This is a genomic window from Halalkalibaculum roseum (genome assembly GCF_011059145.1).
Lineage (GTDB): Bacteria > Bacteroidota > Rhodothermia > Balneolales > Balneolaceae > Halalkalibaculum > Halalkalibaculum roseum.
The window spans coordinates 807,402-865,072 of the sequence record NZ_JAALLT010000001.1 but is presented as its reverse complement, the minus strand read 5'-3'; the positions used below and the strand labels follow the sequence as shown (position 1 = coordinate 865,072).

49 protein-coding genes and 1 tRNA gene (2 of these 50 cut by a window edge) are annotated in these 57,671 nt (G+C 43.4%); 16 read left to right on the top strand and 34 right to left on the bottom strand.

What is annotated here, in order from left to right; all coding sequences use genetic code 11:
* On the top strand, positions 1–458 hold the 3' portion of the coding sequence (gene hisIE / locus G3570_RS03560) for a bifunctional phosphoribosyl-AMP cyclohydrolase/phosphoribosyl-ATP diphosphatase HisIE (RefSeq protein WP_165139224.1). The gene continues 184 nt to the left of window position 1, outside the view; only the last 458 of its 642 coding nucleotides appear in the window; the start codon falls outside the window, past its left edge; it ends in the stop codon at positions 456–458.
* A gap of 227 nt (positions 459–685) precedes the next feature.
* Here the strand turns inward: hisIE and G3570_RS03555 are convergent, their stop codons facing one another.
* Both G3570_RS03555 and G3570_RS03550 read right to left on the bottom strand, forming a co-directional pair.
* Positions 686–1,684 carry an acetamidase/formamidase family protein gene (locus G3570_RS03555; protein WP_165139222.1) on the bottom strand — a complete coding sequence of 333 codons (999 nt, stop codon included), beginning with the start codon at positions 1,682–1,684 and terminating at the stop codon, positions 686–688.
* A gap of 156 nt (positions 1,685–1,840) precedes the next feature.
* Positions 1,841–3,889 carry an OPT family oligopeptide transporter gene (locus G3570_RS03550; protein ID WP_165139220.1) on the bottom strand — a complete coding sequence of 683 codons (2,049 nt, stop codon included), beginning with the start codon at positions 3,887–3,889 and terminating at the stop codon, positions 1,841–1,843.
* 153 nt (positions 3,890–4,042) lie between these two features.
* Here G3570_RS03550 and proC point away from each other — a divergent pair, with 153 nt between their 5' ends.
* Complete coding sequence (gene proC / locus G3570_RS03545; RefSeq protein WP_165139218.1) at positions 4,043–4,879, top strand: pyrroline-5-carboxylate reductase; 837 nt, start codon at positions 4,043–4,045, stop codon at positions 4,877–4,879.
* A gap of 179 nt (positions 4,880–5,058) precedes the next feature.
* Positions 5,059–5,472, top strand: coding sequence for an OsmC family protein (locus G3570_RS03540; RefSeq protein WP_165139216.1), 414 nt, complete (start codon positions 5,059–5,061; stop codon positions 5,470–5,472).
* On the opposite strand, the gene G3570_RS03535 is transcribed toward G3570_RS03540, so the two are convergent.
* The 3 genes from G3570_RS03535 to G3570_RS03525 form a co-directional block, all read right to left on the bottom strand.
* Positions 5,457–7,100 carry a glycosyltransferase family 2 protein gene (locus tag G3570_RS03535; protein WP_165139214.1) on the bottom strand — a complete coding sequence of 548 codons (1,644 nt, stop codon included), beginning with the start codon at positions 7,098–7,100 and terminating at the stop codon, positions 5,457–5,459. The two genes, G3570_RS03540 and G3570_RS03535, sit on opposite strands and share 16 nt — an antisense overlap.
* 18 nt (positions 7,101–7,118) lie before the next feature.
* A complete protein-coding gene (locus G3570_RS03530; protein ID WP_165139212.1) occupies positions 7,119–8,156 on the bottom strand; it encodes a HEAT repeat domain-containing protein in 1,038 nt (345 codons plus the stop codon).
* A gap of 107 nt (positions 8,157–8,263) precedes the next feature.
* Positions 8,264–8,632, bottom strand: coding sequence for a response regulator (locus G3570_RS03525; RefSeq protein WP_165139210.1), 369 nt, complete (start codon positions 8,630–8,632; stop codon positions 8,264–8,266).
* 99 nt (positions 8,633–8,731) lie between these two features.
* On the opposite strand from G3570_RS03525, the gene G3570_RS03520 reads away from it, so the two are divergent.
* Positions 8,732–9,997 carry a GAF domain-containing sensor histidine kinase gene (locus tag G3570_RS03520; RefSeq protein ID WP_165139208.1) on the top strand — a complete coding sequence of 422 codons (1,266 nt, stop codon included), beginning with the start codon at positions 8,732–8,734 and terminating at the stop codon, positions 9,995–9,997.
* A gap of 158 nt (positions 9,998–10,155) precedes the next feature.
* Here the strand turns inward: G3570_RS03520 and msrB are convergent, their stop codons facing one another.
* From msrB to G3570_RS03470, 10 genes are all read right to left on the bottom strand, one after another.
* Positions 10,156–10,614: a peptide-methionine (R)-S-oxide reductase MsrB gene (gene msrB / locus G3570_RS03515; RefSeq protein WP_165139206.1), complete on the bottom strand. Its 459-nt coding sequence runs from the start codon at positions 10,612–10,614 to the stop codon at positions 10,156–10,158.
* 64 nt (positions 10,615–10,678) lie between these two features.
* Positions 10,679–10,753: transfer RNA gene (locus G3570_RS03510), tRNA-Pro, on the bottom strand.
* Between the two features lie 91 nt (positions 10,754–10,844).
* Positions 10,845–11,846 (bottom strand): type I glyceraldehyde-3-phosphate dehydrogenase, encoded by a 1,002-nt coding sequence (gap, locus tag G3570_RS03505; RefSeq protein WP_165139204.1) that lies wholly within the window; start codon positions 11,844–11,846, stop codon positions 10,845–10,847.
* Between the two features lie 266 nt (positions 11,847–12,112).
* Positions 12,113–12,802 carry an ankyrin repeat domain-containing protein gene (locus tag G3570_RS03500; RefSeq protein ID WP_165139202.1) on the bottom strand — a complete coding sequence of 230 codons (690 nt, stop codon included), beginning with the start codon at positions 12,800–12,802 and terminating at the stop codon, positions 12,113–12,115.
* A 105-nt stretch (positions 12,803–12,907) separates the two neighbouring features.
* Complete coding sequence (gene fmt / locus G3570_RS03495; RefSeq protein ID WP_165139200.1) at positions 12,908–13,822, bottom strand: methionyl-tRNA formyltransferase; 915 nt, start codon at positions 13,820–13,822, stop codon at positions 12,908–12,910.
* 14 nt (positions 13,823–13,836) lie between these two features.
* Positions 13,837–14,406: a peptide deformylase gene (gene def, locus G3570_RS03490; protein ID WP_165139198.1), complete on the bottom strand. Its 570-nt coding sequence runs from the start codon at positions 14,404–14,406 to the stop codon at positions 13,837–13,839.
* 1 nt (position 14,407) lies between these two features.
* Positions 14,408–14,833, bottom strand: coding sequence for a Holliday junction resolvase RuvX (ruvX, locus tag G3570_RS03485; protein WP_165139196.1), 426 nt, complete (start codon positions 14,831–14,833; stop codon positions 14,408–14,410).
* Between the two features lies 1 nt (position 14,834).
* Complete coding sequence (locus G3570_RS03480) at positions 14,835–15,161, bottom strand: HU family DNA-binding protein (protein WP_165139194.1); 327 nt, start codon at positions 15,159–15,161, stop codon at positions 14,835–14,837.
* A 157-nt stretch (positions 15,162–15,318) separates the two neighbouring features.
* Positions 15,319–17,565 (bottom strand): RelA/SpoT family protein, encoded by a 2,247-nt coding sequence (locus G3570_RS03475; protein ID WP_165139192.1) that lies wholly within the window; start codon positions 17,563–17,565, stop codon positions 15,319–15,321.
* 295 nt (positions 17,566–17,860) lie between these two features.
* Positions 17,861–18,427, bottom strand: a complete 567-nt coding sequence (locus G3570_RS03470) for an outer membrane protein (protein WP_249066626.1) — start codon at positions 18,425–18,427, stop codon at positions 17,861–17,863.
* Between the two features lie 518 nt (positions 18,428–18,945).
* On the opposite strand from G3570_RS03470, the gene G3570_RS03465 reads away from it, so the two are divergent.
* Positions 18,946–20,841, top strand: coding sequence for a pyruvate kinase (locus tag G3570_RS03465; protein ID WP_165139190.1), 1,896 nt, complete (start codon positions 18,946–18,948; stop codon positions 20,839–20,841).
* Between the two features lie 401 nt (positions 20,842–21,242).
* Here the strand turns inward: G3570_RS03465 and G3570_RS03460 are convergent, their stop codons facing one another.
* The 9 genes from G3570_RS03460 to G3570_RS03420 all read right to left on the bottom strand — a co-directional run bounded on the left by G3570_RS03460 (position 21,243) and on the right by G3570_RS03420 (position 32,550).
* Entirely contained in the window at positions 21,243–22,097 is an 855-nt protein-coding gene (locus G3570_RS03460; RefSeq protein ID WP_165139188.1) for a formate/nitrite transporter family protein, read from the bottom strand.
* A 321-nt stretch (positions 22,098–22,418) separates the two neighbouring features.
* Positions 22,419–22,988, bottom strand: coding sequence for a helix-turn-helix domain-containing protein (locus G3570_RS03455; protein WP_165139186.1), 570 nt, complete (start codon positions 22,986–22,988; stop codon positions 22,419–22,421).
* A 182-nt stretch (positions 22,989–23,170) separates the two neighbouring features.
* Entirely contained in the window at positions 23,171–23,527 is a 357-nt protein-coding gene (locus G3570_RS03450; protein ID WP_165139184.1) for a hypothetical protein, read from the bottom strand.
* Positions 23,527–23,880, bottom strand: coding sequence for a cupin domain-containing protein (locus tag G3570_RS03445; protein WP_249066625.1), 354 nt, complete (start codon positions 23,878–23,880; stop codon positions 23,527–23,529). Before G3570_RS03445 ends, G3570_RS03450 begins: the two co-directional genes overlap by 1 nt.
* A 587-nt stretch (positions 23,881–24,467) precedes the next feature.
* Complete coding sequence (locus G3570_RS03440) at positions 24,468–25,844, bottom strand: NAD-dependent succinate-semialdehyde dehydrogenase (protein ID WP_165139180.1); 1,377 nt, start codon at positions 25,842–25,844, stop codon at positions 24,468–24,470.
* A 44-nt stretch (positions 25,845–25,888) separates the two neighbouring features.
* Positions 25,889–27,376 carry a biotin carboxylase gene (locus G3570_RS03435; RefSeq protein WP_165139178.1) on the bottom strand — a complete coding sequence of 496 codons (1,488 nt, stop codon included), beginning with the start codon at positions 27,374–27,376 and terminating at the stop codon, positions 25,889–25,891.
* A gap of 40 nt (positions 27,377–27,416) precedes the next feature.
* Positions 27,417–30,149, bottom strand: a complete 2,733-nt coding sequence (locus G3570_RS03430; RefSeq protein ID WP_165139176.1) for an aminotransferase class I/II-fold pyridoxal phosphate-dependent enzyme — start codon at positions 30,147–30,149, stop codon at positions 27,417–27,419.
* 119 nt (positions 30,150–30,268) lie between these two features.
* On the bottom strand, positions 30,269–31,201 hold the full coding sequence (locus tag G3570_RS03425) for a carbon-nitrogen hydrolase family protein (RefSeq protein ID WP_249066623.1): 933 nt from the start codon (positions 31,199–31,201) through the stop codon (positions 30,269–30,271).
* The gene (locus G3570_RS03420) at positions 31,198–32,550 is read right to left on the bottom strand and encodes an aspartate aminotransferase family protein (RefSeq protein ID WP_165139174.1); all 1,353 of its coding nucleotides are present in this window, start codon (positions 32,548–32,550) and stop codon (positions 31,198–31,200) included. The genes G3570_RS03425 and G3570_RS03420 overlap by 4 nt, the downstream gene beginning before the upstream one ends.
* A 649-nt stretch (positions 32,551–33,199) precedes the next feature.
* Between G3570_RS03420 and G3570_RS03415 the strand changes: the two genes are divergently transcribed.
* Complete coding sequence (locus tag G3570_RS03415) at positions 33,200–34,321, top strand: fatty acid desaturase family protein (protein WP_165139172.1); 1,122 nt, start codon at positions 33,200–33,202, stop codon at positions 34,319–34,321.
* Between the two features lie 374 nt (positions 34,322–34,695).
* Here G3570_RS03415 and G3570_RS03410 read toward each other — a convergent pair whose 3' ends face one another.
* The 3 genes from G3570_RS03410 to G3570_RS03400 all read right to left on the bottom strand — a co-directional run bounded on the left by G3570_RS03410 (position 34,696) and on the right by G3570_RS03400 (position 36,570).
* Positions 34,696–35,070, bottom strand: coding sequence for a GxxExxY protein (locus G3570_RS03410; RefSeq protein ID WP_165139170.1), 375 nt, complete (start codon positions 35,068–35,070; stop codon positions 34,696–34,698).
* Positions 35,071–35,359: 289 nt separating this feature from the next.
* Positions 35,360–35,944 (bottom strand): hypothetical protein, encoded by a 585-nt coding sequence (locus G3570_RS03405; RefSeq protein WP_165139168.1) that lies wholly within the window; start codon positions 35,942–35,944, stop codon positions 35,360–35,362.
* Positions 35,945–36,123: 179 nt separating this feature from the next.
* The gene (locus tag G3570_RS03400; protein ID WP_165139166.1) at positions 36,124–36,570 is read right to left on the bottom strand and encodes a hypothetical protein; all 447 of its coding nucleotides are present in this window, start codon (positions 36,568–36,570) and stop codon (positions 36,124–36,126) included.
* 234 nt (positions 36,571–36,804) lie between these two features.
* Here G3570_RS03400 and G3570_RS03395 point away from each other — a divergent pair, with 234 nt between their 5' ends.
* Together G3570_RS03395 and G3570_RS03390 are read left to right on the top strand one after the other, a co-directional pair.
* Positions 36,805–36,945, top strand: a complete 141-nt coding sequence (locus tag G3570_RS03395) for a hypothetical protein (protein ID WP_165139164.1) — start codon at positions 36,805–36,807, stop codon at positions 36,943–36,945.
* Between the two features lie 551 nt (positions 36,946–37,496).
* Positions 37,497–38,753 carry a GAF domain-containing sensor histidine kinase gene (locus G3570_RS03390; RefSeq protein ID WP_165139162.1) on the top strand — a complete coding sequence of 419 codons (1,257 nt, stop codon included), beginning with the start codon at positions 37,497–37,499 and terminating at the stop codon, positions 38,751–38,753.
* A gap of 181 nt (positions 38,754–38,934) precedes the next feature.
* Here the strand turns inward: G3570_RS03390 and G3570_RS03385 are convergent, their stop codons facing one another.
* The 3 genes from G3570_RS03385 to G3570_RS03375 form a co-directional block, all read right to left on the bottom strand.
* Entirely contained in the window at positions 38,935–40,647 is a 1,713-nt protein-coding gene (locus G3570_RS03385; protein WP_165139160.1) for a hypothetical protein, read from the bottom strand.
* A gap of 87 nt (positions 40,648–40,734) precedes the next feature.
* Entirely contained in the window at positions 40,735–41,295 is a 561-nt protein-coding gene (locus G3570_RS03380) for a helix-turn-helix domain-containing protein (protein WP_165139158.1), read from the bottom strand.
* A 388-nt stretch (positions 41,296–41,683) separates the two neighbouring features.
* The gene (locus G3570_RS03375; protein WP_165139156.1) at positions 41,684–42,319 is read right to left on the bottom strand and encodes a response regulator; all 636 of its coding nucleotides are present in this window, start codon (positions 42,317–42,319) and stop codon (positions 41,684–41,686) included.
* A gap of 194 nt (positions 42,320–42,513) precedes the next feature.
* Here G3570_RS03375 and G3570_RS03370 point away from each other — a divergent pair, with 194 nt between their 5' ends.
* The 3 genes from G3570_RS03370 to G3570_RS03360 all read left to right on the top strand — a co-directional run bounded on the left by G3570_RS03370 (position 42,514) and on the right by G3570_RS03360 (position 47,497).
* Positions 42,514–46,278: a CheR family methyltransferase gene (locus tag G3570_RS03370; RefSeq protein ID WP_165139154.1), complete on the top strand. Its 3,765-nt coding sequence runs from the start codon at positions 42,514–42,516 to the stop codon at positions 46,276–46,278.
* A 184-nt stretch (positions 46,279–46,462) separates the two neighbouring features.
* The gene (locus G3570_RS03365; RefSeq protein WP_249066618.1) at positions 46,463–47,116 is read left to right on the top strand and encodes a hypothetical protein; all 654 of its coding nucleotides are present in this window, start codon (positions 46,463–46,465) and stop codon (positions 47,114–47,116) included.
* 222 nt (positions 47,117–47,338) lie between these two features.
* A complete protein-coding gene (locus tag G3570_RS03360; RefSeq protein WP_165139150.1) occupies positions 47,339–47,497 on the top strand; it encodes a YqaE/Pmp3 family membrane protein in 159 nt (52 codons plus the stop codon).
* Between the two features lie 688 nt (positions 47,498–48,185).
* Here the strand turns inward: G3570_RS03360 and G3570_RS03355 are convergent.
* On the bottom strand, positions 48,186–48,341 hold the full coding sequence (locus G3570_RS03355; protein WP_165139148.1) for a lmo0937 family membrane protein: 156 nt from the start codon (positions 48,339–48,341) through the stop codon (positions 48,186–48,188).
* 556 nt (positions 48,342–48,897) lie between these two features.
* Here G3570_RS03355 and G3570_RS03350 point away from each other — a divergent pair.
* From G3570_RS03350 to G3570_RS03340, 3 genes are all read left to right on the top strand, one after another.
* Positions 48,898–49,158, top strand: coding sequence for a hypothetical protein (locus tag G3570_RS03350; RefSeq protein ID WP_165139146.1), 261 nt, complete (start codon positions 48,898–48,900; stop codon positions 49,156–49,158).
* Entirely contained in the window at positions 49,155–49,679 is a 525-nt protein-coding gene (locus G3570_RS03345) for a hypothetical protein (RefSeq protein ID WP_165139144.1), read from the top strand. Before G3570_RS03350 ends, G3570_RS03345 begins: the two co-directional genes overlap by 4 nt.
* A gap of 189 nt (positions 49,680–49,868) precedes the next feature.
* Complete coding sequence (locus G3570_RS03340) at positions 49,869–50,519, top strand: DUF2959 family protein (protein ID WP_165139142.1); 651 nt, start codon at positions 49,869–49,871, stop codon at positions 50,517–50,519.
* A gap of 388 nt (positions 50,520–50,907) precedes the next feature.
* Here the strand turns inward: G3570_RS03340 and G3570_RS03335 are convergent, their stop codons facing one another.
* Complete coding sequence (locus G3570_RS03335) at positions 50,908–52,404, bottom strand: M48 family metalloprotease (RefSeq protein ID WP_165139140.1); 1,497 nt, start codon at positions 52,402–52,404, stop codon at positions 50,908–50,910.
* Positions 52,405–52,624: 220 nt separating this feature from the next.
* A complete protein-coding gene (locus G3570_RS03330; protein ID WP_165139138.1) occupies positions 52,625–52,822 on the bottom strand; it encodes a hypothetical protein in 198 nt (65 codons plus the stop codon).
* A 380-nt stretch (positions 52,823–53,202) separates the two neighbouring features.
* On the opposite strand from G3570_RS03330, the gene G3570_RS03325 reads away from it, so the two are divergent.
* On the top strand, positions 53,203–54,507 hold the full coding sequence (locus G3570_RS03325; protein WP_165139136.1) for an ice-binding family protein: 1,305 nt from the start codon (positions 53,203–53,205) through the stop codon (positions 54,505–54,507).
* Between the two features lie 182 nt (positions 54,508–54,689).
* Here G3570_RS03325 and cphA read toward each other — a convergent pair whose 3' ends face one another.
* A complete protein-coding gene (cphA, locus tag G3570_RS03320; RefSeq protein ID WP_165139134.1) occupies positions 54,690–57,377 on the bottom strand; it encodes a cyanophycin synthetase in 2,688 nt (895 codons plus the stop codon).
* A gap of 277 nt (positions 57,378–57,654) precedes the next feature.
* Here cphA and G3570_RS03315 point away from each other — a divergent pair, with 277 nt between their 5' ends.
* A protein-coding gene (locus G3570_RS03315) for a cyanophycinase (protein ID WP_165139132.1) crosses the window boundary here: on the top strand, positions 57,655–57,671 show its 5' portion. Its footprint extends 868 nt past the window's final position; 17 of the gene's 885 nt are visible here — the first part of the coding sequence; its start codon is at positions 57,655–57,657; the stop codon falls past the right edge of the window.

Below are 57,671 nucleotides of genomic sequence, written 5' to 3'. Positions count from 1 at the left end.
AAACCTCAGGCAATACACTTGAGTTGATTGACATGCAGGCCGATTGCGACAACGACACCCTGCTGGTGCTCGCCAAACCTAACGGACCAACCTGTCATACCGGCAAAAAAACCTGCTTCCATGAAAAAAAGTTTAAACCCAAGAAGCATAAACTGGACTTCCTGCTGGATCTGGAAGAGCTAATTTACGACCGCAAGGAAGAGATGCCCGACGGTTCCTATACCACCTACCTTTTCAATAAAGGCATTGATAAGATAGCCCAAAAAGTAGGTGAAGAAGCCGTAGAAACCGTCATCGAATCCAAAAACAATAAAAAGAAAAAACTTGTAGGAGAAGTCGCTGACCTATTATTCCACCTGATGGTGCTGATGGCCGAAAAGGAAGTCTCAATTAAGAAAGTGGTTAAAAAGCTCAAAAAACGCCACAAGAAAGGAAACCACAAACACCTTGGTGAGTGAGGCAGTTATTGAGGGACTGATTTAGAGAGGGATTGAGGGACTGATTTACTGAGTTGTTGAGTGGGTGAGTTGGAGTCGGTTAATAGATTTGGAAACCTGGCTCTGTTCATATCTTACCTGTTTCCACCGCTCTGCTGCAGAAAAATAAGTCCTGATTAGGGATTAGGGCTACTAATAGAACAACTAATACCACCCTCAATAAATCAATAAATCAGTCCCTCAATAACTCATTCCCTCAGCACTTCTTTCGGCATGTGCATGGAGACCAGCATGTGAGGTACATCTACCACTTCGGCTATTTTGAGATCTCCGGCCAGAGAACAAAGGGCGTAGGCATCCTGCCGTTCCATCCCATGCTCTTCAACCAGGTAATCAATCATATAGCGTGTGGCCTTACGGGCTGCCTCATCAATTGTAGTTCCGAAGCCTGTTACGGCAAAAGACTCTTCTGTTTCATATTGCGGTTCCTGAATCGTCCTGCCCCCTTTAATGACTTCAACTTCATAAACAATATTCATCGGTGCCTCGATAGCAGTGCCGCAAACCTCTCCGGCTCCCTGGGCGGCATGTGCATCCCCAATTGAAAAGAGGGCTCCTTCCACGAATACCGGAAAATATATGACTGTTCCTTCGGTCATATCGGGATCATCCATATTGCCGCCATTTGCCCTGGGTGGAATCGTTGAGAGCATGGAGTCGGTAGCCGGCGCTACGCCCATTACCCCGGGGAAGGGCTTGAGAGGTATGTTGATACCCTCTAAAAATTGAACTGACTTCTTATCTTTGCCCAGTTCATAAGTTTTCAGATAGGGCTCATCGAACTCATCGGCAAGGAAGCCGAAACCGGGAACAATGGCGGTCCATCCCCACTCACCCATTCCCACCTTATGCAGCGTGACCTTCAGAACATCCCCCGGCTGCGCATCTTCTACATATACCGGACCGGTAAGAGGATGGATGGGGTCAAAACTCACATTTTTGAGATCTTCAAGGGTGGAATTAATATTTAGTTGTCCGTCTGAGGCTTCTTCGGTAGCGACCTGTATGACTGAACCTGAGGGTACGGTGAGTACCGGTTCAATGGCGCTACTCCAACGGTTATGTGTCTGGTCTTTGGTTAGTGTATAATCAGCTTCCGGAACACTTTGTCGTTCATTGTTTGCTTGCTCATTGACAGAGCATCCGGTTATCAAAAGAAAACCAAATACATAGATAAGCTTTTTCATATTCACTCCTATTTATTGTTTAGATCAAACCAACACTATTACAATCATCCACGCTTGGAAATATATGTGAAAAATGCTGACACTGAACTTATTTTGAATTAATGTTCCCAACATTACAATTGCGGAAAAACCTTGTAATACGGCCGTATTAAACTCTTACCTTTTAATAGCAACCCGGTAGAGCCAGATTACAAATCCGACAGCAGCCATTGCACCCAGCCAGTTGGCATAAGGGCCAAAGGTATCCGGCACCAGGTTCAATACGCTGGTCGACTCAAAGTAAGCGAAGGGTATAGCCAGGATAATTCCGACCAGTGCCTCACCGGTAATGAGTCCCGAAGAAAACAGGAGTCCGTTACGCTCTGTTTTTGTTGCAGCAGCTTCCGGATCTTTCCCCTCCCTTTCAGCGCGCCGCATGGTGTTGCGCGTTGCAAGCCAGGCAACCATCCCGCCCACAAAAATCGGGACCGTAAGTTCCAGTGGCAGATAAATACCTACTGCTACCGCCAGAACGGGTGCCCTGAATTCAGACTCCCGCGCTTCCAATATTTTATCAAAAATGATAATGCCAACGGCAATGAGACAGCCGATAATAATCATATTCCACTCCAGGTCTCTTGCAAATACCCCTTCAGCTACCGATTGCATGAGCGTAGCCTGCGGTGCAGCGAGCATCTCGGTCGGGTCCATACCTTCCCTTGGGAAAACCCCTCCAAGACCGTAAGCATTAAAAAGCAAGCCGAGAATAGGTGCAATAACCAGTGCCGCCGCTATTACTCCGATTATCTGCATTATTTGCTGTTTATAGGGTGTCGCCCCAACCAACTGTCCTGCTTTTAAATCCTGCATATTATCACCGGCAATGGCCGCAGCACAGGCAACCATAGCACCTACGATAATTGCAGCAGCTGCAGCAGCTGTGGCACGGTCGGTATCCATTTGGAAATTCAATTGACTTCCCAGAATGGCAAGCAGCAGAAGTGAGGTTGCAAGAATCGTGGCAATGGTTACTCCGGATATGGGGTTGTTGGAGGATCCCACAAGTCCGGCCATGTAACCGGCTACGGATGAGAACAAAAAACCGGCAACCAGGGAAAATACCGTACCGAAGACCATGGTTGTCCAGTACAAACCGCTTGATACCGGAAGATGCTGTGTATCAATTACACTCACAAAGACCATAAAAATGGGAATGGACAAAGCGATGACACCATACATCACATAATTTATGGGTATATCTTTTTCCGTTCTTAAAACCTCATTTCCAGCCCCCGTATTTTTTTTCTTAATAGCATCCATCGAAGATTTTATGCCATCTACCAGCGGTTTAGCCAGAGATATTAGCGCCCATATACCTCCCACCACCATAGAGCCAACTCCCATATACCGTATTTTCTGACTCCATATTTCCAGAGCTGCATCATAACCTGCACTGTTCCCGATAATAGCAGCTACCTCAGCAGGATCGGCCAGAGCCATGTAAATAGGAATACCAAAGAGCCAGGAAATTAGTCCGCCGGCAAAAACAAGCACGGCTATATTTAAACCGACAATATAGCCTACCGCCAATAAGGCAACAGACAAGTCAGTACCATACCCAAAAATGGAATCTCCTACCTTTTTGGCACCGCCGAGGACACTGGAGAACACCTTGAAACCTGTTTGAGACAGTTTATACAGACCGGCAGCCAATGCAGCTATAGCAATCATTTTGACGCCTTTTCCACCTTCCGTTCCGGCTTTTAACACCTCTCCCGTAGCGACACCTTCAGGAAACTTCAGGTCCGTTTCAATGATGAGAGCTCTTCGTAAGGGAATTGTAAATAAGACCCCCAATATCCCTCCGAACATGGCGATGCTCATGGTGTCGATAAATGGAAAATCATTCCAGTAATTTAATAAGATCAGTGCCGGCAGCGTAAATATGACACCCGCCGCAAGCGATTCGCCAGCTGAAGCAGCTGTCTGAACAATATTGTTTTCGAGGATATTAGACTCCTTAAAAAACTTTAGCAGAGCCATAGAAATAACCGCTGCAGGGATCGACGCAGAGACAGTCATTCCCACTTTTAAACCAAGATAGGCATTGGCCCCTGCCATTATAGCTGCCAGGAGAAAACCCAGAACAAGTGCTTTAAACGTCAGTTGCGGGAGGTCATCGGCTGCACCGATATAAGGCGAAAATCTATTTTCGGGATTACTCACGTAGTGTCCTGTTTCTAGTTAAAAGTTAGATCTAAGTTATAAGAAGTGCTGAGTAATCCAAGTTCTCGATATCATCAGCTTTCAAAATGCTTCATTTAGTCTATATTGTAAAAGGCTAATTGGGCTAGAAAATTACTTAAATCCTTAACGATCATGTCACAAGCTAATCAAAAAATAGCCATTTTGGGTGCGGGAAATATTGGAACAGCCATTGCAAGCGGGCTGGCCCTATCTGATCATTTTAATGCCGGAAATATTACTCTGACTCGAAGGAAAACGGAACTTTTAGAACCCTTTGCGGAAAAAGGGTTTAACACTCATTCAGATAATGGCCGGGCAGTTAACAATGCAGATATCATTCTCATTGCAGTTGAACCCCGGCAAATAGATGCATTACTCAAGGAAATTAAAAACGATTTGGACGAAAACAGGCATATTCTGATATCGGTAGTCTCCGGTGTTGATATTCAAAGAATCAGAAATCAAGTTCAAAAAGACGTACCCATTGTTCGGGCAATGCCGAATACTGCTATTGCCATTCGGGAATCCATGACTTGTATCGCTTCCGAAGAGGAACAAAACAAAGCCGTAAGTGCTACCAAGAAAATATTCGATACGGTCGGGCAGACCCTGCTAATCCACGAAGAACTGATGACTTCAGCTACAGCCTTGGGAGCCTGCGGTATTGCTTTCTTTTTGCGGGCTATACGCGCCGCTTCCCAAGGTGGAATAGAAATTGGATTCCATGCTCACGAAGCCCTACAGATTGCGGCCCAAACCGCCAAAGGTGCCGCCTCGCTGTTGTCCGATATGGAAAATCATCCTGAATTTGAAATCGACCGTGTTACGACTCCGCGGGGATGTACCATCTCGGGACTAAACCAGATGGAGCACCAGGGATTCAGTTCTGCTATGATTAAAGGTATTCTCGTATCTGCTGAGAAGGCCGCGAAACTTTACAGTATAGAGAAGGGAGAAGGCAGTAGCTAGGAATGAATAGGCAAAAGTGAGAAGTGAGAAGTGAGAAGGATATATAAATTCGAAATTCGAATTCCCGAAATCCGAAAGATTTGTTCATCTCGTTTCACATTTCCCATTCCGCATCTCACATTTCCCTAACTTTTATTAAATTCAGCTCCATTATTATACCAAATAAATTAATCTAGAAGATGAAAGTTACCGTACAAAAACTGGACAAAGATCTACACATGGAAGCTGAAAACGAGGAAGGGGGACTTATTCGGATGGATGGTAATACCCAAATCGGAGGATTAGAGGGAGGTTTCAGTCCTATGCAGCTTCTGCTGGCAGGAGTCGGCGGTTGCAGTGCTATCGATATCATAGGTATTCTGGAAAAGCAGAAGCAGGACCTCAAGGATCTGCGTGTGGAAGTCAACGGTGATAAACAAAAGAAGGATACCTACTCAGAATTCGAAACCATTCACCTTAAATTTATTTTCACCGGTGATCTGGATCCAAAGAAAGTAGAACGTGCCATAGATCTTTCCATGAACAAATACTGCTCGGTTTCCAAGGCTTTGGAAAAAGGATCCAAAATTACCCACAGCTACGAGATCATCTGATCCCAGATTTGCGTAAAGTCGGGAAGTAACTGATGAGCAGTCAGAACTTCCACCACCAGATACCCAAGCAGAAAAGTGACCAACGCTATAACCGACCAGTACCGAAGCGGCTTCATTTTCTGAAGCAGCGATGGACTTTCTTCTTTATTAGTTTTTCTCTTCTCGGTAGTTTCCGCGCTTTCCTTTTCCTCACTCCCTGTAGCCTCATCCGCAAAGCCTTTGCGAATCATCTCGCCCCACTCCTTTTTGCCCTTGAAAAAATCTATGAGTCCCTTGAAACGCCACCAGGTGTGAATCTGCCGGTACCCTATGTTTTCAATAAAGGCATACAGGGTTAAAGTGGCCACATCTTTGATGGAGGAATACCGGCGATAGGTAAATTCTTCACACAGAACAGCCGATACCGACAGTACCATCCCCAGCATAACTGCCACGGTAAAGAAAAGCAGGACGAAAGTCGAATCTAGATTACCCAGGGCAAGGATGGCGAAGAAGTAGGTAAAGCCTAAAAGCTCAACGATAGGTCCGAACATCTCAACAAAAACAAAATAAGGCATGGCAAGCAGACCCAGGCGACCATACCTCGGATTAAATAACATTTTTCTGTGACGCCACAGGCTGTCAGCCAATCCTCTTTGCCAACGATTCCGCTGCTTGCCCAGTACCTCCCAGTCGGTGGGCACTTCAGTCCAGCAAACCGGCTCCGGCAGAAAACGAATATTATACGACTCTTTTTCTTCTCTGAAGTGCCTGTGAAGCCTGACGACCAATTCCATGTCTTCTCCCACGGTATCATGCAGGTAGCCGCCAACCTTCAATACCGCCTCCCTGTCAAAAACTCCAAAGGCTCCCGAGATGATCAGCAGACTATTGAAATAATCCCATCCTACCCTACCGAACAGAAAAGCCCTGAGATACTCCACAGCCTGTATTCTGCCCAGAAATGATTTGGGCATACCCACCTCCTTGACAATGTAGTCCTCAATTTTGCAACCGTTTGCAACCCGAACAATACCGCCAACAGCAACCACATTTTCATTTTCAACAAAGGCACGCAACAGCTTCATCAATACATCCGGATCAAGAATAGAGTCGGCATCAATGGCACATATCAGTTCTTTGGAACTCATATTGACCCCCGCATTCAAAGCATCCGCTTTCCTGCCGTTCTCTTTATCGATGACCAGCAGTTCGGTATACCGGTTAGATTTGTAGACATTGCGGATAGGCTTGTGATCAATCGGCAGGTTGGCGGGTCTATCAATGGGATAGAGTTCAAAATGGTCTTTCAGCTTTTCGAGGGTACTGTCCGTGCTGCCATCATTGATTACGATCACTTCAAAATCGGGAAATTTTATCTGAAGCAGCGCTTCTACCGACGAAATAATATTGGCTTCCTCATTATAAGCCGGGGAAAGAATACTGACCGGCTTGTAAAGTTCGGATCGGAACAGGCCGGTGAGCTTATAAACATGGCTGTAGTTCTGCTGCGACTGAATATAAAAATAAGAAACCCAGACCAGACCTATATAGATCAGATTGACAAACAGGAAATACGAAATGAAAAACCAGTTGAACGGCTCCAACAGGTTTACAAATTCCTGTATATAAAAAGATATATCCGGCATAGGGTGAAAATGAAGCAGCTAAAGGGTATTCACAATCGATTTAATATTGAGGTGTTCCTCCTCATATGAGGTCTGCAGCCAGGCCTGTCCGTCTTCGCCGTTTTCATATAGACTTTTGGCTGCCACTACCTTAACCTCATAAACACTGTCATGCAAAAGTTTATAGAGTAATTCCAGACTTTCCGAATTACCGAACTTCCCAAGTGCGTAAGCAATAGATTTTCTGATATCGGAATCGGTATGATCGACAAACTTCTTAATCAGTGGAAGTGCTTCGGAGTTATAGTAATCGCCCTGGGCTTTTATCAGTGCTTTGAGAACATCAGGATGTCTCCATCTCTTAGCAGTTGAATTGAGCTTCCCCAGCAAAAAGGAAAGCAGGTTTTGATAACCAATTTCAGATGCGCCTTCAATAATTACTGCGGCACTTTTCGGAGGTATGTTTTCATCTTCAATAAGATCGAGCAGAGCTCTTCCCTCCTCCTGCAACTGTTCCTCATCATTGTCATGGAAATTATATACCATTTCAAGCAGCGCCATGCGTGAATAGTGTTCCTTTCCGGCAACTACGCGTAGTGCCTCCTTCCTGATCCCTACTTCTTTACTGGCCATTAGTGCGGAAGCTGCCGAGAAGACCAGCATCTTATTTTCAGAAGACAACAGAGCCTGCAGTTTCTTTATGACCTTATAGTTAACGAGCCTAACATAACTGAAATAATTGCAGGCCTTAATAAGTTCGACGTTGTCGGAAGAGTTCAACTGCTGAAAATGGTAATTGAAAATCGGAGAAAGGTAGAGAAGTTGTCGCAATTTTTGGGCATCCTCTCCCTCCAGGTTCTCCAGCATCTCAAAAATGATATCTTCAAAAACAGAAAACTCAATCCCTTCTCCGCGAAACGAATTTTCAATTTCTTCTTCTGTCCGTTCTCCATCCAGGTACTCCAAAATCAACGGAAAATGCCTGTTTTGGTAGGTTTTTACCAGCTGTTCATGCGTCCAGTGGCGGGTCCGTGCAACGATGGAACTAATAAAAAGTAACAGTGTAAGAGCTGCCAAAATCACCGTAATTATCCAGAGCAATTTCACGGACGAATCAAAAGGAGTTACCTGGTAAGTGAAAACAGAGGAATAATTAACGTATATAGCTAGAGGGATATGCAATGCTAATTAAGAACTTTGTTAATCCGCAGCACCAGCTCTGTGGGTTTGAACGGTTTGTCCATATAGTCATCCACTTTAAGACTAAACCCTTTTTCCAAATCCTCTGCACGATTTTTACTGGTGAGCATGATCACCTTGGTGTCCTTTAACTCCTCGTCGCTTCGTATCTGGCGTAAAATTTCGAAACCGTTCATGCTGGGCAGCATGACGTCAAGCACCACCAGATCCGGTTTGAGTTCTTTAACAGCTTCCAGTCCCTCTTTTCCGTTATCCCGGTATTCAAAGCGAAAACCGCTTTTTTTCAATTTATATGACACTAACCTATAAATTGCCTGACTATCTTCGACCAGTAGTACTAGAGGATCTTCCACCGATGATATATTAGAACCGTTATATTTTTTTTTGGATAGTAACTCTAAAATATTAACATATACTCAAATAGTCTAAAATCATCTACAATTATTATTCCCATGGCACAAGGACACGCCGTCCCTGTCACTGCACGGGCTCCTATACCTGAATTTGAGGAGGAGCGTGTTAGTGAATTAATGAGCTACGATATCGTAAATACCTTGCCGGAAGACGAATTTGATGCATTGACAAACCTTGCATCGCGGCTTTGTGATTTACCGATATCAATGATCAACTTTATCAGTAGCGAAAACCAATTTACAAAATCCTGCACAGGTATAACCATAGATATTACTCCCAGATCCCAAAGTATCTGTCAGTATACCATTCTGAAGGATGAACTTTTTGAAATCAAAGACCTGAGCAAGGACCCGCGATTTCAAGATATGCCGTATGTGAAAAATGAACCTAAGTTGCGGTATTATGCAGGTGTACCGTTATTATCTGATAATGGCCACGCCATTGGCAGCCTTTGTATCATGGATTACCAACCAAGATCCCTGACTGAGCAGAATATCAAAGATCTGAAACTACTGGCAAGTGAAGTCATGGCCCGACTCAAGCTGCGAAAAAGAGAAAAGAGTCTTGAGCAAATGAACAGTTTCAAAAACAAACTGATCAAAGTAGTTGGTCATGATATCCGCAGTCCGCTAACAGGTATAATGGGCGCCGGCGAGTTTCTGGAAGAAGCTGATATCAACAAAGAGGAATTGTCAGAAATTGCACAGATCATACAGGAAAGTGCCGGTCAAATACAGTATTTAATCAATGATTTGCTGGATGTGGAACTTGCCGAATTTGGGAAGTTAAAACATGAACCGGAACCGACAGATATCAGCAATGTGCTGGAAGAGATCGATCGAATCTTCCGATTTTCCGCGCAAAGTAAGAATATCAGTTTAAAGTGCTCTTTTAAGGAAGAAATTCCTGACCTTCAGATTGACCGAAAGAAATGCATACGGGTACTCTCCAATATCATTACCAACGCAATTAAATTTACCCCACGAGGCGGAAAGGTTTCCATATCATGTCGATTTAAGGCAAATAAGACTGCTGAAGAGAGTGGAATAGTGATGACGATGGTGAAGGATAATGGCATTGGTATGTCTGAAGAACAATTGAATCAGTTATTCAAGGAAAAGAGCGATGGGGGTCGAAGCGGTACTGAAAATGAGAGCAGTTACGGTCTGGGAATGCTAATCGTCAAAAAGCTTTGCGAAATCTGCGGTGCAAGTATATCAGTTGAATCAGAAGTCGACAAGGGTACTACCTTCCGGATTAAATGGCCGGTCAAAATAGTAGTTAATGATCCAGAAATGGCATAAATTTAAAAATAGCTCCCCTATTTGTCTCTAAAGCTATCGAGCAGTTATAAAAAATCTAAATTTTTCCGGATCAGAGAATTGCTATCTCGCCTTACGCTAATTCAATTATGTTTCTCTCCTCCCTTCGCTCTGCTGCGGCAGATACATAGAAATCTGCACTAGGCTTTCGACTTCTCCTCGACCAGTTTCAAAGAGGCAGAATTAACACAATAACGCAAGCCGGTAGGTTGAGGCCCGTCCGGAAAGACGTGACCCAGATGAGCATCGCAGACATTACAGAGCACTTCAATTCGGTGCATACCATGGCTGCGGTCTTCTACGTATTTGATCACATTATCCTTCACCGGTTCGGTAAAACTCGGCCATCCGGATCCGGACTCAAACTTATCGGTAGAGTCAAAGAGTTCGGTTTCGCAGCAGATACAAGCGTAGAGTCCAGGTTGATGTGCCTCGCAGTATTCACCGGTACCCGGACGTTCGGTGCCGTGCTTGCGAGTCACGTAAAATTGCTCGTCGGTAAGCTCTTTCTTCCACTCTTCGTCCGACTTTTCAACCCGTCGTGGCGGCTCCGGATTACCTTTTGAGGCGTATTGCTGTACTTGTTTCCAGTTTATCATATAATCAAAATTATTTACCACTAAGGCACTTAATACACTTAGTGGCTAAGTGGTTACTCAATAGTCGGGGTGACTGGATTCGAACCAGCGACCTCGTCGTCCCGAACGACGCGCGCTAACCGGGCTGCGCTACACCCCGATCACTTGTGCGGGACTACCGGACTGCGCTACGTCCCGATTAAAAGGTTTAGTAAACTTTGGAAGTTTACTAAACCTCTTTTCAGCTAGTTCTAAACGATTCGGGTAATCAGGTCAGCTGTACGAGCTGAATATCCTGCCTCGTTATCATACCAGCCTAGAAGTTTCACCAGTTTTCCATCGGTCTTGGTAAAACCGCTATCATAAATGCATGAGTGCGGATTGCCAAGAATATCCGTAGATACCAGTTCCTCTTCGGAATATTCAAGAACTCCCTTCATGGGTCCATTTGCCGCTTTTTTAAAGGCATCATGAACCTGCTGGTCGGTTACATCCTTGTTTACCAAGGCAGTGAAGTCCGTAAGGGATCCGTCGGGAACAGGTACGCGAACAGCACTTCCGTCAAGTTTTCCATCCAGGTGCGGCAGTACCAATCCTACTGCTTTAGCTGCACCTGTTGTTGTCGGTACAATATTATAAGCAGCAGCACGAGCCCTTCTCAGATCCTTATGCGGACCATCCACTATTTGCTGACTGCTGGTGTAGGCATGAATGGTAGTGATAAATCCTTTTTCCAATCCAAAAGAATCATCCAGAACCTTCGCCATAGGGGCAAGACAGTTCGTTGTACAACTGGCATTTGAATAAATTTGAACGTCGTCATCAATTTCGTCGTCGTTAACACCAAGTACAATGGTTTTAACATCACCGCCTTGTGCTGGGGCGGAGATAATAACTTTTTCGGCACCGGCTTGGATATGCTTGGAAGCCGCTTCCTTCGTTCGGAAGAAGCCGGTTGACTCAACAACCACCTGAGCTCCCAGATCTCCCCAGGCAAGATCCGCGGGATCCTTTTCTGACGAAACATGGATCTTATGTCCATCGATAGTGATGCTGTTTTCAGAAGAACTTACGTCCCCATCATAGGTACCATGAACCGAATCTCGCTTAAACAGGTGAGCAAGTGTTTTTGCCGGTGTCAGGTCGTTAATACCGACTATCTCAATGCTATCTTCATGATATGCCAGAATGGACCGGGCTACCAGTCTTCCGATTCTACCAAAACCATTAATCCCAACTTTAATTTTACTCATAAATATTACCCTTTAGTCTCTTAGTATGCGTTAATAATTGCGTTCAGTCGTACTAATTAAAAAATTGTTTCTCGGCCTAAATCGTTCAAAAATAAGGAGCAAAGCTACTATTAGATTTGCTGATTAGCAAGCTTTCAAGGTACTGTTTTAGGTGATGAAGTGTTTGGGTAATTGGGTGATTAGGAGAATCATTTATAAGTTTAGATTCACTTCCTCCGACCTGCTTATATCCGGTCTCCCTTTACCCATGATTCTGCAACCCGGAATTAATCTTCATCCAGATCTACATCCTCCGGGATCTCCTCTTCGTCAAGCAGATCCTCAAATTCATCAGTGGTAACATCCTCATCTTCCTCGTCATCGCTATCGACGGGCGCTGAAGCCTTAGTCTTGGCGACTGTAGCTCCGGATCTCTTTAGCTGTCCGGCAATATCAATCTGATCATTATCGATGGCAATGGAAAGAGCAGTTTCCCCATTTTTGTCTTTCAATTTCACATCCGCACCGCTCTGCAACAGATGTTTCACAACCCGTGAGTGACCTTCTCTTGTAGCCTGCATCAAAGCTGTCTGGCCCCAGCGCTGCTTTGCATTTACATCCGCTCCATGTTCAAGAAGCACTTCTACTGCTTTGAGATTTCCTTCTCTGGAAGCGACAATAAGAGCCAGGTCGCCTACTTGTGCGCCCTGATCAAGAAGGTATTCCATCATTTCCACATTGTTATTCTCTGCGGCACGGTTTAAAGCTGTTCCACCCATTGAAGTTGCAAGGTTGGGATCAATACCATTATCAACAAGCAGCTTTACGATTTCCATATTATCATTTTCAGCAGCATAGACCAGAGCAGAGGCTCCATTTTTGGCTGTTTCATTGATATCGGCACCGCTTTTCAGGTGTTTCCTTACAGCAGAAATGTCTCCTGATTTTGCAGCTTCTAAAAAAGGACTCAATTCCATAGTAAATGGGTAGTTAAGTTAAATGGATAGTATTTAGCCTTATTGAGGGGTATATCTTAAATATATCGGCATTAATCAACAGCTTTTTGAAAGATTAGCCGTTGACTAGTGAATAATGCCTGTTCCGCTATAACCGTTCATAAAATCCCTGCCGCTCATCCTTCTCTTTCCCTGGATCTGCACTTCCTGTAGAATCAGATCCTTATCTTTTGTGCCAACCATCATCTGACCGTCGTGCAGCCCGATCTGACCCGGTTTGTAACGTTCGGTATCCCCTACGCTCGATCGATACATGTTAAATTTGAGATCATCCAGCTCAGCCCAGGCGGTAGGGAACGGACTCAAACCGCGAATTTTATTATGAATGTTTTGGGCTTGTCCGTCAAAATCAATTCGGCAGTCTTCTGTAAAAAGTTTGGGGGCAGGCGTAGCCTTACTGTCATCCTGGGGGCTCAGGGAGTAGGACCCGTATTCAATCTCATCAACAGCATCCAGCAGCAACTTACTTCCCATCTCCTTAAGGCGGCCGTAAAGGTCACCCGTTGTTTCATTGGGACCAATCGGTGTCTCGCCCTGCTTGATTATGGAACCGGTATCGACTTTTTCATCCAGGAAGAAAACCGTGCAGCCGGTTTTCTCTTCTCCGTTGATAACTGCCCAGTGAATGGGTGCGGCACCCCTGTATTTGGGAAGCAGTGATGCATGGAGATTGATGGATCCCTTAGTGGGAATTTCAAGAATTCTTTTAGGGAGGATGCGAAAAGCTACGACAACAAAGAGATCGGCCTCCAGTTTTTCCAGCTCATCGGCAAAGATATCCGAGCTGAGGTCATCAACACTGATAACGGGCAATCCGGCTTTCATTGCTCGTGCTTTTACCGCTGTGGGGGAAGTTTCACTGCCACGCCCGCGACGTTTATCAGGATTGCTGACCACTGCGGCAATTTCATGCGGGGAAGCCATTAACTTTTCAAGGCTGGGAATAGCAAAGTCTGGGGAACCCATGAATACAATTTTCATGGCACCGGAAAAGTTTATTTAGAAGTTGCTTTTTTGGGGACCAGCGGGTAATCAGTATCCTTATTACCTTCAGCGATATCTTTCAGTTTACCGCTCAAAAGCTTCCTTTTAAACATCGACAGATGGTCAAGAAAGAGTACACCATCAAGGTGATCCTTTTCATGCTGAATAACTCGTGATAGCCATCCGCCGACCTCTAATTCTTGTTTTTCGAACTCTTCATCGCGGTAGGAAACCCTAATGGATTCAGGCCTGGTAACAGAGGCATTCACCCCTGGAATACTCAGGCATCCCTCTTCCATGTCTATCTCTTCATCACTGCTGAAAGTGATTTCCGGATTGATCATGGCAATAGGACCATAGAGCGGATCGTCTTCTTCCTTGGCCATAGGATCGGCGTCTACCACAAAAATTCGCAAAAGTCTCCCTATCTGAGGAGCCGCCAAGCCAACACCGTCGGAGTTGTACATGGTTTCAAACATGTTATCGATGAGAGCTTCTATCTCATCGGTGAGTTCCTCTACCGGTTCGGTTTCTTTCCTGAGAATCTCATCATCGTAGGTTACGATGGGTAAAATGGCCATGCTAGTTTCCTGTTTCGTCAAGGTATTTCTGCAAAATGATGGCAGCAGCGGCTTGGTTTACCCTGTCGGAGTCCCTACGCTTCATCTTTGGAACTCCCGACTCAACCATCGCCGCAACCGCTTCTTTCGAAGTGTATCGCTCGTCCATCTTTGCAATTTCGATTTCAGGAAGAACCAGCCGTAAACGGGTAATAAAACGTTCAACCATTCTTATGGCTCTGCCCTCTCCGCCCTCCGGTGTCAATGGCCAGCCTATAACCAGCTTCTCTACCTGTTCGGTTTCCACCAGTTTTTTCAGCTTTTCAATCGCTTCGGGCGGCGGGTAAGTACCGATAGGATTTGCGACCATACGCAATAGATCCGTACGAGCCAGTCCGACCCATTTTGTGCCTACGTCAATACCTATTAATCTACTGTAACGTGACAATTTAACCTTCCTGTTCTTCTAATTCCTCAAGAGGTGTTCTAAGAAATTCTTTCAAGAGTTTGCTCGGCTTAAAGTGGGTTTTACGATGCGCCGGAACATAGATCTCTTCGTTGGTTTTCGGGTTGCGTGCTCTAGGCTTGGCTTTGGTCTTTTTGACTTCAAATACACCAAAGTCACGCAGTTCAATTCGGCAGGTGGGGTCTGCATCCATCATGGTTTCTCGAATTGCTACAAGTACGGCGTCAACCCAAGGTTCAGCCTGAACCATAGGTTCATCCATATCTTCTGCAACTCTGCGAACGAGGTCTCTTTTTGTATATGTAATCATATTAAATGGGTTCTTACTACTTTAATCTTAGTTCTGTCTTTGTTGTTTTAGCGATCTCAGATGAGAGATTTCTGCTTCATAATTTTTGTAACTGATGATATTATTTTTGAAGCAGATATGAAAATGTATGCACAAGCTACAAAGTAAAAACTTATACTTATTCATATCGAAATACGCTTTTAACTCCTTCCACTTTTTGAAGTCTGTTGATGATTCTATCTAAGTGTTCAATGTCTTCTACATAAACCGTTAATATACCTTCAAACATTCCACTGTCGCTGTTAACGTTAATACTCTTCATATTAGTCTGCAGCGATTTTGAAAGTACATCAGTAAGGTCGTTGATCATACCTACCCGGTCCTCTCCAATGACGCGGACAGCTCCAAGGAACCGGGTATCAATATTTTTAGCCCAAGCCACATCAACTATTCGTTCACCGTCTGTCTGAATAAGGTGCCTGATATTCTTACAATTGGAGCGGTGAATCTTCACATCACCGGTCCGGCTAATATATCCTATCACATCATCGCCGGGTATCGGGCTGCAACAGTTGGCATAGGAGTACTTAACATTTGTCAGCTCACCGTTGATCACCAGTGCTTTGCTGTCACCGATGGAACGCGCCGCATCGATATATGTTTCCTGGATTTCCTCTTCCGTCAGCTGTCCTGACTTCGGCTGTTCCTCCTCTTCATCTATACGGCCCTTGCTGGTAAATTGTTTTACCATCTTGAAAAGCTTCTGCACATCAAAGGTACCCATACCGATTTCGTAGAAAAGGTCCTGGGTGGAATCGAACTTCAGCTTTTGAGCAATGCGGGTCAGATCCTGCTCAGAAATCTCGAATTTGCCCTTCTCGGCCTGTTTTTCCCAGAGCTCTTTGCCCTCTTCGGCCGTCTGTCGTTCTTTCTGTTTAATAAACTGACGGATGCGTGACTTAGCCTTGTGGGTAACCACGTCGTTAATCCAGTCCGGATTCAGATTGATCTTGTTCCCGGTGATGATCTCTACCTGATCCCCTATCTCTAGTTTCTGGCGCAACGGGGCCATCTTGCCATTGATTTTGGCAGCCATGGCACGCTCACCGATCTCACTATGGATATCAAATGCAAAGTCGATGGGAGTAGCTCCCTGTGGCAAAGTTCTCAGTTCCCCATCCGGGGTAAAAGCATAAATTTCATCCTGGTACAGGTTAAGCTGGAAATCCTTGACAAATTCTGTAGCGGCATCGGGGCGCGGATTTTCCAGCACGTCCCGTACCCATGTCACAAACTTATCCAGCGTCTCAGAGCCTTCCTTGCCTTCCTTATACTTCCAGTGTGCGGCAAGTCCGCGTTCGGCAATTTCGTCCATCTTACGGGTACGAATTTGAACCTCCACCTTGCGGCCCTTTTTCGTAATCACCGTAGTGTGCAGTGACTGGTAGCCGTTGGCTTTTGGTACAGAAATGAAATCCCTGAAACGTTTAGGAATGGGAGTATACCAGTCGGTGATGATGGAATAGACACGCCAGCAATCCTCCTTGGTATGCGGATCCTCCAGGATTATACGAATTGCAAAGAGGTCATAGATTTCCTCAAAGGGCTTTTGCTGCCGCTGCATCTTGCGGAAGATGGAATTGATATGCTTGGGCCTGCCTTTGATTTCAAACTTGAATCCCTGGTCTTCCAGCTCCTCCCTGATAGGCTGCATGAATTCCTCAATGAACTGCTCACGCGAATCCTTCTTCTCACGCAGCTTACGGGCGATAAACTTATAGGAATTGGGGTCGATAACCTTGAAACAGAGATCCTCAAACTCGCTTTTAATATTGAACAAGCCAAAACGATGGGCCAGCGGTGCGTATAGCTCTATAGTTTCTGTGGCAATCTGGAGCTGCTTCTCACGGGGAAGATGTTGAATGGTACGCATATTATGCAGGCGATCGGCAAATTTGATCAGAACCACACGGATATCCTCCGCCATGGACAGCAAGAGCTTCATGAAGGTCTCCGCCTGCTTGGTATCGCGGCTCTTAAATACACCGGATATCTTTGTCACCCCATCAATCAGGTGAGCAACCGTTTCTCCAAACTGTTTCTCGATATCTTCCAGCGTAACACTGGTGTCCTCCACCGTATCGTGGAGCAGGGCTGCCGTTACCGACACATCATCTATATTGATCTCCAAAGCAACGATTTTGGCGACCGCTACAGGGTGGAAATAGTAGGGTTCCCCTGAAGCGCGCTTAACGCCCTCATGGGAAATATAGCAGAGTGTGAAAGCCCGGGTCACCAGGTCATCGTCAACCGAATCAAGGTGATCGTGACATACCTCCAGCAGCTGCTCAAGATCACGCTGTTGCGGCTCAGGCAGCGGTATATCTCCCAGGTCTTCAGGATATGTTGTTTTTGCTTCTGCCATCAGTTACCGTACTACTATGAAAAATTGCAAATGACAAGAGACAAATAACAAACAAAAGTAAATAACCAATCATCTAATGACTGAAACTGAATAAAAGCTTCTGTTTGGGTCATTGAAAGTTGTTATTTCCGGTTTGTTTGTTAATTGCGTTTTGTTATTTGCTTCCTGTTTTGGTCAACATTATAGTAAATAAACGATCTATTACTTCTTATGCCAACGTTAAATTCGGACATATAGTTTTTGTATAAAAAAAGCGGACGCCGCCAGACGCCCGCTATATAAAGAAATTAATTGGCTAAAATGACAGAGAGAGACCGAATATCAATCGTCCGTTAGCATCGAACTCAGTTGCAAATTGAGGTTCATCAGTCTGCTGGAAACGATATTCTACGAAGGGTTTTATAATCGGTGTTACACTCAGCTCCGCCCCTGCAAAGGTATTCCAGAAAACACCGCTGTCACTGGTATCAAAATCTCCGCCAGGCAAGTCCTGAGTACTGACGTCAAAAGTTGTTGCTCCGAGGCCCAGCCCTACATAGGGGGTCAGCATCCCGAGATTGACTCCACCTGTTGCCGCTAAACCGTAGTCGTAGTTAGTGACGTCAGCGGAATAAGTAACTCCTCCTTCTGAGAGGCTGTTCTCTTCACTGAAATAACTGAAATGACCGCGAATTCCCAGTTGCACAAGCGGCAATCCGGTGAGTATTTTGCGTTCTATACGGGCACCAAAGCCATTTTGGGGATCTTCCGAACGGATTTCATAAGACGCACCGATACTCCACTGCGCCTGAACCAGGTCGGGGGTAACCGTAGCCAGCATTAAAACTCCAAACAACGCTGTAATACATTTTTTGATATTCATATTTCCTCTAATTGGTTAATGTGAAGATATTGTATTCTGTAGACATAGAACTCAATAATGATACTATTATCTATTTTAAGGTACAATATAACTTTTGCGAGGTCAACGGCGGGTTTATTAGTGGTTGAGTTGGAACATTATTCTGATGAGTAACGAGTAAACAGTGTAAGATTTGTGTTTTAGGTATACTTTTTTTAGAAAGGTTGTTTTGAAAGAGAATCTTTGCCCTTTTTTAACACGATGCCTGAGTGGCGGACTTGGTAGACGCGTCGGACTTAAAAACGCTTACCCCCCCCTCCCGACGCCTGAAGGCCTATTTTTGCCGGTTTTGTTACCAATATCGTACTTCTCTTATTTTTTTGGGGCAAAATAGCAATAGTCGGCATGGAGATAAGGGTCATGGCAATACTCAATTGTAAGGAATAGTACTACATTTGCTTTTAGTATAAGCCTATAAATAATCTATCCGCAATTTTGTAAAGTGAGTTAAATGGTGATAACTCCAGTTGATTTATCAAATGAAAAGTCCGGAAACAACATCATACCCAAGTTCGGATCAAATTGAGAAAATTTTTCTCGAAGTATTGGATCTTCGTTCAGAGCTAGTTGGTGCAGTTGATACTTTTCAATACTATTTGGACGAGGTCGATGAAAATCACGTGGAAAGTGCTCGTAATTTATTACACTATTTGGCCTTTCGAAGCAAGGATCTTCGCCCACTACAAATCAGCCTGGCTGCAATGGGGTTATCCTCCCTGGGGCGAGCTGAGTCTCATGTTATGGCTACGGTTGATGCTGTAGCCAATGTATTGTTTGGTCTATCGCGTAAAGTGCGACAGGCACCCGCTCTAAATAACAGTACTATCAAATTTAAAAAAGGTGAAAAGCTTTTATCGGAACACACTGAATCATTGCTTGGACCGGCGAGGGAAGGAAGAGGTGTTCGTGTTATGGTAACAATGCCGAGTGAAGCAGCGGATAATTTTGGATTAGTATATAATCTTTTGCAGGAAGGAATGGATTGTGTGAGGATAAACTGTGCCCACGATAATGTAGAAGTGTGGATGAAAATTGTAAAAAACCTGCGAAAAGCTGAAAGAGAGCTTGGAAAGCGGTGTCGAATAATCATGGAGCTGCCGGGCCCAAAGTTGCGTACAGGACCACTGAATCCCGGTCCACAGGTAATTAAAGTCAGGCCCGTACGTAATGAAATCGGCCGTGTTATTAGACCCGCTGTGATATGGCTGACTTCTGAAAATATCACTCATTTTCATCCCTCGCCCAAGTGTACAAGATGTGTGTTACAAGTTCCTGATCCATGGTTGCAATATTTGAATGTCGGAAATAAAATTAAGCTGATTGATGCCCGGGGGTCTAAAAGGGTACTTTCGGTAGTAGATTCAAAAGATCATGGCTGCTTAGTCGAGACGAATAAAACACTCTATCTTACACCTCAAACAGTATTACGAATATCCGGTACTGAAGCTGACAAGTATCAAACTCATGTAGAGAATATTCCGCACTCTGAAATTCCGATTATCCTAAAGCCCGGTGATCAGCTTATTTTGACACGAAATCAAAGTCCGGGGCATCCCGCTATATATGATGATGTAGGTATAGAATTGGCCCCTGCCAAAATCGGCTGCACTCTGCCTGAGGCTTTAGATCATGTGGAAGTCGGTGAAATGATTTGGTTCAACGACGGAAAGATAGGGGGAGTTATTGATAGAATTGAAGACGAAGAGATCATTATCAGAATTAAACAATCACGTGAAAAGGGTCGAAAACTAAGAGGGGATAAAGGTATAAATCTTCCGGACAGTTATATAAGTTTGCCCTCACTAACAGTTGACGATCTTAACTATTTAGATTTTATAGCTGAATACGCGGATGTTGTAGGATTATCTTTTGTAAACAGTGCAAGGGATGTGGAGATGCTTCAAGATCGACTTGAAAAATATGGTGATAAACAACCTGCTATAATGCTAAAGATTGAAACAAAACAGGGATTTCATAATTTGCCGTCTATTTTACTGACAGCAATGCGTTCTCACTGCTTCGGAGTAATGATTGCCAGGGGAGATTTGGCAGTCGAATGCGGATTTGAGAGAATGGCCGAGGTACAGGAAGAGATTCTTTGGTTATGTGAGGCGGCTCATGTCCCCGTTATTTGGGCTACGCAAGTACTGGAGTCTGTGGCTAAGAAAGGTACTCCATCTCGGGCCGAGATTACGGATGCCGCTATGGGGCACCGAGCGGAATGTGTGATGCTAAACAAGGGACCCTATATTCTTAATGCTGTTCGTACATTAGATGATATACTAAGTCGTATGCAAGCACACCAGATCAAAAAGAGTTCCATGTTACGCGAGTTGCGACTGGCCCGTGAATTCACTTCAATAAAAAGATATTAACCAATTGTATTCGAGGAAGTCATTCTAGAAAATACCCCTTCATCTGATTTTTTTAGTTGGTTTCAGACCGTTCTTGGTAAAAGTTACCACGCAATAATTAATGAGTGTACTTCAGAATTGGGAATAAAGACAACTATGGCTGAAATTTACCTATCAGGTACCCACTGATGTACCAACTTTAAGTGTCACCGGTGAAGAGACGTAATTAAAATCATACGTGCATTCTTAGTGTCTCAAAGTTTCTGCGAGATAGTCCGGTGCAGGTTATAATTATGCCATCACCTGATATTCGTTTTCTGATATATTTATTTGGCTTCTACTGCGTCGAACTCTGATAATCTATACTAGTGCAGCCGATTTCTTTGTAAGGAACTGATGCGCAGAAAATTTTTGAAATCCGGTTAGATTGAGCCTTCCGCATAATTAGACTGAAATACTCGATATTTAAACAAAGCTACAACCACAGCCCCACCCACTCCGTTACCACTCAATGTCAGGCCCAGAAACTTAATATAATCGAGAAATGAAATAGAATCAGAATAGAGCCATGCACCAAAAACCTCAATATTACCGACAATACTGTGATGAAATCCCCCCAACCCAATGATGGCGGTTATCATAAATATCAGTACAAGCCTGGTAATGGAATTAACGATAGAACTCAACAACCAGGTCAAAAGCCCCATCAGCCAGCCTGCTGTAACAGCACTTAAAAAGATGACCAGACTGTCATAGTTAAGGATATGTTCTCCAATTTTACTCATTGTATCGTGAGTGAACAGGGTTAACTTTGGACCCAAATAGCTTATAAAAAGAACAAAAATGATACCTCCGATAATATTACCCAAGATGACGGTAGACCAGATACGAAGCAGGTTCAGGATGCTGCGTTGACCATTCAGTACAGGAAGAGCTACAATGGATGTCTGTTCTGTAAATAAAGCTGACTTTCCGACTATTACCATGATAAATCCAACCGGATAGACGATACTGAACAGCTTAAATATTGTTCCTTCCGGTAATGTGCCGTTAAAAAAAAAGTACACGGAACAAATCAAAAGATAACTGAACCCGATTTCCAGACCGGCGATAATGGAGCTCAAAAATACGGTTTTGTTCTGAAGACCGAACATGGTCTCGCCTTCATGCAGAACGGTACTGATGATGTCGTTATAGTTTTTGGTATTCTTGGAACCCTTTGCTTTTTCTTTAAGTATTTGTTGCTCGGGTGACTGTGCGGTTTTATCTGTTTCCATTCTGTTTTTCTTTCATAGAAATTTGTTGAAACGATCATATAAATTTCGCCGGGATTGTTCGGGGTTTGGATAATCAGATTTTTCCCCAGACAGTAATTTCAGTACTCATTATTCCTATTTCTCAAAATTCAAGAGAAGGGTTTTCCTTTCAGAATCCATCACTTCCAAAGAAAGGGATTATCGAAAATTGTAAAGGATCGTGATAAATTGAGAACGTGTGATCGATAATTAGGAAGGGTTATTTTTCCTGATTAAAGATATTGGGGAAATTCATGGGCTTTAGTCAATAGTATTATTTTTATGGCCCAAGGAACAGATGCACTATGTCTGGGGTAAATTACTCATGCGTTCTGCCTTTAAATCCTTAAAATAGCCCGGAGACAGTCCGGTATGTTTTTTGAATTGAGCCGTTAAGTAGTGTTCGTTTTTGTAGCGAAGTTTTTCAGCTATTGCCAACAATGATAAATCATCATACAGCAGATACTCCTTGATACGCTCAATTTTTTGGATAATAATAAATTGCATAACGGAGATCCCTTTTACATCAGAAAAGATCTTTAATATCGATTCACTTCCCGATTGCAGGTTTCTACCAATGATATCTTCAAAACTCAGGTTTGGCAGCTGATCGGAATAATGGACCACTTCGATGATCGTAGTAATGATGCGATCAATAAGCATACTGTCATTTTCATCCAACAATTCTAAGCCTGATTTTAACAGATTATTATTCAGGCGATCAAGTTGCGCCTGAGTGGTTCCGTCATGAAACTCTACGGCACCATGCGGTGAAATGGAGTACTTAATGCCGGCTTTACCGAGCTCCTCTTTTAGTATCATTTTGCACCTAAGACTCACCATGTATTTTACATAGCGTTTTGTAGCTACCATAGTTAACCTATTGAACGTCACTTTTCTTAACTGATTTGCCGAAACAATATAAAAAATAAAATGGGAAAACAGGTACGCTCTCACTCATAACCTGTCTTCCCATGATTACTGCTAAGCAGGGCTCCCTACCTCTGCCTTCGCTCTCTTCATTTCTAAATTTTAAATTTTGTATTGGCATGGTACTAACCCATCCATCCAAGTGCCATGAGACGTTGTTCTATCCCTTCTAATGTCAGGGTATTTCCCGAGGTATAATCGTCCAGGGTTGAAGCCTTCAAATCTTCATTGCTTAAATTACTTGCTTTTATTTTGCAATATGCAGTGAACAGTAAATTCATTTCAAGTATCTCTTTCTTATTGAAATAATATTGACCGGCTTTTTCCATAATCAAACCAATCTGTTTAAACTTGATTACCTGTCGGAAGTCATCAGTGAATTTGTCGTAGGTTGTCATGATGCTACGGCCTTTCGCAGGATCAATTTGGTTTATATCTGCAAGTGTATTTTCCAAAGTCTCTAAAGTCGGTTCCGGCATCATTAACTTACCTCCTCATATCCGCTTTTGATTATTGTGGATATCATTTTAAACCGGTCGTTCGCTTTAAATGAATTAGGGGCATGAGCCGGGATAATGATCGATTCTCCGGTCTCCAGAGGCTTGCTTACTCCGTCAATGATCACCTCTGCTTTTCCGTCAATAATCTGAATGAATTTATCGAATGGAGAGGTTTTCTCTTCCAATTTCTCCCCGGTGTCAAAAGAGACGGCATTGATATTTCCGGTCGATTTTTTAATGATTGTCTTAATCACCACCGAATCAGGGACATACTCAATGATTTCGACAACGATCATTGCTTTCGATTTTTCAAGCTCTAATTGTTCTTCTTTCATTTTTACAATCATTTTTAATGATTACCGCATTGTTGAAAAGTTCGGATCTTTGATTGCCGATTTTGTTACACTTTTCTTTTCGGTCGGTATTACGTAACAAAGGTCACGAAATTCTTGAGAAGATACGTTACACACTTATGGAAATAATCTTACACAAATTACAGATTTTTGACTTTTCCCTTTCCAGATGTACGGTAATTATGTTGAATAGCAGGAATTCTTGAAATTTGCTACGGGGTAGTTGCAGCACCGACAAATTATACCTTAGGCTGCTATATGCAAATAATATACTCCCGGCAGAGGCAGGCTCCGGCAGTCCACATAACGTTTCATGTACAGGCAGTCCGGAATAATTCCTATAGAACCGGATCAGATCTCCGACTTAAAATATCGAAGTCAGGTAAAAATGAATTAAAATCACTTTCGATAAACTCCAAATATCTGATCATTGCAAAATTTCATACCCAAATGTCCCAATGACCAAATAAGATTATTGGCTATGGTTTAATCCGGCCGGCATTCAAAGCCTTGCAATCAGTGATTAGTTGCATTGTAAAACTTACGTGTGTTATCTCCCATTTCTAACATCAGGTATTTACATACACCGTTTTTTTGTTCACAAATTCCAGAATCCCGTCTCGTGAAAGCTCGCGACCGTAGCCTGAATGTTTGGTTCCCCCGAAAGGCAGGCGAGGATCTGACTTTACGAGTTCATTTATAAAAAACGCGCCGTCCGGAATTTTGCTGATGCTTTTCCGGGCTTCTTCAATATCTTTGGTAAAGAGCGTAGTTCCGAGCCCATACCTGGAGAGGGATGCCAGCTCAAATGCCTCTTCTTTGTCTTTGGCCTTTATGATGGCTGCCAGAGGGCCGAATGTCTCCTCATCGAAAGCGGGCATGCCCGGTTGTACATTGGTGAGCACCGTCGGTTCGTGAAATGCCCCCCGCCTGCCGCCGCCTGTTAAAAGTTCGGCTCCCCGGGCAAGCGACTTGTTGACCTGTTCCTGCAGCTGCTCGGCAAGGTCCTCACGAGCCAATGGTCCCATTTCCGTAGATTCATCCAATGGATCTCCATCTTTAAGAGAGGCTATTTGCTCTAAAAAATCCGGGACAAATTTGTCATACGCTTTTCCGACGACTATAAATCGCTTAGCGGCAATACAGCTCTGCCCGCTGTTTAGCATTCTTGCCCTCACTCCTGTTTGCACCGCCTGTTTCATATCGGCATCCTCCCAGACTATGAAGGCATTGTTACCGCCAAGCTCCAGCACTGACTTTTTCAGGTACTTCCCCGCAAGGCTGCCCACTGCCCGCCCTGCCCGTTCGCTGCCCGTTAGCGTTACCGCCCGAACGATATCACCGGCAATGATCTCTTCGGTTCTGTCATGATGGACCATAAGATTTTGGAAAACGCCATCCGGGAAACCGGCCTCCCTCAGCAATTCTTCAATATGTGTGGCACAGCCGAACACATTTGGAGCATGTTTCAACAGGGCGGTATTTCCTGCCATCAGTGTCGGAGCCGCAAAACGAAATACCTGCCAGAAAGGAAAATTCCAGGGCATGATAGCCAGCACGGGCCCTATTGGGTCGTGACTCACAAAACTCTCGGCGGCATCGCTTTCAATAATCTCATCAGCAAGAAAACGCGCCGCATTTTCGGCATAAAATTCACAAACCCAAGCGCATTTGATAATTTCCGCCCTGGATTCACCGATCGGTTTCCCCATTTCAAGCGTCATGGTGCGGGCATATTTATCCACATTTTTCCTTAGCAAATTGGCCGCTTTTCGAAGTAATGTTTCGCGTTCCGGAATCGATACCTTAGGCCAGGTACCAAAAGCTTCCTGTGACTTTTCCAGAATACCTATTACCTCTTCTTCGGTCTGCTCGGTGTAGCTTGCAATTTCCTTTCCATTGTAGGGATTTATGCTTTTAAATAAGGCCTGCTTAGGTTCTTTCATATAATGACTTTTTTGTGAAATGCTAATAACAATTTGAAATGGAATTATACCAGCTTAAACCCTGTAAGGTCGGACGTTATTTCATCCAACTCTTCGGTTTCATCGGGTATTTCCGTAATGTAATGATCATGAATTGCACTGATCCATTTTTTCGCACGATCCGTTAATGTGAAATCATCGGTCATCAAGCGGCCTCTCATTACCAGGATACCCATATCGGCTCCTTCATATAAGTACTTACCTTTTTCGGCAATGCGTAAAAAGAACGCTTCTTTTTCTGATTCAACAGCACGCCTGTGAGAATCCATACGGTCGAAGGTGATGGAACCGTCTTTTCGTTGCTTCCAGATTCCCGAAGAGGGTGCCTCTGAAATATATTCGACACTATCTTTGGTATGTTTGATTATAAGCTGGCTCCAGCTGTCGATATTTTCAGGACGTGCCCACCGGTCGTTGATTGATTTGATACTCAACTCATAAGGTACATCCATCCACTCGAGAAGGTGAAACATGAATAACGGTGCATCAGCCAGGGCAAATACAGCGTGATTGGTTATGGAACTGGCCCCTGTAACCCGTGGATTAAGTTCCCCGAGATACACCCTGCCGTTGTCTTGGTCGATCAGGAAATCCAATTCAAAATATCCCTTATAACCCTCTTTCCTCAGCTGGTCGCCGAGTAATTTTGTATATTGGCGTGCTTTCCGGCGAATGGATGGAGTGAAAGCATCGGCATATATTTCATTACCGCACCAGCCGCCTTTATATGGGGTGAGTTCCGGGAAACCGACCATTTCGGTCATCAGCGGTGCTACAATCGTACCATGACGGGTGACGCATGCTTCGATGGCCGATCCCCGGCAATTGATTCGCTTCATGATTTTCACCTCCTTCTCTTCAACGATCTCTTCCCGGTGCTTTTCAAAATCCTTGCTGTCGGAAATAAAGAAGGTAGTGTGTCCGGAATCACCAAAGGGCGTTTGTATAACCAGGTCCTCACCAAGCTTCTTAGAAACTTTCCGCAATTGCTCGTAATCATTTACTTTTGATAGCACATAGGGTACGCAGGGTACACCTGCTTTTTCAGCAATACGGTTCGTGTTCACTTTGTTGTCCATGGAAGTACGCATTTTAGCAGAGGGGAAACAGACCTCCAGGCCACGTTTTTTGGCCAGTTTTTCTGTTTTTTCGTCAAACATCAGGAACATGGCCTTTCCTGCCTTGCCGTTGATTTTTCGGGTTTTCAGGTAGTCGGTAACCTCCGGATGACCCAGCAGGTAGTTATTAATATCTTCAATGCTTTCGAAATCCTCGTGCGGCACCTCCTCCTTAGGTGAAAATACATTCGGATGCCATCCGTCAAAACAGTTAATGTGACAGATAAATTTAAAACTCTTGATCCATTCGTCAGCTCCCAACAAATTAAAATTGGTTGCACTTATAAAATAGATCGGTACCTCATTACGGTGGAAAAAGCGGCGAATATCAGGTAAACCCTTCAGTGTTTTTACTTCTTTTGTCGTAGTAGCCATGGTTATTGAAATTAAATTAAAATTGTTGTGGTCCCGTCCCTTACCCGGCCTGTGTCTCTACTGCAGCGGGAGCTGTAACGGTTTCGTTTGTACTCAGCACCTGTTCTCTGAAAACTTTGAGCCCGAGTTCAGGCCGGTAGCCGTGAATTTCTTTCACATCCAGTACAAGCAGAAACCGGATAATTTCCTTGCTGATCACTTGCCCCGGTACCAGCACCGGGAATCCGGGCGGATAGGGAATGACAAAAGTTGTGGAAACCAGTTCCCGTCCCTGTTCAAGCACATCAAGGCATTCACCGAGAGCGATATACTCACAGTTTTGCTGCCGGTAAGCCAAAAAATAGGCCCGCCTGATATCGCCGCCTGGTACGCCCTTTACAGCCTGAAAGAAGGAATGAAAATGGCTGAAATCGGGAAGGGGCGGAACGTCCTCCATTAGTGAAATGACCCGTTTCTCTACAATATCTTTTTCTTTCCTGTTCATTGCCGGGAGTTCTTCATCCAGCTTGCCGGCAATATGCAGCAGGGTGTTGATCAGGTAAGCAACACTCCCCCGCGTAGTACCTATGCTGGTCATAAAAAGGATGGAATTGCGGGATGTTTTGTTGATCTGAATGTTATACCGGTCCATCAGATACTTGTTTTTAAAGGTATCTCCGTCAATGCCCGAAAGGCCTACCGTGAGCGTAATTTTAGTGGGATCCAGAACAAATTCGTCATGCTCCCAGGCATCTTCCATACGGTTCCAGCCTCCCTGATCGGTGTAGTATTCATCCAAACCCGAGGGACGAAACGCATCGGGAATAAAATCGCGGACGGTGAGCACCCGGAAATATTTCTTCAGAATGGGATGATCGTGAATTTTGGCACGGACAGACATGGCCAGTTCCACGCTTTTCTCTACCAGTTCATACCCTTCGAACTGCACCTGTCTTCGTCCCGCATCAAGCGAAGCCAGTATCTGATAGTTGGGAGAGGTCGATGTGTGGGTCATGTAGGCTTCCTGGAAACTGTCGGAAGCCAGCCGTTTGAATTCTTCGTCCCATACGTGGATCATGGATCCCTGCCGGAAACTCGTTAGCGTTTTATGCGTACTTTGGGTAGCATATACGCGTATTTTTACTTTGCCGGGGTCGGGCATGGATGGCACTTCATCCACTGACAGGGATTCAATATGTTTTTTGTACTTGTCCCTGTATGAATCTGTTCGATATTTGTTGTATAGCTTGTTTGCCACAAACATGCCCGTTCGCTGTTTATAGGTATACGTAAAACCTGCAAATGCAAACCAGGCCTCATCCCACAAAAATATCATATCCGGTTTGATGGCCAGTACCTCCTCCATCACTTTTTCCACATTGTATACCAGCCCGTCGAATGTACAATTGGTCAAAAGCAGCATTTTCACTTTATTCAGCCGGCCGGCCGCCTTAAGTTTCAGCAGCGTTTTTTTGATCTCGTGGAGCGGAACCGCGCCGTACATGCTGTATTTCTCTATCGGGTAGGAATCCAGATAAACCGGAAGGGCTCCTGCCAGCACCAGGCCGTAATGATGTGATTTGTGGCAGTCCCTGTCTATAAGAACCAGGTCTCCGGGTTCCACCAGGGCTTGCTGTACAATCTTATTAGAAGTAGAGGTTCCGTTGGTCACAAAAAATGTTTCCCGGGAACCGTAAGCCTCGGAGGCCATTTCCTGTGCCTCTTTCAGGGTACCGGTCGGCTGCAGCAACGAATCGAGCCCCCCGGAAGTTGAAGAAGTTTCAGCAAGACAAATATTGCGCCCGTAAAATTCACCGAAGTCTCTTATCCAGCGTGATTTGAAAACTGAATTCCCACGGGAAATGGGCATGGCGTGAAACACCCCTACCGGTTTTTTACTGTATTCTTTAAGTGCCGTATAAAAGGGGGTCTTATATCGCTCCCGGATACCCCGCAATATTGCAAGATGCAGTTCTTGAATATCATCCTTACGGTAAAAGATTCTCCGGAAATTTTTCAGCGTGGAATCCTTCAGATTTTGGAGTGCGGTATCAGTTACATAGTAAATATCCAGTTCCGGCCGAAACTGTTTGATGATTTTACCAAGAATAGGCCCCAGCTCTTCTTCCGGTCGCTCTGAATAATCCAGTTCCGTTACCTTTGAAAGAAATGGCCTTAGAAGTTCGTTGATCTCTCCCAGTTTATAGGGTGGAGCGTAGCGAATGACCACCGACTGTATGTTAAAATTGATCAGTAATGCTATTAGGGCATCCTGAAAGGAGTGCTGTACGGTGATATCATATACCAGGTGCTCATATTTTTCCCGGAGTTCACTGATTTTTCCACGCAGAGCCTCTTCTTCCTGACCGGAAAGGTTATCTACAAAAAGGACTTCAAAATAATTTTTCCGCGACTCATGGGAAGTTCGTTCCGGTGTTTCATTCTCCTGGTTCTCCTCCTCTTTAGGGTTCATAAATTGAGGGTTGCTTCGGTAAGCGTCACTTACCAGCAATCGAACAAATTCTACAACAGATCTCGATAGCGTGGCATATTCTTCTCTTTCAAGGGATTTCTGAAGTTTTTTCACCCTTTTCCCTCCCGGAAAGGAGTAGTACTGCTCAATAGCTGCCAGGTTTTTTAGCAGGGCCGACGCTTTCTCGGTATCCTTTGCATTTTTTTGGGATTGCCCCGTATCGGAAACGATAGATTGGAGTTCCGAACGCAATCGGTTCCATAAATCCACACGTAACTGTGCCACATTAAAGTGCGGCGTACTTTTCCGGTCATTTGCCATTAACTTGATTTTTAAAATGTTAAGGAATACCGCTCATAAATCATGAACTCAGCGGGCGACTCTCTGTATCTATCAAAGCCTGGTATTTAATAACCGGGGATGCCGTTTCTATTTACTATTTATTCGGCATTTCGTTTGTAATCGATATTATGATCCATGCGATCCAGGGTTTTTTCCTGTAATTTCAGATCTCTCAATTCACTGACCCGGTCCGGTTTTTTCAGGGGCCCGAGTGATTCGAGATAGGGATGTTGGGCCCCGTTTTGGTATATCGTGAAATCCCCGATATGGTCACGAAAGCTTTTAAGCGGTTGCCCCAGTCGCAGCACTCCCAGTTCGCGGCTCCGTTTTACTTTTTCCATATTTAGCTCAAGCGGTATAAGTTCTTCTATCGTACCGGCCTGATAGATAACCCTTCCGTCAGGACCGCAAATAATGGAACGGCCGCTGCCCCCGGATTCCAAACCGTTAATATCTATAAAGTAGCACTGATTGGTTGCCGCTGATGCCCTAGCTATGGCAAGTTCAATATCCCGGTCGATGGTCCCTGTGAGGGTGGGATGCAAAATTACCTCTGCTCCCATAACCGCCAGTGTCCGCGTGGTTTCAGGGAACCACATGTCATAGCAGATGGAGACTCCGAACTTCCCAACTTCAGGTACATCAAATACACAAAACTCTTTTCCCGGACTAATCCCGACTTCATAAGGAAAGAAAGGAAACATCTTACTGTAGCGGGTTACAACTTCACCCTCAGGGTTGTACACTGTAGCGGTATTATAAATCTCGGCTCCTCTTTTTTCGAATATGGAACCCGGGAGCAACCAGATGCCATGTTTTTTGGCCATTTTTTGCATCTCCAAATCAAATGGTCCCGGTATTTCCTGCGCCGTGTGGGTCAGCGGACCAAAACCGCATAGCTCACTAAATACAACCATCTCTACCCAGGGATAAAGATTCATGAGAATATCAAGCTTCACCTTCATCATCTCCACGTTGGATTGGGTCGCAGAAACCTTCATCTGTACACCGGCTATAGCAAATGGCTTCATGATGCCACCCCACAAGCTTTGAGAACTTCTTCTTCTAAAATATCGAGTCCCTTATTTAACTGTTCATCGGGTATGACCAACGGCGACAAGACCCTGATAACATTTTTAAATGTACCGGCACTTAATAATATCAGCCCGCGTTCTGCACATCCTTTTACAATGCGGGAACAAAGCTCTCCGTCGGGCTGACGCGAGTCTCCGTTTTTCACAAATTCCAGGGCCATCATCGCCCCCATTCCCCGTACATCGCCTATCTGCGGGCACTGTGCCTGTATTTTTTCCAGGCGGCTCCGCGTAATATTGCCAACTTCCTCTCCCCGCTTGTTCAGGTCAATCTCTTTCATATATTCGATCGTCGCCAGGGCAGCCGCACAGCAAACCGGGTTGCCGATATAAGTGCCGCCGATGGTTCCGGGTGCTGCAGCGTCCATCACCTTCGTTTTGCCCAATACCGCCGCTATCGGCATGCCTGATCCCAGCGATTTGGCATAGGTCGAGATATCTGGCGTAACATCATAATGTTGCCAGCCGGCCCATTTACCCGTTCGTCCAAAGCCGCTTTGCACCTCGTCGAAAATGAGCATGATGCCGTTCTCATCGCAAAATTTTCGCAATCCTTTCACATATTTTTGGGGCGCTACATTGATTCCACCCTCTCCCTGAACAAGTTCCAGAATAACAGCCGCTACATTCTTTGGATCTACCACATTGCGAACGCTCTCATGCAGGCGTTTTAACTCCAGCCCCACAAATGCATCCATATCCTCACCGCTGTTGTATCGATAATAATTAGGAAATGGCAGGCGATACACTTCGGGTGCAAAAGGTCCGCAGTTTAATTTATAGTCAATTTTGCTGGTTAAGGTCATGGCCATCATCGTACGCCCGTGGAAGGCTCCCGTATAACACAAAACGGCCTGACGCTTGGTGGCCTGGCGAGCTATTTTGATGGCATTTTCAACAGCTTCCGCACCGGTGCTGACCAGCATGGCCTTGGTCGCAGATCCGTGTGGCAATATCTCAATGAGTTTTTCACACAGTTCCAAATAGGGCTCGTAGGTAACCACGTTAAAACTTGTGTGTATGTACTTTGCCGCCTGTTCCTGGATCGCTTTGACCACAGGTTCCGGGCAATGCCCCGCATTTACAACCCCGATCCCTCCTGCAAAATCGATCAGCTCTTTGCCGTCGGCATCAGTAATGGTCGCACCCTGTGCTGAAGTCACCGTAGCCGTATTAAAAATGCCGACCCCATTTGCTACGACCGATTTTCGGCGTTCAAGCAACTGTTCAGAGGCTGTTTTATTTAGCTTATCGGGACGTATTTTTTTAATGAAATCTTTGATCATAAATCAGTCTATGTTAAACGTTATTGCAAAATCGCCGGGCCTTCGTTGATACTATATCTGTACCAAACCTAGGTTTTCACGCGCAAAATTTATTCGGTTTGGTTTTTCTTTCCCTTTACGCTGTAAAACAATATGTAATAATGATATTCGCTTTGGCAGGTAGTGGAATAAGCGGTGTTGATGGCTTTACAGAACTGCTGACTTAGCCAATCACTGTGTAGTAGGTAACATTCGGATACGAACCTCTCAGATGCTCATTTTTTACAAGATACCACCATTATCAATCATATCCTTGCGCTAATTGAGAATGTGCCGGCCTCGGTATCAATTCGCCAGGTATTGTTTAACTCTTTCAAGCTCTAATAATACCCCAACAGTTACGTAATTTTTAAAGCCGCCTTAACCCATGCAAGCAGAGAGACACCGTGAAAGTCTATCCAGATACATTTAAAGCTACATTTATAGGTAAATTCTGCCAACACCATCGGGGAATAAACCGGCCCTTCCGGCAACTCGCCTATTCTGTATTTGATAAAGGGTTATTCCATAAGTGTGTAAAATGTGTAACATTTTCCAAAATTTATGTAAGACCCTATGACTAGAGTTTTGACATCTTTAATGCATAAGTTGCATTAAAGAGTTTAACAGTATGTCAGTCGAAAAAGTAACATTCAATAACAGTATCAGCAGGGAATTCAGTAAAACCGTAAAGGAGCGCGTAGACCACTACTTTAAAGAGCATGACCTATCCAGGCATGCCAACCTTCAGATGGTTATAAAAACCATAGTGCTGCTGACCCTCTATTTCGGCTCTTATGCTTTGATCATATCGGGACAGCTCCCCCTCTTGGCGATGTGGTTCCTCACATTTTTAATGGGCATCGGAATGGCCGGCGTCGGCTTTTCGGTATCGCACGATGCCCTGCACGGCGCCTACTCTTCCAACAAGTATATCAATAAGGCACTTGGATATACGTTCGACCTGATGGGAGCAAACGGTTACATCTGGAAGATCACTCACAACATCATCCATCATACCTATACCAATATTCACGAGCACGACGAAGACCTGGAAGTGGCCGGATTTATACGGCTTTCTCCTCACGCCGAATGGAAACCCATCCATCGCTTTCAACATGTCCTGGCATTCTTTGCCTATAGTCTGGCTACCATCTTCTGGGTATTTGTGAAGGATTACAAGCATTTCCTGAAAGACCATATCGGCCCATACAATAATAAAAGCCACCCTGTCAGCGAGTGGATCATCCTGTTTGTAACCAAGGCAATCTACTACACCTACATGCTGGTGCTACCGATGCTTTTACTTGATATTACCTGGGTTCATCTTTTGATCGGCTTTCTAACTCTTCATCTGACAGCCGGCCTGATACTGGGTATTATATTCCAGCTTGCCCACGTCGTGGAAGAAACCGATCACCCGATGCCTGACCAAGAGAATATGATTGATGAGCACTGGATGATTCACGAGATGGTTACTACCAATAATTTTGCGCGCGACAACAAGGCCTTATGCTGGTTTGTAGGAGGATTGAACTTCCAGATTGAGCATCACCTGTTCCCGAGAACCTGTAGTGTGCACTACCCAGACATAAGCCATATTGTGGAAAAGACAGCTAATGAGTTTGGCATTCCTTACAATCACCATGATACTTTCTTCGATGCGGTGGCCTCACATTATCGCACACTCAAAAAATTCGGTGACCCCGAGTTTAGCTATTCCGAGCCCAAGTATGAGTTTAAGTTAGGTTAACAAGTTTAGTGGTTGGATTTTATCTCTTGCCAGCTACAAACAAGTTCAATGTCATCCTCTTGAGATTTTAGAAACATGAATTCCACCAAAGATGTGTCTGTGGCTGGAATAATTGTTTTACTTGGAATCATAAGCTGACAGTATTCCCGGACGACTCCCATAATACCAAAGCGATTCTTCCGAAAAAATTTCTTTGGAACCACGGAGGAATAACTTGTTTGTAGTGTTAAGGTCTGTTTGATAAAGCTTGATACATTTCGACCTCAAAGCCGAGTGGGCAAAAAATATTCAAGACTCTATCAACCGTAAAATATCCCCCTCCGTGCTCCTCTGCGCAAACCTCCGTGCCCCTCCGCGGTTAAAAGATTGCATATCTATGTATTTATAACCCGCTTTAAACCGTCACGCAGATGTGCAACATTGAAGTTTAGCAGAAGTCCTAGTTTATAATTTCCAAGTTTTAGATAGGTCAATATTTGGGCCAAATGAACGTCATGTAAAATTTCGACAGATTTAATCTCAAGTATAATCTTATCTTCAATCAACAAATCGATACGATAGCCGCAATCCAGCTTCACCTCTTCATAAATTACAGGCATCGGTTTCTGTTTTTGAACATACAAGCCATTCTGTTCCAACTTGTAGAAAAGGCACTCCTGATAAGCTGATTCCAGCAATCCCGGCCCCAATGCGCTGTGAATCTCCATACATAAACCTATTACGTTATGAGTCAGCTCTTGATAAATCATACACGATTTAAAAATACATTTTTTCTATGTAAGACCGATAGAGGCAGGATTCCTTACATAGTTTTATAAACCGCGGAGGGGCACAGAGAATTTCAGGGAGTACCACGGAAGAGGCCCCCTTTGAGGTGTTAGTCTTTTTGTTGATAGAGCTTAAAGCGTTTTAATCTGAGGATGGGGAGCGTAAACCTCTTTAACAGTCCTCGATAAAATATTCTTCTCCGTGCACCCCTGCGTTACCCTCTGCATACCTCTGTGGTTAAGCTTTTCAAAGGGTTAAATTGAGTTTAGGTCAATTGTTCACAGCAGCATCAGTTTTTAACGGTGGCTCACAACCCCAACCTGAATGCGATTCTAATTTTCCACCTCTTCCAAAACGTGCCGGCTTATACCACGTCTTTACCCCTGCTCGATATTTTTCGGCATCGAAAAAAGTAAACTGTGCACAACCCACTTTGTTCTGAATGAGATGGGTCTGTGCCGATTGTTCTTGTGCTAAGGTAGCTGTGTGCAATTCGTTTATACCAGAATCTACCAGGCCAAGGTCATATAAAGCCAGCGTTATAGTAGTCTGAATAGTTGCTGCCAGTCGCCGGTAGGTTTGTTCGGCCATTGACCAAGCCAATTGTTCGGATGATGGCTGTGAATCCTCTTCCAGGATGGCCATTCTATCGGAATCAATATGGGACAAATGTAAGTTTTTTTTGGGGGGGGATGCCAACAGGTGATCAGTAAAAGTTATTAGATGGGATGCTATTTCAGGATTTCCGTTGTTACAGGTAGAAAGTATCACCAGATCAAATATCTGATCGTCTGTCAGAAGAACCCGCTGAATACCTTTTGCAAAAGAAGAGTTGTTCACCTTAATAACCGGCATGGTCCAATGGTAGTTATTGACCAATTCATGGCTTGAGCATCACTCCGTAGAAAATACAATCAGAATAATGGAGAATGAGAACTCATTTAAATTACATAACTGATCGGAGAATTAAATTGAGATAACAATCTCCCCCCACTACAGGGAGGAGATTATTATCTTATAACCGGAAGTACTTACTACAATAGCAAGAGTATGATTACAACTAAAAGGGCTACTGTCACTCCAATAGTGATCGTTTTGTCAGCCTGCTCCATTTGTTGTTGAGCATAATCAGAGAAGTTGTTGAGGTCTTTATCAAGTACTTTGTTAAAACCATCGGTTCCATTTAACTCACTCTTTTTTTCTTGTATTTCACTCTTATAAGCTGCAAGCTGGGCGATTTCCTCTTCAGAAAGATTCGCTTTTGCTTCAATACGCTCGATTGCCCGGGTCATTTTACTGAATGATTCGTTTAGCAGCGTTCTTTTTTCCGTTGCATCCTGGCTTTTATGAACTTCCTGAACTGTTTCGTTAAAATTCTTCTTAAATGTTTCTGTAAGATTAATCGACTGTGCAACAGCTGCAGACTGAATGGCAAATACCAGGAAAACGGAAACGGTAATTAGGTGAAGTGTTCTCATCATTAGATTTATTTAGTTATAAAATTATTGATCTTCTGATTGATGCTGTCATCATGAGATGGGGCTTTTCGAAAATATCCTCATCATTTGCTCTTCTTATTCTTATTGATTTTAAGCATCATCCAAAAAAAAGGTATGCATACTGTCGCCTGGATCCGTTACATGTTTAGTAATAAATGTTATATAACTTACAGTTAAGTAAAGGGTAACTATTACACAAAGTTACTCAGAGGCGGCATGGAGAACCGCAAAGAAATCCTCAGTGAAACTCTGCGGTTCTCTGAGATCTTCTTTGGTTTAGCCAAACAGACCTACGAAGCAGGCAGCCTTAGAAGCCAGGTGCTATCTGCAGATGCATGGATAATAGCATTTGAGTAATGATAGAATGCTTTGCCCCCCCCAACCCATAGCTCAAGGTTGTACTCCCTCTTAATGAGCAAATAACATCGGCGGTGCAGCCACCTCAGAGCGGAAGTATGGGTTTCGCAAAGCCATCTGATAAGCTTTGAAGAGGGGTTAAGACCTGACAAAGTCGGTTGAAAAATGACCGGTTTATAAATGCGTTTTTTTTTGTTAAGCACTTGCATTCCACTTTCCTACCTACACGTCATGAAATTTGAAATTCTGAGATTACTTATTCAGAAGCCGAAATATGAGAAATATGTAAAGCTCTTTAGGATTTGTGTAATAATACCTGTTAGGTAAATATTATATTTAAATAACATTTGTAAATCTGGATGAATAGCACAGGAAATGGATATGCATAATAAAGACCAACAGAAAAAATCTTCATCGCCAAAAAAGTCTGACTCCAGGTGGAGGAAAGCTACAGAGTCAAAAGAGGAAGAAAAGAAAGTTGAGAACAATAAGGATTAATGCTTAAAAGTGACTTCCATTCACCATAACCCCCCTTAGCAATTGTTTTAAATATGGATGAAGAGCTACAAATTCAAGACCCAGCTTCTCTTGCTGCCGAAGTAAATAGGCAATACCTGAACCTACAGCCATATATAGAGTTGGCTCAACACATCATGGATGCACCTGTTTGTGAAATTCACATTAGGGATGCTCATTATCAGGACGTGGTAGCACCCAATGTAGATGAAGCCGTTTATAAAGATCTTATCAGCTATAATGCCATCAGGAAGAACGGAAAAATATCTGAAATTGGGGATCTTACAAATAACAAGCTTTATAAAGATCACTCATATGTGAAGACCCCACCCGGTTTTCAATATTACTGCAGTGCAAAACTCACTACTATAAACGGCAGGGATATTGGGGTTATCTACGTGCTAGACACCAAAACAAAACATGTTTCAAACAAACAAAAGGAGCAGTTCCGATATCTTGCCCAATTAGTTATGAATGCCATTGAATATGAAAACAAATACAGAGGTTTGGCTTCAAATTTAGAGGCATTGAATGATTGCTTTCATAAACTTAATCACGATCTGCGCTCCCCGATAAGTGGTATTCTAGGGATTTCAGATCTTTTAACCGAGGAGAAGGATAACACTGAATTTCCTACTCAGGAACTCACGATGATAAAAGAATCTGCTGAAACAATCCTCGATATTATTGATGAGGTATTGGTAGATACAAAGACGGGAAGCAACGGGCATAAAAAGCAGGAAGAAAGTAGTGTAGAGGTAATCATTGAACAATTGAAGCACTTGTACCATCCCCCTGCAAAGGCAAAGGGACTTTCCCTGAAGTTTGTCAACCATATAGATGCCGACCTTAATGTGTCACATGCTTTTACTCTTGAGCTGTTGCAGATCATCGGTAATCTTCTTTCGAATGCCATTAAATTTACCCCGGAAAACGGTGCTATTGAAACTACAATAACCCGGGAAACGGATAAGAACAAAGACATCCTGGATATTACCGTTACGGATAATGGAAAGGGTATGTCTGCCGATCAGATTGCAGCTTTTAATAATGGTATTGAGGTTACCAGATCAGCCGGTACCAATGGTGAGCAGAGTTTTGGGAGAGGCCTCACAGATATCAATCAGATGGTCACCCGGACAGGAGGATCCATATCGGTAAAGGCTGGAAAAAATAACAACGGAACACAGTTTTCAATTTCATTGCCTCTGCCGGTTGATAACTTAGGAAAGTTGCTGTCATCTATATCTTTGAAGGAGAAAACAAATCCAATACGTAATGGAATAAAGTGATCCTATGAAAAGAGGCCTTTTAAAAATGAGGCAGTCATCCTGATCCGCCGGCGGAGAAGGAACTCCCTTCAACGGTTACTTAAGGAATTGGGAGATTTTTCAACAAGCTTAGAATGAAAAGATTGAAGTTTGCAAAGGTCTCTGTAAATAAGGAGGTTTAGCAATAGTATATAGTACGTTGTCAAGCAAGTTCAGTAGGCGTAACCAAATCAATCAGTTTAGCCATCCCGCTGTGAATATCGCCATTCAAGTCCACCCGAATGATTCTTCTGCTATGAACCTCCATGAGGGTAAAATCCCCATCAGCCTGTGCGCGTTTGAATGTGCCGAAGGAGTAGTTTTTCCCCGGGACCTCAATCGTAACCTGATCGTCCCCAATCAATTGTATATATAATCCGGTATTGGGTCCTCCCTTATGATACTGGCCGGTGGAATGTAAAAAACGAGGACCATAGGCAAGGGTTGTGGCCCTTTTTAGCCGTTGTTGAAGAACGTTCCTGAACTTCTGAAGCAGCAGATCGGTTTGCGGTTCCTCCGGGAGAAATGCCTGTATGGCAAGATAGTCGCCGACATGCTCCGCATTCATAAAGGTATCCAGCAACGCTACCGCATTATCAAATTTATTACGATAGGTAAAAAAGGTGAGCTTGCCCTCTGTTATCGCCGGATCCATAACGGGCAGGGCCCCTTCTTTCTCATATTTACCCAAAATCTGATTGGTTCGCTCTTTGCTTTCTTCCACATTGGGTTGATCAAAAACATTTACACCAATGATCGAACCGGCGACCGCGACGGCCATTTCCCAGCGATAAAATTCTCCGGCGATATCAGACATGCTTTCTACGGCGATGCTAACCAGTGGATGCCCGGCTTTCGTTAATTGCTGCAATTTACCGGTGATTTCAGGCTGATGTTCACCTTGAAGATGCAGGTATACAAATAGCCTGTCATCCCGGTACAGTGAGGGTTCCAACAGTTCGCCGGTTATCGGTAAAATGCCTTTTCCCTCTTTACCGGTACCTTCGGCTATCAACTGTTCCAGCCAAAGCCCGAGAGTCGATAACGAATCCGGGAGTACGATCGTCAGCTTATTGCGGTTCTGAATGGCCATTTCTCCCATTATGGCACCCAGTCTGATTGCCGGATTTTCGGAGGGGGTATTATGCGTTTGACAGATCTGCTGCATGCGTACTGCTCGTCCTAACAAATCTTCCACATCCAGACCCATTAAAGCAGCAGGCACCATCCCAAAATAAGAGAGTGCCGAGAAGTGACTTGCAATGCCTTCAAAATTCAAAAAGATTTGACGGTAGTGCAATCCCCGCGCTTTTTCAGCCAGCGGTGTGCCCCGATCGGTAATCGCCACAAAGTGATTTCCGGGATTAACTCCATTAATGGCCTTCAACTTATTATAAAAGTATTCTGCAAGGGCACTCGTTTCTGCCTCTACTCCCGATTTACTGGCAACGATAAACAGCGTTTCCCTGAGGGACGCTTTCTGTTCTATTCTTTGAATTTCGGCCGGATCAGTCGTGTCAATAATGGAAAGTTCCAGCCCGTTTTTACCGGTTCCAAATGTGCGGGCAAAAACAAGTGAAGCCAGGGTGTTGCCGCCCATGCCCAATACAATTACATGCGAATATCCGTCTGACCTAACTTTTCGAACAAGTTCTATTATTTCCGGCAATACCGGGGTCATCCGGGACGGGGTATCCATCCAGCCAAGAGACTCAGAAATCTTTTCGGCTGATTTCCTGTCATCTTTCCATAGTGTGGCATCTCTATTCCATAATCGCTCATTGATATATTCCCTTTCCAATGAAGAGAGACGATTTTTCACTGCTTCATCAAAAGAGAGCAGTTCATAGGTTATCTCATTTATTACTGATTCCATATGCCCGGATTTATTAGAATTGTAAAGGCAAGATGGGCACTTTCAACAGACCAAGCATTATATACTCTTTTTAAAGAGTTATATATATCACAGATCCTCAAGATTTTTATCCCGTTTCTCTTTCAGCTCCTTAAAATAGGTGGGCGTAAGGCCGGTAATCTTTTTAAACTGGTTCGACAGATGGGCAACGCTGCTGTAGTGTAGTTTATAGGCTATTTCGGTAAGGGTCAGCTCGTCATACAACAGCAGCTCCTTGGCACGCTCAATTTTGTGCATAATAATATACTGCTGAATGGTAATTCCTTTTACTTCCGAAAAGGTATTTGAGAGGTAGGTATAATCATAGCCCAGTTTTTCGCTGATATAATCGGAATCATTAACCCTGGGAACCTCATCCTCGTAGTGGATCATCTCCACAATCACGCTTTTTATTTTTTCGACCAGAATGTTCTTTTTATCATCGAGCAACTCCAGACCTGCTTTTTTTAGGTTATTCGAGAAAATTTCAAGCTGCTTATCGGTAACCTCACCCTGAATTTCTACAACACCGAGGTCGACCGAAACACAATTAATGTCCAGCTTTTTTAGCTCATCCTTAACGAACATCTTGCAGCGCAGGCTTACCATATATTTAATATATAGTTTCATAATGTCTTGTTTTTAACCCCTGAGCAAGAAAAAAATAGAAAGAGCACATCTATGTAGAATTACTCAAATTCATATTGTTCTGCATTATTTCTAATCCGGTATCCTTGCAAGCATTCCGTCGGATAGACTTGCTACTTAGAAGCAGCAATTAGAGTTTATATAAAGGTATAAACCTTCAGCTAGACCCCATGTAATAAATATTGCTATTTATTCGTAATAATTATTATTACAAAAAACTGATGGGCATAAGGTGTGATCAAATTTCCAGATTGACCGGAACACAGACAGACAAGATTATCCGGACACCTTTTTTAAAAAAATCAACCTGATGTGTTAGAGTGGGTTAACCGAAAGAGGACCAAATTAACGAATTGCTATTTAGGCCACTCTACTCGATTAAATTATTTTCAATGGCATACCTTGTCATTTCTACATTTGAACTCAAATTCATTTTCTCTTTGATACGGGAACGATAGGTATGGATCGTTTGGGGGCTCAACGCAAGATCCTTAGCGATAGCGGTCACTTTCATACCGCTGGCAATCATGCAAAGAACCTGAAATTCTCGATCAGATAGTTTTTTATGCAACGGGTTATCTTTATTGATACCAACTTGTGAGGCAAGCTGCTCGGCTACTGCCGAAGTAATGTATTTTCGATTTTCAACAGTAATTTTACGGATGGCTTTTATCAACTCTTCAGAAATGCTTGTTTTAGTTAAATAACCATACGCTCCAGCTTTTAAAGCACGTATGGCAAACCGTTCTTCCGAATGTATACTTAAAATTAGTACCGGTATTTCAGGATATAATTTGGTGATACGCTTAAGCAGTTCGAGTCCGCTCTGACCGGGCATCGTAATATCTAATACCAAAATATTAGGCTTCTTACTTTCAAGGATATCCAATAATTCATTCCCATTTTCGGCCTCACCGACTACTTCCAAATCAGTCTTTCCGTTGACAATTTTTTTTATTCCCTCTCGGATAAAGGGGTGGTCATCAGCGATTACTACTTTAATCATTTATCATATTCTTAAATATCTTATTACTGAGTGTGTGCAATTTAAAATTATAAAACAACACTTCTTAAACTCTACAATTATATTGATATTAACAGATAAGAATAAAAAAAGAAATGAAGTTTGGGATACCAATATTATAAGGTCTAATCTCAAAATATTATATCCTTTCTCTTTTAAAAATAAAGGCTTGCTCAATGGCAGTGCATGAAGAAGATTCACATAATGATGAGAACAGGGATCTTCTGGTAGTTGGACTGGGTGCTTCTGCCGGCGGACTGGAGGCTTTGGAAGCATTTTTTGATGCCATGCCCGATTCAACGGGAATGGCTTTTGTAGTTATTATTCACCTCTCACCTGACCATGAAAGCAGCATGGCCCCCCTGTTACAGGAACATACTTCCCTGCAGGTATCACAAATCACCAAAAAGACAAAGATAAAGCCTAATCACGTTTATATTATCCCCCCGGGCAAACTTTTATCTATAGAGAATCAGCACCTGGTGTTAACAGCCGTCAATACGAGTAATAAAAAGCTTACAACGATTGATCTGTTTTTTCGTTCGCTCGGCGAAGCTAAGGGTACATACTCTGCCTGTGTAATTTTATCGGGAACCGGCAGCGACGGAGCTGTTGGGCTTAAAACCATAAAGGAAAACGGTGGTATTGTTATCGCACAAGCCATTGAAGAGGCTGGCTATAATGCCATGCCATATAATGCCGTGCAAACGGGTATGGTGGATGTGACATTGCCTGTTAAAGAAATTCCCGCGAAGCTTAAGGAATACCAGGAAAGTCTTAGAAGGGTTAAAATTTCTGATTCCGGAGAACTTCCTGAACGTGAAACAAAGGTTCTTGGTAAAATCTTTGAGAAAGTAAATATGAAAATGGGTCATGATTTTACCCAATACAAACGATCGTCTATACTTCGCAGAATTGAACGCCGTATGCGGGTAAACCGTATAAATTCCCTTCCTGATTATTTAGAGTATGTCACCGAACATCCGCCTGAAGTTAAAGAGTTATTCAAGGATTTACTTATCAGCGTTACTAATTTTTTTCGTGATCCCGATGCTTTTAGTTCACTAAAGGAAACAATTATTCCCAAACTTTTTGAAGACAAGGACTCAAAAGATAGCGTACGCGTCTGGGTGCCCGGCTGTGCCACAGGGGAAGAAGCTTACTCTCTCGCCATGTTACTTCATGAACATGCTCAAACTCTCAGTAACCCGCCACAAATTCAGATCTTTGCAACCGATATTGATGAAAAAGCGTTGGTTATTGCACGAAAAGGGTGCTACAACGAATCTATTGTAGCTGATATTTCAATTGATCGTTTGCATCAATATTTCAAAAAAGAAGGACCGCAGTATTGTGTAAACCAAAATATAAGCAACATGATACTGTTTGCCGCTCACAACCTGCTTAAGGACCCTCCCTTTTCTAAACTTGACCTTATCAGCTGCCGGAACCTCTTGATTTATCTGAATCGCGATTTGCAATCGGAGGTATTCAACCTGTTTCATTATGCCTTGAAACCTGGGAAATGGCTATTTCTGGGTATGTCTGATTCTATACTGGAAGCTACAGACCTGTTCAATTCAATTGACAAAAAAAACCAGATTTATCAACAGAGTACGGTTTCAAAATCTCATGTCCGGCTGCCTCGTTACCCCTTATCAAAGCAATCTGATGTCCCTACTTCTCACCGCCAGTCAGAAATAAATAATAAGAAACAAAGTAATATTGAGGATCTCCACCAACGACTTTTATTTAAACAGTTTGAACCGGCAAGCGTCATTATCAATAAGAATTATGAGGTTCTTCATTCTACCTCTGATATTGAACGATTCCTGAAATATTCGGGCGGTGAACCCAGCCAAAAGATCCTGAATATGGTCATCCCTGATCTGCGAAAAGTTCTGAGTCGCCTATTGTTCCAGGTGAAACAAGATGCTACTACACCAGCCTCCAAAAAAGTCAGGCTCAATATCGAGGGCAGCTACCATTATTACAACATTATAGTACGAAGGATATCCGAACCGAATTTCTCTGAAGGATTGCTGCATGTCGTCTTTATGGAAGAACCTGATGAGACTAACAGTCATCCACAAAAGGTTGAACATGTAGATTCGGAGGCAGCGGAGGAGTCAGACATTATTGCGGCTTTGGAAAATGAGCTGGAGCATACCAAAGAACAACTTCATGTTACTATCGAAGAATATGAAACCTCGAATGAAGAACTTCAGGCTTCCAACGAGGAACTGCAGTCGATGAATGAAGAGCTGCGATCAACAACAGAACAGCTTGAAACCAGCAAAGAAGAACTGCAATCGGTTAATGAAGAACTCAAGAGCGTAAATACTGAACTAGAACACAAAATTGAAAAACTCAACGAGGCCAATAGCAATCTCAAGAACCTGATGGAATCCACCGATATTGCTACGCTCTTTATTGATAGCAATAATCGTTTGCAATTTTATACGTCTTCGGCTACCGATCTTTTTAATCTGATTGCCTCCGATACGGGACGGCCTTTTAGTCATGTCACCCATCAACTCAACTATGATTCAATACAGGCCGATATCGACCGGGTAACCGAAAGCCTGCAACCAATCAAAAAGATTGTACAGGATGAAAAAGGGAATCAATATATCATGCGCCTACGTCCATACCGCTCGGTAAATGACATCATCGATGGGGTAGTACTTACACTCGTGGACGTCACGCAGCTTAAAGAAGCAGAAGAAAAGCTTAAGCAACGGGCAGAGCGGCAAGAAATAATCTCAGAGTTGGGCATATTTACGCTGCAGGAAGATGAGCTGAATAGCATAATTGGAAAAGCAATAGAAAACATTCGTCATATTACCGGATTCGATTACTGTTTCGTCTTCTCAATTGATAATCAAAAAGATTACTTGACGTTGATCAGCAGTAATTTAGAAGATGGTACACCAGACAAAACAACCATCGAATTGGATACCGATTGGGACGTCGGTTATGCCTTAACACTATCAGAGCCATTGATTACTGAAGACTATCATAACGAACAGCGGTATAACAAAATACCCCTGCTTGATAAGTATGAGGTTACTTCCGGCTTACAAATTAACATTGGGGGTAGAGAAAAAAACCTTGGGGTATTATCCCTCTATGCCAAAGAACCCAAAGATTTTTCAAAGTTCGATATAAATTTTATCAAAATTATTACAAACATTATTGGATCGGCTATTGAACGTAAGCAAGCTGATCAAAAACTTTTAAAAATCAATAAGCAGCTTAAAAAAGAAGTGGAAAGAAGTACCGATTTGCAGAAACAGATCTTAAGCAACAGCATGTCACAGCGCTGGGAACTTGGTGGATACCTCCATGACACACTTGCTCAGAATCTTGCCTATATCAAAATGATTTTAAGTGATCTTAATGATGAACTCTCAGTCACGAATCAGACTAATGCATCTGATATGCTTGATAAAATTAAATCTCTGGTAGATCTTGAAATTGATAACATACGGGAGCTAAGTCATGATATTATTCCTATTGATGTTGAGGAGGAAGGGATATCGCATGCCTTTACCCTTCTCATGAGACGGTCACAGAGAATACATAATATAAAATGCACCCTGAAAGCTAATAAAATTTTGGATAAAATTAATAATAGAGAGCTTTCCTCCAGCTTATATAATATTACCCGGGAAGCAATTAAAAATGCTGCTACCCATGGAAAAGCAAAACGAATATTGGTGGTCACAAAGCAACAAAAAGACCAATTTAAATTGGAAATCAAAGATGATGGCAAAGGATTTTCACCCGAGGAAACAAACAGTAAGGGGATGGGATTGCGAATTATCGGCCACCGGGTGGAATTGCTCGGAGGAACTTTTGCCATTGACAGGCTACCCGACTCCGAGGATTTTACAATTTGTGTGAGGTGTACATTTCCGCTAGAATCTATAAGATGAATATATCTGTGCAGTTGGACGTTGCTCGTAAGTTCTGTACATGGTGACCAAAACATTATTCCTTTCTTCCTTTCCGGAAATCAGCGATATATGTAACCTTTTTTTGGATTCGTATAAAGCTTATCAGGCTTAAAATAGCGACCTTTTGTTAACTGTAATTAATACCCATAAAAGGGAGCATACCATGACTCCGACCAGGCAAATATATCATTTTGTTTTGTCCGTACTTATCTCCGGCCTAATAATGACCGCCGGTTGCCAGTCAACGGGTATGGAGCGCTCCAATGAGACCCGGGTCTCGCTGCAAACCATGGACGATGATATAACATCGGCGATCCTGCAGCTGGAAGCCACCAATGCCGCGCTGGGTGATCTTATCAGGCCCGGTCAACCCGACCTGAAGAAGGCTCTGGAAATCTTTTCAAATAACGTAGCCCAAATAGTTGATACCGAGACCAAGTTTACCCGTCATGCCGACGAACTCACCGCCAGAGGCACCGATTATTTTGAGGAATGGCAAAAAGAAGGAAACGAATATAATAATCCGCAAATACAGCAACTGAGCAACCAGCGCCGATCAATACTGGGTGATGTTTACAGCCAAATTTCTGTTAAGAGTAACAGTATTAAAGACAACTTTAAAGCGTACGTTCTGGATGTCACAGAGATTCAGAGGTTTCTTTCCAATGATCTTTCGACAAAAGGGGTGACCGCTATTGCGCCGATTTCACGCCGGGTTATAAGCGAAGGTGACAGCCTGCAACATGCTATGCACAATGTTCAAAGCATTATTCAAAGTGCACGCAATGAAATGGCCCAAAGCGGAAGCGGTATGTGACTACGTTCGTAAGACTGTCTATTAGCAAACCTGCTGCATTTTGGCTAATGATTATTTCCCAAGACCTGCAGATTAATGTTGCAAACAATAGATAAAAAATGTGAGCAGCAAAGTAGATTTTGGCAGTTGTGAATGAAGAGTAACTTCTTTCACAATAATCTTGGTCGGTAGTCTGAAGAGCTTAACTTTTATTTGAAATAATAAATAATCAAATAAAAAAACATGGATATACTAAAAATTATTTTTGCTGTTATTCTTCCTCCTCTCGGAGTTTTTTTAGAAGTTGGATTAACCGGTGCTTTTTGGCTAAATGTTATACTGACCATACTTGGCTACATTCCCGGAATAATTCATGCTGTATGGATTATTGCCAAACATTAAACCGCTGTAAAGGGTTTGCTACATATTAATTTTCTTATAGTTGAAGAACCTGAATATCGTGTTTTTACGATTTGTTGAGTAGGAGTTGCCTACCCCGAACCCACGGTAGATGAGATATGTATCCTACATTAAATCTTTCGGCCATGTTTAATTAGTGCTGCGTCACATTTATAAGTATTGGTCTGTATACGCTATAGAGATTCGAAAGGAATATAGGTAAGAGGGGTATAAGGGAAAAAGGGAGACCGGAGGAAAGGCCCCGCCTGCGCTAAAGCTTAGGTGGGTGAAAGACGCTGAACGGTAATAGATATAGAAAGATTTTCAAAGACTCATAGCCTCATAACCCAGTCACCAAATCACTTAATAACCTAATTATCTTAAGTATTGACCTAAAAGTTGATCAATGACGTAAGACTAGCCTTGTTTAACACAGGCCATAATCAATCGCAAAAACCTGCCCGTTACACTGAAAAAATAGTTCTGAAATGTGAGGAAAAGTCAGCCCGTACCGACTTATCCAAAGTGCAAGTATAAAATGGACATGGTAGGGATTATTTTGAAAAGGCAGAAATATCAACGCCTCTCTCAATGAGATTAGCATGACTTTTAAAGAGCTCAATATTATCCACTCTTTATTACCCACAAGTGGACTTGGAGTTCAAAATAGTAATATTCCTGGGAGCATTTTTTAAAAGATCTTTTTTCCTTGAATCACCTGTAATAAAATTGCTATAACGGCAATGACAAGTAATACGTGAATCAGTCCACCTGCACTGTATCCAATAAATCCAACCAGCCAGCCGATTATTAAAATTACGGCAATAATATAAAGTAGATTTCCCATAATAGCTTTTTTTAGATTGCAATCCGGCTTACCGGATTATGTTATCCATCTCTTTTTAAAATCAATAACCGGGCAAAGAGAACTGACAAAGGAGAAGTATTTCTTCATTTAGAAAGGTATTATTATTTCACCGGATCAATATTACATGATCCAGAAAATAAGTTGTAAATATCACAGATCTCCCGGGCTTTTACTCCTTTCTATACAGTTCTACCCGGTGTTTTGAAAAGCCATGGGAAGCCGGTGCAATCCCTAAATTTCCGGATAAGAACCAAACAACGGATTTGCCGGTCTCCGCTAATAGTTACCCAAAACTGTAATATATGTAAACATTTTACCTCAGCTTATAACGTTTATGGGGCATAAAGAGGGGATATTATAGATGTGTACAAGTTTGAGAAAATGGAGTGAAATCCACTCTATTTGACAGTCTCTATTTTGATTATTGAGCCATTTATATCCCGGCTGCTATAGTGGAGAGATTTATACATGTTCTGCCGGTATTAGCTGTTATTACCGCCTGCAAAAACTGAAATAAGATAACTCATTACACATTATGGACTCAAAAAAAGCATTATTTGCTCTATTTGATAGTGGGGCACAGACCATACTAAACGAAACTTTATTAGCTCACAATAGACACACTTCCGGCCGAAATAACAACGCAGAAGAAACAGTTGACGGTACCGAGCCTAAAGAAGAAACAGCAAAAGAATCAATTGCGAATGTAAAAAGTCCGTTGCAAAAAATGGGTGAAGCCGTTGACCGGATGGTTAATGAGGGAGGAAGCACAGAATACAATTTAGACGAGAAATGAAACATACTGTTGCCATAGTGATGTTTATCGCCGGAATGATGATTGCAGAAACAGCCCGGGCACAAGATCAGATACCACTTACTCTGCAGTACCGGCTCGTTGAAGGTATAGTGCAAATATCCAAGCCTGGCGATGAGTCGCTATTGATTAATCTCTGGGGCGATGTAAACGCACCCGGTCGATTCATGGTACCAACGGGCACTACCCTTATCGAACTTATCTCTTTTGCACGCGGCCCGGCCAGTTTCCGTACGGGCGAAACCACACTTGACTGGTCTAAATTACGTGTTGAGGTCAATGTATCTAGACGAAACCAGGAACTGAACATTAATGAGGTGGTCAATTTCAGGTTTCAGTATACGCAGCAGTTGCCGCCCGGAATACTCGACTTCACGTTGCAAGAAAATGATTTCATTACTCTTGAAGTAAAAAGGCGGCCGGCTTTTGTCGATTACATGCGGATCATTGGCCCCATCGCCACTGTCGCGGCCACCATGATACTGTTTATAGACAAGCTTTAGAATTGGATCGCCTCCGCTTGCCTCTTGCACGATCTCATTTAATAGTGCCTGCCTATTCCTCCGGCATGTGATATATATAAATCTACCTCGGTGAACTGTAACGCTTTACGAAACCGGAATGCTCATATTCCATTAGTGATAATAATTCACACCTGTCCCGCCAGTTGCGGGCAATTAATAGAGATTAAAATGAAATTACTAAACCATACATATACTTGGAGCTCTGTTTTACTGATCATAGCTGCATTTGGTATTACCAGTTGTGCTACCACAGGCATGCAGCGTTCAGAAGATACAAGAACAACCATGGAGACCATGGAAAATGATATTCAAAAAGTATCCCGACAGCTAGATACTACCGGAACCTCCCTGGAAGCACTCATGAGGCCCGGCCAAACGGATGTAAAACAAGCGTTTGACGCCTACAGTAATAATGTGGTAGAAATGTTGGCCATGGAGAAAAAGTTTGCAAAACATGCCGAAGAGATGAGAAAGCGTGGTATAGATTATTTTGAGGAATGGAAAAAAGAGGGCACAGAATACGATAACCCGGAAATCCAGAAACTAAGCAATGAACGGCGAGCGGCACTTGGAGATATCTATGACAAAATAGCTGAAAACAGCATTGGCGTTAACGAAGCGTTCAAAGCTTATGTCTCTGACTTAAAGGAAATACAGACCTTCCTATCGAATGATCTGACTACCAAAGGAATCGCGGCCATCGGTCCGACCTCCAAAAAAGTCGTAACCAAAGGGAATAATCTGCATTATGCCATCCAGAATGTGCAAACAGCTATTCAGAATGCACGAGCGGAAATGTCACAAAGCGGAACCAACTAATCATAACCTTAAATGACCCGAAAAAAATCTGAAAACATCTTACTCATTTTCTTACAGTATCCCTTAGTACCCGAGTAAACATTCATCAGAGAGTAAGATCATAAAAGGACAGAGTTAAAACCTCTGTCCTTTTTTATTGGTAATACTTTTGCCATAGTTTTTCACTCATGTTCTCAGATTGAGATCCGTTATCAGCTGTGAAGTTTTGCGGACTTCGCTATGTGGTGGTTGTACCACCTACGTGCTATATCCATAAAAGGAGATACACCAAAGGCTCCAGGGGGTAGAGTGCTTATGGTACAGCTCCCTTTGAGCAATAGGTTGGTGGTTTTACCCTTTGTAAACCTTCGATACAAAGCTCTCTGGAAAACAACACCTGTTGCCAAGCTTACTGCCTTGGGAGTTTTAACCAGGTGCCGGTTATGATCTGTTCATCGAGTCCCACTTGGTTCATTATCGCAAGGTCCTCCGGTGATACAGTGATTGATAAGCTTTCAAAATTAGTCGGTAGAAAAGACTTGAAGGTGCCTGCACGACTGGCTTTTACCGTTTGCAGAAGAACCGGTTGAATATTCAATATACCTGAATCGGTTAGCTTCTTAAACCCGCCGGTTATCTCATTAAAACGTGAAGCATAGGTTCCATACTTTTCAGCTGTTGTATAGTTTAAAAAGCGATAGATGGAGCCGCCATACTCTATGGCATAGACATAGAATGTGAGCTTGGGGCCGTCCTCAGCTTGTCCGGTGGCTTCTGCCCGAAACGCTGCAAGTCCGTTGCTTTCTGCGTTAGATTTTCCCAGTGTTGTGATGCCTTCCTGGTTTAAAAACTCGTTAACTGAAGCCTCTGCGCCCGCCGATTTGCCATCCAGCGTCATAATCGAAACGGCATCCTGATCCCTGTTGACAACTGCAACCAGCGACCGCTGGTTTATCACCTGCCAGCCGTCCGGGTAAGGAAATTGAAATCTCATTTCCGGGTGGTAAAAGAAGCCGTTCCGGGTAAATCCCTCCCGCGGATTTTCACCATAGATCATATTATTTAGCTTACCCATATACTGATCGGTATTGTCAATGGTCTGCTCATACCCTTTCGCCCTCCACTGCTCGGCAAGCTCAGGAATGCTCTTAGCCCTTTCTGCCGGGTCGGGATGGGTTGATTGCCAGTCGGGAATGCTTTGGCCGGATTGTTTGGACATCCGCTCCAGGGATACAAAAAACTGTGCCCCTTCGGCTGCCTTATAATGCTGCATGGAGGAGTATTCCACTCCCAATCGATCGGATTCCCGCTCATCTTCCCGGCTGTAGCTTAAAAACAGCATTTGAGCCGCCTGACTGCCAATTCCTAGGATATCTCCACCGGGAAGACCCAGTAGTTCCCCGCCAATGGCACCTCCGATCAGGGCAAGCTGCCCCATCTGTTGTTCGAAGGCCCTTTGGGAGGCATGGCGAGCAATCACGTGCCCGATTTCATGACCCAGCACCACAGAGAGTTGGGCTTCATTATCTAGATGTGATAGCAGCCCCCGGGTTACATAGATGTACCCGCCAGGCAGGGCAAAGGCATTAACCACCGGGCTGTCTAAAACACGAAAGTAAAAGTCCGTTCCTTCATACTCGGCAGGTGTATCGGGCCTGTTCATATGGCTGACAGCCAGCATCTCCTGTCCAATCTTATCAACATACGCTTGAAGCTCATCACTATCATATAAGCCGAATTGTTGTTGAATCTGCTGGTCGGCATCTTTACCGATCTTCTTTTCCTGATCCCAGCTGTAGCCGTATGCACGCCGTTCACCGCTAATTGCACTTTCTTGAATACTGCAGGCAGAAACCAAAAGCCCCAGAATAAATAACAGACAACAATGTGAAATAATGGATCTCATAATCAGCCTCTCCTAATTAATTTTTTTATTGTATAGAAACTTCCGGTACATCATTCTGTGAATGCCTGATTCTAACGATTGGATTCGCCATGTTCCAAAGGGTTAGGATTGTTTCAAATAACAGGCCATCCCTCCCCATCAGGGTATAACGCAGGTTGACCGGATGGACAATGGAAGGGTTATCTCATGTAATGAATACATCCGTACAAGCACCCTTGGACTACTTAGATTTATAAATGACTACCCCAACAATGAGGACGATTAGTGATACAAGAATCGGAACCCAATCACCGGTGCTCACTGCTATATCTGCCCCCAGTAATTCAAATGATTCAGAATCGTCCAAGTATTGAATTCCAAAAAATATGACACCAATCAATCCGCCTATACTCAGTATCCCGCCTAATGTTTGTTTCATAATGTACTTTTCTTAACTAATGTTATTTACGATTTATAGAACACGCTTAGATGCTCTTTATAGTAAAATGTGAGCACATTCATGCAGATATGCGTTATACATTCTTTTCAAAGTGTTGCATATATAACAGATTTTATCCGGGAATTTTGAGGAGTCGGAATGAATTTTACGATGGCTGCATATTGGATTTTTCCTTAATCCTGCCCAATGCTATATATGTTTCCGGCCATCAAGTAGTTATCCTTAATGAGGAACTGTACGTGCATTTAGCTTCAGTGAAATCTGCAACTTATAAACGGGATGCTGTAACAACACTCAGTCAAATTATATGCAGATTGAAGGCGTGATAATTATGTCACGCAAATTTTAGATAAATTATTATGAGAACGAATAAACAATTCTATGAGAGCATAATCCTTACAGCTTTGCTGTTTGCCGGATTTTCTGCCGGTGGTATGGCACAGGATAAAAGCAATATCGTTGATCCTGAAACAAAAGCACCTGTCATTTTAGCAACTAGTCCTGCGGATGGTGAGGTTAACGTCAATCAAAATAGTGCTATAGAGATCACCTTTAGCAGTGATATGGATGCATCAAGTATCAATAGTACCAATTTACTGCTCTATGCAACCTATGCTGATACGGTGAATAAAGAGCATGGAGAGATGCGGCAGGATCAAATAACAGGCAACTTAACCAATGAAAAATCTGATAACAGCTGGTACTATAGCGTGGGTGCTGTAAATGGAACCCTCAGCTATGCTAATAAAATTGCGGTATTCACACCTGATAAGGAATTGAGGGAGGGAACTACCTACACCTTTACCGTGACAAATGGGGTGAAAAATTTAGATAATATTGCCCTTGAAAATGATTATGTGTTGGGTTTTGTAACTATAGGCAAATCAAATAAGGGCTACTCTGATAGACAAAATGACCAACGGAACGGGAAAGAACCTAATGGCAAGTCAATGTATACCGTATCATCAAAAATGATGAAGGGCATTGAACTTGGCAAAGCAGGCCATTTTGTTATTTTGACAAAAACATCTGTTCAAAATAAGTCGGCGTCCAAAATTACGGGTCGCATCGGGGAAGGCTCGGTGGCAAAAAGCTTAAAAAAAGAGGCCAATAAATCTGAGCCAAAAATGCAAACAACCTCCGATAAGAATGCTGTTTTACAGTCAGACCTAGGTAATACAAACTCTCCTGATGTCTTTGAAGCCATCAAAGATATGATGTTTGCCTACAGTGATGCTTCACTACAAAACGGAGGTGATTCAACGCTTCACAAGAATGAAAGTTTTGAAAGTGTTGCATTGGCTCCAGGAGTACATGAGTGGAGTGATTCCCTTCATATAGCATCCGATGTCACTTTGTCGGGCAATGCAGATGATGTATGGATAATAAAGGTAGGTAAGAATCTATCGGTTGATGAAAATATTGTGCTCACGTTAACGGAGGGAGCCCGGGCAGATAACATCTTTTGGCATGTAGATGGTGAAGTAACCATCGGCAAGAATGCAAATTTTAAAGGTATTATCCTGTCCATGAATGAGATAACACTCGGAAAAGGCGCAAAATTAAACGGGAGATTGTTTAGTCAAAAGTCAATCACTCTCGATGATAACACCGTTACAGAACCGGGAAGTATGGTCGGACAAGCCTCTTCAGAAAACAAATAAGTACGTAATCTTGTACTAAATTGAACCATAAAGCGAACACCCAAAAGTGTTCGCTTTATTTTTTTGGTGCAAATTGTGCGTGAGAATTTGAATAAATGCAAAACCCTCCAAGAGTTTAATACACTTGAAGGGTTTTTCCTGCAAAGACCTATTTTAATGCTTCAACTCCGGGTCTCGATTATCTACTCTTGAAAAATATTCATTTCTTCGGTTAGATCTTTTTTCATAAACATAACCTTGCCGGCCGGCTTACCCTGATCTCGCTTTTCCTTCAGCTGCATTGATTTTAGCATGGCGGTTACCTCTTCAATATTTTCCACACAGAGCATGACAAGTGTGCCCGGCAATGCATTTTCCATTGCAAATTGAAGGGCCTGTATTTCATTTGGGATACAGACCACAGACGGATTAAAGCAGGAGCTTTCAACCCCTCGTTTCACGATCGACGAAGACTCTCCTGCAGCTTTTCCCCTCAAATCGGAATCTTCGCGTATAATAATTTTGCAAAACAGTTCCGCCGAGAGCCGACCCAGTTCCAGGCTGTCTTCTTCCCTTCTATCACCAAGGCCACTTATAATGCCCGTTTTATTGAGGTAAGAAGAGTTATCAATAAATTCTTTAATTGCAACCAGGCCTGCCGGGTTATGGCAGTAGTCTACCAATACATCATAGTCTTCAAATTTAAAGAGGTTCATCCTACCGGGTAAATGCTCCGGTGAAGGCTTAAAACTTCTCAGCGCACTGCGTATTACTGCAGGAGATATCTTTTGTGAATAGGCCACGGCTACCGCTGCCAGGATATTCTCTATCATAAACAGCGCTCGTCCGCCAAAGCTTAGCGGTATATTCTCAATATGTTCAATGGTGTGCGTATCCGATCCGTCCCAGATCGTAATAGTTTTGTCCGTGAACACGGCGCATATACCACCCTCTTTACGGTGCCTGCTCAATCGGTTGCTGTCCTCCTTCATTGAGAAGAGAACCGGTCTGCACTGCAGGTTTTCCCGCATTGCATACACTCTGTCATCGTCGGCATTGAGTACGGCGTAGCCTCCGGGATGCACACTTTCCGGCACAACCGATTTCAGGTGGGCCATCTGATCAATAGTATGAATCCCTTTCATTCCAAGGTGGTCGGCAGTTACATTGGTAACTACAGCAACATCGCACTTATCAAATCCAAGTCCGGCCCGTAGGATCCCACCTCTTGCACACTCAAGTACTGCCGTGTCCACGGTTGGATCTTTCAAAATCAGTTGCGCACTTTTTGGACCACCGCAATCTCCTTTCATTAGTAGCTCATCGTTCACATAAATTCCATCTGTTGTGGTGTACCCAACCCGGCGCCCCGCCTCTTTCATAATATGCGAAATCAATCTTGTTGTGGTTGTTTTACCATTGGTACCTGTTATTGCAATGATTGGTATCCGGCTGCTGCTGTCCTTCGGGAACAGCATATCCACTACGGGTGCGGCTACATTTCGCGGTGTTCCTTTTGAAGGAGCAAGATGCATTCGAAAGCCCGGTGCTGCATTTACCTCAAGCACGATGCCCCCTGTATCAGCAAGGGGTTTGGCCAGGGTTTGGGCCATTAAATCGATACCGCAAATATCGAGCCCCGTGATTTTACTTACTCTCGCGGCGGTTTTTACCACTTCCGGATGCACCTGATCGGTAACATCTTCAGCGGTTCCTCCTTTGCTAAGGTTTGCTGCATAATCTAAATAAAGTATCTCCTCCATCTTCAAAACGGTATTGAGGGTGTAACCTTTTTGGGATAAAATGGACTTTGCAGCCGGCCCTGCCTGTATTTTTGTGAGAAAATTCTCGTGTCCATCACCCCGTTTGGGATCGCGGTTTACATCATTAATCAATTGCAGAACAGAAGACTTTCCATCGCCGACCACATGTGCGGGTATACGCTTGGCCGCAGCGGCTAATTTTCCATCAACCATAAGAAGGCGATAGTCATAGCCGGGGATGTACTTCTCAACGATCACCCGTTTACAATCTGTTGATGCATACCCAAAGGCTTTCTCAGCCTGCTTGAATGTCGTGATATTTGTTGTAACTCCACGTCCCTGATTGCCATTTGCCGGTTTGATGACCAAGGGAAATCCCAGGCTATCAATGGAATGTTTCAGCTCATCCAAGGATTCTATGGCAGTACCTTCGGCAATTGGCACCGACATGCTCTTTAAAAGAGCCCGGCAACGCTCTTTATCACAAGCTATTTCTACGGCGGAATGACTGGTAGATGAAGTGATTGTCGCAGAAATTCGTTTTTGATTGCAGCCATAGCCTAACTGCCAGGATGAGTTGTCTTCAAGTTTAATGACCGGAATATCATGTGAAACAGCCTCTCTGAGAATCGATGCGGTACTGGGTCCGGGAGTGTTCTCTAAATTCGTCGTCCTTATCTCATCGATGTGTTCATCAATATCAGTTTCGGTTCCGTCAACCAAGTATTGTGCAAATAATACAGCTCTTTCTGCAGCAAGCCGCCCTGACTCTTCGTCCGCACAATCAAACACCACATAGTAGTGCCCCCCTTCACCGGTTCCACGAGTACGGCCAAATCCGGACTCAATTCCGGCCATAACCTGCAACTCTATGGCAATATGCTCTATGACGTGGCCCATCCATGTCCCATCCATTATCCGGGCGAAAAAACCGCCGGCCTCTCCTTCCGAACAGCAATGCTCATAAAGACCGGGAAGGAGCATTTTTATTCGTTCATAAAACCCTTCAATTTCATTTGTCGGACGAAATTCAAGGTCTCCGATATCCAGCTCCATGACTACAAGTCGGTGTCTTTTTACAGACCATTTATTAGGACCACACGTAATATTTATATTTAGAATCTTCATCAAAGTTCAATTTTAAAATATTTATGCTCACACTCTGCAGAGTGCTCAAGTTATTAAACAGAACGTGATTAAAGGTTACAGGAAATCCACTATTTGTTACATAAATCTTACCACCTCGCCTGCAGAAAACGGCCTGTAAATTAAATAGGCCACACTTAGGCATTTCAGACGTTTGATGTACTCAGACATAGATGAATTTACCAGGGGAAAGTTAGTTATATTCGGCTACACACTTCTGATCATATCGAAGGCTTCAAATCATGTATATCCCATTTAAATGAAGACACCAAAGGG

Bases quoted from the DNA above. Each gene is read 5' to 3' on its own strand.
- G3570_RS03445 (WP_249066625.1), bottom strand. From the start codon at position 23,880: ATGAAAGAAGAACAATTAGAGCTTGAAAAATCGAAAGCAATGATCGTT.
- G3570_RS03365 (WP_249066618.1), top strand. From the start codon at position 46,463: ATGACTCCGACCAGGCAAATATATCATTTTGTTTTGTCCGTACTTATC.
- def (WP_165139198.1), bottom strand. From the start codon at position 14,406: ATGGCCATTTTACCCATCGTAACCTACGATGATGAGATTCTCAGGAAA.
- G3570_RS03535 (WP_165139214.1), bottom strand. From the start codon at position 7,100: ATGCCGGATATATCTTTTTATATACAGGAATTTGTAAACCTGTTGGAG.
- G3570_RS03555 (WP_165139222.1), bottom strand. From the start codon at position 1,684: ATGAAAAAGCTTATCTATGTATTTGGTTTTCTTTTGATAACCGGATGC.
- G3570_RS03435 (WP_165139178.1), bottom strand. From the start codon at position 27,376: ATGGCTACTACGACAAAAGAAGTAAAAACACTGAAGGGTTTACCTGAT.
- G3570_RS03345 (WP_165139144.1), top strand. From the start codon at position 49,155: ATGAAACATACTGTTGCCATAGTGATGTTTATCGCCGGAATGATGATT.
- proC (WP_165139218.1), top strand. From the start codon at position 4,043: ATGTCACAAGCTAATCAAAAAATAGCCATTTTGGGTGCGGGAAATATT.
- G3570_RS03330 (WP_165139138.1), bottom strand. From the start codon at position 52,822: ATGAAACAAACATTAGGCGGGATACTGAGTATAGGCGGATTGATTGGT.
- G3570_RS03350 (WP_165139146.1), top strand. From the start codon at position 48,898: ATGGACTCAAAAAAAGCATTATTTGCTCTATTTGATAGTGGGGCACAG.
- G3570_RS03500 (WP_165139202.1), bottom strand. From the start codon at position 12,802: ATGGAATTGAGTCCTTTTTTAGAAGCTGCAAAATCAGGAGACATTTCT.
- fmt (WP_165139200.1), bottom strand. From the start codon at position 13,822: ATGAAAATTGTATTCATGGGTTCCCCAGACTTTGCTATTCCCAGCCTT.
- G3570_RS03360 (WP_165139150.1), top strand. From the start codon at position 47,339: ATGGATATACTAAAAATTATTTTTGCTGTTATTCTTCCTCCTCTCGGA.
- G3570_RS03380 (WP_165139158.1), bottom strand. From the start codon at position 41,295: ATGAAACTATATATTAAATATATGGTAAGCCTGCGCTGCAAGATGTTC.
- G3570_RS03440 (WP_165139180.1), bottom strand. From the start codon at position 25,844: ATGAAAGAACCTAAGCAGGCCTTATTTAAAAGCATAAATCCCTACAAT.
- msrB (WP_165139206.1), bottom strand. From the start codon at position 10,614: ATGATAAACTGGAAACAAGTACAGCAATACGCCTCAAAAGGTAATCCG.
- G3570_RS03425 (WP_249066623.1), bottom strand. From the start codon at position 31,201: ATGAAGCCATTTGCTATAGCCGGTGTACAGATGAAGGTTTCTGCGACC.
- G3570_RS03540 (WP_165139216.1), top strand. From the start codon at position 5,059: ATGAAAGTTACCGTACAAAAACTGGACAAAGATCTACACATGGAAGCT.
- G3570_RS03355 (WP_165139148.1), bottom strand. From the start codon at position 48,341: ATGGGAAATCTACTTTATATTATTGCCGTAATTTTAATAATCGGCTGG.
- G3570_RS03390 (WP_165139162.1), top strand. From the start codon at position 37,497: ATGGATGAAGAGCTACAAATTCAAGACCCAGCTTCTCTTGCTGCCGAA.
- G3570_RS03430 (WP_165139176.1), bottom strand. From the start codon at position 30,149: ATGGCAAATGACCGGAAAAGTACGCCGCACTTTAATGTGGCACAGTTA.
- G3570_RS03385 (WP_165139160.1), bottom strand. From the start codon at position 40,647: ATGGAATCAGTAATAAATGAGATAACCTATGAACTGCTCTCTTTTGAT.
- G3570_RS03465 (WP_165139190.1), top strand. From the start codon at position 18,946: ATGAAAAGTCCGGAAACAACATCATACCCAAGTTCGGATCAAATTGAG.
- G3570_RS03460 (WP_165139188.1), bottom strand. From the start codon at position 22,097: ATGGAAACAGATAAAACCGCACAGTCACCCGAGCAACAAATACTTAAA.
- G3570_RS03325 (WP_165139136.1), top strand. From the start codon at position 53,203: ATGAGAACGAATAAACAATTCTATGAGAGCATAATCCTTACAGCTTTG.
- G3570_RS03470 (WP_249066626.1), bottom strand. From the start codon at position 18,427: ATGAATATCAAAAAATGTATTACAGCGTTGTTTGGAGTTTTAATGCTG.
- G3570_RS03395 (WP_165139164.1), top strand. From the start codon at position 36,805: ATGGAGAACCGCAAAGAAATCCTCAGTGAAACTCTGCGGTTCTCTGAG.
- G3570_RS03455 (WP_165139186.1), bottom strand. From the start codon at position 22,988: ATGGTAGCTACAAAACGCTATGTAAAATACATGGTGAGTCTTAGGTGC.
- gap (WP_165139204.1), bottom strand. From the start codon at position 11,846: ATGAGTAAAATTAAAGTTGGGATTAATGGTTTTGGTAGAATCGGAAGA.
- G3570_RS03450 (WP_165139184.1), bottom strand. From the start codon at position 23,527: ATGATGCCGGAACCGACTTTAGAGACTTTGGAAAATACACTTGCAGAT.
- G3570_RS03520 (WP_165139208.1), top strand. From the start codon at position 8,732: ATGGCACAAGGACACGCCGTCCCTGTCACTGCACGGGCTCCTATACCT.
- G3570_RS03410 (WP_165139170.1), bottom strand. From the start codon at position 35,070: ATGATTTATCAAGAGCTGACTCATAACGTAATAGGTTTATGTATGGAG.
- G3570_RS03400 (WP_165139166.1), bottom strand. From the start codon at position 36,570: ATGATGAGAACACTTCACCTAATTACCGTTTCCGTTTTCCTGGTATTT.
- G3570_RS03375 (WP_165139156.1), bottom strand. From the start codon at position 42,319: ATGATTAAAGTAGTAATCGCTGATGACCACCCCTTTATCCGAGAGGGA.
- G3570_RS03415 (WP_165139172.1), top strand. From the start codon at position 33,200: ATGTCAGTCGAAAAAGTAACATTCAATAACAGTATCAGCAGGGAATTC.
- G3570_RS03335 (WP_165139140.1), bottom strand. From the start codon at position 52,404: ATGAGATCCATTATTTCACATTGTTGTCTGTTATTTATTCTGGGGCTT.
- cphA (WP_165139134.1), bottom strand. From the start codon at position 57,377: ATGAAGATTCTAAATATAAATATTACGTGTGGTCCTAATAAATGGTCT.
- G3570_RS03475 (WP_165139192.1), bottom strand. From the start codon at position 17,565: ATGGCAGAAGCAAAAACAACATATCCTGAAGACCTGGGAGATATACCG.
- G3570_RS03405 (WP_165139168.1), bottom strand. From the start codon at position 35,944: ATGCCGGTTATTAAGGTGAACAACTCTTCTTTTGCAAAAGGTATTCAG.
- G3570_RS03340 (WP_165139142.1), top strand. From the start codon at position 49,869: ATGAAATTACTAAACCATACATATACTTGGAGCTCTGTTTTACTGATC.
- G3570_RS03370 (WP_165139154.1), top strand. From the start codon at position 42,514: ATGGCAGTGCATGAAGAAGATTCACATAATGATGAGAACAGGGATCTT.
- G3570_RS03420 (WP_165139174.1), bottom strand. From the start codon at position 32,550: ATGATCAAAGATTTCATTAAAAAAATACGTCCCGATAAGCTAAATAAA.
- G3570_RS03480 (WP_165139194.1), bottom strand. From the start codon at position 15,161: ATGATTACATATACAAAAAGAGACCTCGTTCGCAGAGTTGCAGAAGAT.